At 66.6% G+C, this 57671-nt stretch carries 41 protein-coding genes and 1 tRNA gene (2 of these 42 cut by a window edge); 25 read left to right on the forward strand and 17 right to left on the reverse strand.

Going from position 1 to position 57671, the window contains the following annotated elements:
- The 5 genes from KF724_00450 to KF724_00470 form a co-directional block, all read left to right on the forward strand.
- Positions 1-133 carry the 3' portion of an efflux RND transporter periplasmic adaptor subunit gene (locus tag KF724_00450; GenBank protein MBX3354150.1) on the forward strand. The gene continues 1022 nt to the left of window position 1, outside the view, so 133 of the gene's 1155 nt are visible here — the last part of the coding sequence; the start codon falls outside the window, past its left edge; the stop codon is at positions 131-133.
- A gap of 315 nt (positions 134-448) precedes the next feature.
- A complete protein-coding gene (locus tag KF724_00455; protein MBX3354151.1) occupies positions 449-910 on the forward strand; it encodes a nucleoside deaminase in 462 nt (153 codons plus the stop codon).
- A 48-nt stretch (positions 911-958) separates the two neighbouring features.
- Entirely contained in the window at positions 959-2740 is a 1782-nt protein-coding gene (der, locus tag KF724_00460) for a ribosome biogenesis GTPase Der (protein ID MBX3354152.1), read from the forward strand.
- Positions 2737-4143, forward strand: coding sequence for a hypothetical protein (locus KF724_00465; GenBank protein ID MBX3354153.1), 1407 nt, complete (start codon positions 2737-2739; stop codon positions 4141-4143). Before der ends, KF724_00465 begins: the two co-directional genes overlap by 4 nt.
- 9 nt (positions 4144-4152) lie before the next feature.
- Positions 4153-5772, forward strand: a complete 1620-nt coding sequence (locus KF724_00470) for a hypothetical protein (GenBank protein MBX3354154.1) — start codon at positions 4153-4155, stop codon at positions 5770-5772.
- Positions 5773-5832: 60 nt separating this feature from the next.
- Here KF724_00470 and KF724_00475 read toward each other — a convergent pair whose 3' ends face one another.
- Positions 5833-7965, reverse strand: a complete 2133-nt coding sequence (locus tag KF724_00475) for a hypothetical protein (protein MBX3354155.1) — start codon at positions 7963-7965, stop codon at positions 5833-5835.
- A 309-nt stretch (positions 7966-8274) separates the two neighbouring features.
- Between KF724_00475 and KF724_00480 the strand changes: the two genes are divergently transcribed.
- Positions 8275-9984, forward strand: coding sequence for a VCBS repeat-containing protein (locus tag KF724_00480; protein ID MBX3354156.1), 1710 nt, complete (start codon positions 8275-8277; stop codon positions 9982-9984).
- Positions 9985-10157: 173 nt separating this feature from the next.
- Here the strand turns inward: KF724_00480 and KF724_00485 are convergent, their stop codons facing one another.
- Positions 10158-10784 (reverse strand): hypothetical protein, encoded by a 627-nt coding sequence (locus tag KF724_00485; protein MBX3354157.1) that lies wholly within the window; start codon positions 10782-10784, stop codon positions 10158-10160.
- A gap of 50 nt (positions 10785-10834) precedes the next feature.
- Here KF724_00485 and KF724_00490 point away from each other — a divergent pair, with 50 nt between their 5' ends.
- From KF724_00490 to KF724_00500, 3 genes are read left to right on the forward strand one after another with little or no spacing between them, the layout of a single operon-like run.
- Positions 10835-12397: a hypothetical protein gene (locus KF724_00490; GenBank protein MBX3354158.1), complete on the forward strand. Its 1563-nt coding sequence runs from the start codon at positions 10835-10837 to the stop codon at positions 12395-12397.
- Positions 12398-12444: 47 nt separating this feature from the next.
- Positions 12445-12879, forward strand: coding sequence for a RidA family protein (locus KF724_00495; GenBank protein ID MBX3354159.1), 435 nt, complete (start codon positions 12445-12447; stop codon positions 12877-12879).
- A gap of 9 nt (positions 12880-12888) precedes the next feature.
- Entirely contained in the window at positions 12889-15678 is a 2790-nt protein-coding gene (locus tag KF724_00500) for a beta-galactosidase (protein MBX3354160.1), read from the forward strand.
- Here the strand turns inward: KF724_00500 and KF724_00505 are convergent.
- Together KF724_00505 and KF724_00510 are read right to left on the reverse strand one after the other, a co-directional pair.
- Entirely contained in the window at positions 15647-16513 is an 867-nt protein-coding gene (locus KF724_00505) for an aldehyde dehydrogenase family protein (GenBank protein MBX3354161.1), read from the reverse strand. The two genes, KF724_00500 and KF724_00505, sit on opposite strands and share 32 nt — an antisense overlap.
- 45 nt (positions 16514-16558) lie before the next feature.
- Entirely contained in the window at positions 16559-18010 is a 1452-nt protein-coding gene (locus KF724_00510; GenBank protein ID MBX3354162.1) for an aldehyde dehydrogenase family protein, read from the reverse strand.
- A gap of 356 nt (positions 18011-18366) precedes the next feature.
- Here KF724_00510 and KF724_00515 point away from each other — a divergent pair, with 356 nt between their 5' ends.
- Together KF724_00515 and KF724_00520 are read left to right on the forward strand one after the other, a co-directional pair.
- Positions 18367-18900, forward strand: coding sequence for a hypothetical protein (locus tag KF724_00515; GenBank protein ID MBX3354163.1), 534 nt, complete (start codon positions 18367-18369; stop codon positions 18898-18900).
- 188 nt (positions 18901-19088) lie between these two features.
- Positions 19089-19799, forward strand: coding sequence for an ROK family protein (locus KF724_00520; GenBank protein MBX3354164.1), 711 nt, complete (start codon positions 19089-19091; stop codon positions 19797-19799).
- Positions 19800-19871: 72 nt separating this feature from the next.
- Here the strand turns inward: KF724_00520 and lgt are convergent, their stop codons facing one another.
- The 5 genes from lgt to KF724_00545 form a co-directional block, all read right to left on the reverse strand.
- A complete protein-coding gene (gene lgt, locus KF724_00525; GenBank protein MBX3354165.1) occupies positions 19872-20891 on the reverse strand; it encodes a prolipoprotein diacylglyceryl transferase in 1020 nt (339 codons plus the stop codon).
- A gap of 194 nt (positions 20892-21085) precedes the next feature.
- Positions 21086-21454, reverse strand: a complete 369-nt coding sequence (gene queF / locus KF724_00530) for a preQ(1) synthase (protein MBX3354166.1) — start codon at positions 21452-21454, stop codon at positions 21086-21088.
- Positions 21455-21499: 45 nt separating this feature from the next.
- A complete protein-coding gene (locus KF724_00535; protein MBX3354167.1) occupies positions 21500-23995 on the reverse strand; it encodes a hypothetical protein in 2496 nt (831 codons plus the stop codon).
- A gap of 68 nt (positions 23996-24063) precedes the next feature.
- Entirely contained in the window at positions 24064-25305 is a 1242-nt protein-coding gene (locus tag KF724_00540; GenBank protein ID MBX3354168.1) for a L,D-transpeptidase family protein, read from the reverse strand.
- Between the two features lie 7 nt (positions 25306-25312).
- Positions 25313-25927, reverse strand: a complete 615-nt coding sequence (locus tag KF724_00545) for a 5-formyltetrahydrofolate cyclo-ligase (GenBank protein ID MBX3354169.1) — start codon at positions 25925-25927, stop codon at positions 25313-25315.
- 88 nt (positions 25928-26015) lie between these two features.
- On the opposite strand from KF724_00545, the gene glmS reads away from it, so the two are divergent.
- A complete protein-coding gene (gene glmS, locus KF724_00550; GenBank protein MBX3354170.1) occupies positions 26016-27854 on the forward strand; it encodes a glutamine--fructose-6-phosphate transaminase (isomerizing) in 1839 nt (612 codons plus the stop codon).
- 281 nt (positions 27855-28135) lie between these two features.
- Here glmS and KF724_00555 read toward each other — a convergent pair whose 3' ends face one another.
- Together KF724_00555 and clpB are read right to left on the reverse strand one after the other, a co-directional pair.
- On the reverse strand, positions 28136-28840 hold the full coding sequence (locus KF724_00555) for a hypothetical protein (GenBank protein ID MBX3354171.1): 705 nt from the start codon (positions 28838-28840) through the stop codon (positions 28136-28138).
- A gap of 270 nt (positions 28841-29110) precedes the next feature.
- The gene (gene clpB, locus KF724_00560; protein ID MBX3354172.1) at positions 29111-31705 is read right to left on the reverse strand and encodes an ATP-dependent chaperone ClpB; all 2595 of its coding nucleotides are present in this window, start codon (positions 31703-31705) and stop codon (positions 29111-29113) included.
- Between the two features lie 200 nt (positions 31706-31905).
- Between clpB and KF724_00565 the strand changes: the two genes are divergently transcribed.
- The 10 genes from KF724_00565 to KF724_00610 all read left to right on the forward strand — a co-directional run bounded on the left by KF724_00565 (position 31906) and on the right by KF724_00610 (position 51963).
- Positions 31906-33090: a type II secretion system F family protein gene (locus tag KF724_00565; GenBank protein ID MBX3354173.1), complete on the forward strand. Its 1185-nt coding sequence runs from the start codon at positions 31906-31908 to the stop codon at positions 33088-33090.
- 102 nt (positions 33091-33192) lie between these two features.
- Positions 33193-33705: a type II secretion system major pseudopilin GspG gene (gene gspG / locus KF724_00570; GenBank protein MBX3354174.1), complete on the forward strand. Its 513-nt coding sequence runs from the start codon at positions 33193-33195 to the stop codon at positions 33703-33705.
- Complete coding sequence (locus KF724_00575; GenBank protein ID MBX3354175.1) at positions 33702-34370, forward strand: hypothetical protein; 669 nt, start codon at positions 33702-33704, stop codon at positions 34368-34370. The genes gspG and KF724_00575 overlap by 4 nt, the downstream gene beginning before the upstream one ends.
- On the forward strand, positions 34367-34825 hold the full coding sequence (locus KF724_00580) for a hypothetical protein (protein ID MBX3354176.1): 459 nt from the start codon (positions 34367-34369) through the stop codon (positions 34823-34825). The genes KF724_00575 and KF724_00580 overlap by 4 nt, the downstream gene beginning before the upstream one ends.
- Positions 34822-35574, forward strand: coding sequence for a prepilin-type N-terminal cleavage/methylation domain-containing protein (locus KF724_00585; protein ID MBX3354177.1), 753 nt, complete (start codon positions 34822-34824; stop codon positions 35572-35574). The genes KF724_00580 and KF724_00585 overlap by 4 nt, the downstream gene beginning before the upstream one ends.
- The gene (locus KF724_00590) at positions 35571-37601 is read left to right on the forward strand and encodes a hypothetical protein (GenBank protein MBX3354178.1); all 2031 of its coding nucleotides are present in this window, start codon (positions 35571-35573) and stop codon (positions 37599-37601) included. The genes KF724_00585 and KF724_00590 overlap by 4 nt, the downstream gene beginning before the upstream one ends.
- Positions 37598-39247, forward strand: a complete 1650-nt coding sequence (locus tag KF724_00595) for a hypothetical protein (GenBank protein MBX3354179.1) — start codon at positions 37598-37600, stop codon at positions 39245-39247. Before KF724_00590 ends, KF724_00595 begins: the two co-directional genes overlap by 4 nt.
- The gene (locus KF724_00600; GenBank protein MBX3354180.1) at positions 39244-40203 is read left to right on the forward strand and encodes a hypothetical protein; all 960 of its coding nucleotides are present in this window, start codon (positions 39244-39246) and stop codon (positions 40201-40203) included. Before KF724_00595 ends, KF724_00600 begins: the two co-directional genes overlap by 4 nt.
- A gap of 112 nt (positions 40204-40315) precedes the next feature.
- Positions 40316-51229, forward strand: coding sequence for a hypothetical protein (locus tag KF724_00605; protein MBX3354181.1), 10914 nt, complete (start codon positions 40316-40318; stop codon positions 51227-51229).
- 293 nt (positions 51230-51522) lie between these two features.
- Entirely contained in the window at positions 51523-51963 is a 441-nt protein-coding gene (locus KF724_00610; GenBank protein MBX3354182.1) for a hypothetical protein, read from the forward strand.
- Between the two features lie 53 nt (positions 51964-52016).
- On the opposite strand, the gene KF724_00615 is transcribed toward KF724_00610, so the two are convergent.
- Positions 52017-52087 (reverse strand) — tRNA-Gln (locus KF724_00615).
- Positions 52088-52245: 158 nt separating this feature from the next.
- Between KF724_00615 and KF724_00620 the strand changes: the two genes are divergently transcribed.
- Entirely contained in the window at positions 52246-52782 is a 537-nt protein-coding gene (locus KF724_00620; protein MBX3354183.1) for a hypothetical protein, read from the forward strand.
- Between the two features lie 78 nt (positions 52783-52860).
- Here KF724_00620 and KF724_00625 read toward each other — a convergent pair whose 3' ends face one another.
- Positions 52861-53427: a hypothetical protein gene (locus tag KF724_00625; protein MBX3354184.1), complete on the reverse strand. Its 567-nt coding sequence runs from the start codon at positions 53425-53427 to the stop codon at positions 52861-52863.
- 17 nt (positions 53428-53444) lie between these two features.
- Here KF724_00625 and KF724_00630 point away from each other — a divergent pair, with 17 nt between their 5' ends.
- The gene (locus KF724_00630) at positions 53445-54164 is read left to right on the forward strand and encodes a PDZ domain-containing protein (GenBank protein ID MBX3354185.1); all 720 of its coding nucleotides are present in this window, start codon (positions 53445-53447) and stop codon (positions 54162-54164) included.
- A gap of 130 nt (positions 54165-54294) precedes the next feature.
- Here the strand turns inward: KF724_00630 and KF724_00635 are convergent, their stop codons facing one another.
- From KF724_00635 to dapB, 3 genes are read right to left on the reverse strand one after another with little or no spacing between them, the layout of a single operon-like run.
- Complete coding sequence (locus KF724_00635) at positions 54295-54549, reverse strand: hypothetical protein (protein MBX3354186.1); 255 nt, start codon at positions 54547-54549, stop codon at positions 54295-54297.
- A gap of 54 nt (positions 54550-54603) precedes the next feature.
- Positions 54604-55842 (reverse strand): insulinase family protein, encoded by a 1239-nt coding sequence (locus KF724_00640; GenBank protein ID MBX3354187.1) that lies wholly within the window; start codon positions 55840-55842, stop codon positions 54604-54606.
- A complete protein-coding gene (gene dapB, locus KF724_00645) occupies positions 55839-56633 on the reverse strand; it encodes a 4-hydroxy-tetrahydrodipicolinate reductase (protein MBX3354188.1) in 795 nt (264 codons plus the stop codon). Before dapB ends, KF724_00640 begins: the two co-directional genes overlap by 4 nt.
- A gap of 405 nt (positions 56634-57038) precedes the next feature.
- On the opposite strand from dapB, the gene KF724_00650 reads away from it, so the two are divergent.
- Positions 57039-57305: a ferredoxin family protein gene (locus tag KF724_00650; GenBank protein MBX3354189.1), complete on the forward strand. Its 267-nt coding sequence runs from the start codon at positions 57039-57041 to the stop codon at positions 57303-57305.
- A gap of 38 nt (positions 57306-57343) precedes the next feature.
- Here the strand turns inward: KF724_00650 and KF724_00655 are convergent, their stop codons facing one another.
- Positions 57344-57671, reverse strand: partial view of a hypothetical protein gene (locus tag KF724_00655; GenBank protein ID MBX3354190.1) — the 3' portion only. Its footprint extends 80 nt past the window's final position; 328 of the gene's 408 nt are visible here — the last part of the coding sequence; the start codon falls outside the window, past its right edge — the gene reads right to left on this strand; it ends in the stop codon at positions 57344-57346.

Genomic DNA, 57671 nt, shown 5'->3' on the forward strand with positions numbered 1-57671 from the left:
CGCGACCGCCACCGCCATCATCAACACCGAGAAGCGTCGGCCCGTGCCCCGCTGGGTTGAGCGCGTCACCCCCGGCTGGTTGAGGGGTGTTCCGCTCATGCCGGAGGAGCGCCCACCCGGGAGCGATCTCTGACTCGCGGTGCACGGAGCGGCCGGCGCGCTGGCGATCGACCTGCACCTGTGCCGGCGCCGTCATCGCGCATGAACCCACGAACCGTCGGACCTGAACCCGGCGCGTCGACTCTGCGAACCATCGGACCAGAACCCGGCGCGTCGACCCTGCGAACCATCGGACCTGAACCCGGCGCGTCGACCCCGCGAACCGTCGGACCTGAACCCGGCGCGTCGACCCCGCGAACCATCGGACCTGAACCTGTGGCGCGTCGACCCCGCACGCTACGCTTCGAGCATGTCGGGCTTGACGCACGAGACACGCATCGAGCGCTTGATGCGGCGAGCCGTTGAACTGGCAGCGCATGGAGTCGACGCTGGTCATGGCGGCCCGTTCGGGTGCGTGATTGCGCGGGGCGAGGAGATCGTCGGCGAGGGATGGAATCAGGTCGTCTCTTCCAACGATCCGACCGCGCACGGCGAAGTGGTCGCCATTCGCGCGGCGGCGGCGCGTCTCGGTCGATTCTCGCTCGCCGGTTGCGATCTCTTCACCACCGGCGAGCCATGTCCGATGTGCCTCGGCGCCATCCATTGGGCCCGGATCGATGCCGTGCACTTCGCGCTCTCCGCGGCCGACATTGCGGCGATCGGCTTCGATGACCGCGCGTTCTATGAAGAGCTGGCGAAGCCGCGTGAGGCGCGCGTGCTGCCGGTGCATGCCGTGAGCGAGGAGCTCCGGCAGACCGCCCGGGAAGTTGCGTGCCGCTGGCTGGCCAGAAGCGACCGCGTGCCGTATTGATGCGAACTCGTCCCGATGGGCGCGGGGCGTTGCTCGTAGCATGGTGGAGTGATCCCCCGGCTGGCCATTCTCGGGCGACCGAATGTCGGCAAGAGCAGCCTCTTCAACAGGCTTGCCGGACGCCGCATGTCCATCGTCGATGCGACGCCGGGCACCACGCGCGACCGGATCATGGCGACCATCGAGCTCCTGCCGCCGCGGCCGATCGTGAAGCCGTCAGATCGCCGCCGCGCGGCGAAGGGGCGCCGCAATCGAGCCGAGGAAGCGGCTCTTGATGCGCAGGAGGCGCTCGAGTCGGGGGCCCATGTCCCCATGACGGGCCGCTTTGTCGACCTGATCGACACGGGTGGCTGGGGTGTCTATGTCGCCGAGGGCAAGCGCTTTGATGATGCGGGCCAGGACCTGACGGCGCTGACGCCCGACATCGAGGCGCAGATTCTTGCCGCCGCGCGCGGCGCGGACCTGATCCTTTTCGTGGTCGACGCGCGCACCGGCCCGCTGCCGCTTGATGAACGAATCGTGGAGTTGCTGCGGCGCGAGCGGCTGGTCGAGCGCGTCATCGCGGTCGCGAACAAGGTCGACGATGGCTCGGTCGAGTCGGAGATCGCGGCGCTCGCAAAGTTCGGGTTTGGCGTTCCCATGCCGGTGAGCGCGAAGTCGGGCCGCGGTCTGGCCAAGTTGCGGGCGCGCCTTCTCGATCGCGTTGAAGCGATCGAGGCGCAACAAGGGGCTGGCGCGCCGAAGTCCGGCGTCGCCGGGGGCAAGCGAGCCACGGCGAAGAGTGCCGCATCGGACGCGGCGACCAAGGGCGGGGCGGCCGCGCTGAAGCCCGGTGCGCCCGCGATCTTGAAGCCCAGCGCCACCTTGGGCCGCGGAACCAAGGCCCGAGCGGCGGCGATCGATGCCCCGCCCGAAGATGGCGCGGAGCCCGAGAGCGCACTCGGCGAGGTTGCCGTCGCGATTGTCGGCCGTCGGAATGCGGGGAAGAGCAGCTTGGTGAACGCTCTGGCCGGTGAGCCGCGCGTCATCGTGAGCGAGATCGCCGGCACCACGCGCGACGCCATCGATGTCCGCTTCGAGTTCGACGGCCGCGTCTTCCTCGCCATCGACACGGCTGGCGTCCGCAAGCGCAAGAGTTGGGATGGCGACATCGAGTACTACGCCAATCTCAGGACCCAGGAGTCGATCCGCCGCGCCGATGTCTGCATCCTGCTGCTTGACGCCGTCGAGAAGGTGTCGCAGGTCGAGAAGAATCTGGCGATGCAGCTCACCGAGTCGTACAAGCCCACCGTCATCGCGGTGAACAAGTGGGACCTGGTGCGGCGCACGCTCAAGCCCGCCGACTACCTTGACTATCTCGAACAGGAACTCCCGGGGCTCGCCTTTGCGCCGATCGTCTTCGTGAGCGCCGCAAAGGGCCAGGGGTTGCGCGACCTGGTCGCCATGTGCTTCAATCTCGCCGAGCAGGCGTCACACCGCGAGTCGACGGGGCGCGTGAATGCCGCGGTGCGACGAATCCTCGAGGAGCGCGGACCGAGTTCGAGTCTCGGCACCAAGGCGAAGGTCTTCTATGTCTCACAGATCGCCGTCAAGCCGCCGACGCTTGCGCTGGTGGTGAACAAGCCGGCGCTCTTCGAGGGGGCGTATGCGCGCTACCTCTCCAATCGCCTGCGCGATGAACTTCCCTTCAGCGAAGTGCCCGTGCGCCTCATCTTCAGCGAGCGCCGGCGCGAGGAGTGGGGGGGCGACGACACGCCGCCGCGAAGTGTGCCATCATCCACCTCCGCCCGACGCGCCCCGCGGGCGCCGGCCCGGAAGAAGTCCCGATGAGCATCGTTCCTCTGCCCATCTTCGAACGCGACGCCGATCCGAGCCATCGTGACTCGCTGACCGATGCGGAGACCTACGCACGCCTGCGGCCTCCCACTTCGATCGTGGTGCGCTACGGGCGCCGCCTGATGGTGGGGGAGTTTCCCTACGACGGTGATTCAAAGCCCGGCTGCGGCTCGAAGATGGTCGCGCGCACGCCGCGCGGCGTTGAGCTGGTGGAGATGCTCACCACCACTTGCGGCAACTCGGGCTGCTCCAAGAGCGTCTCGCGGAAGGAGATGCTCGACTACATCGCCAACTCCGGCGGTCGCGAGTATCCCTTCGCGCGCGAAGGCCGTGTGCTCCGCGTCGCCACGGTCGATGACCTCTCGCGCTGGTCGGGCATCCGCGCCCGCTTCGAAGTGCACACGCGCGAGATTCGAGGCCGGGTGCTGGAACTCGGCCTGCCCATGAAGGTGATCGAGGTCGAGCCGATCCTCGGCGGCGAGACCGTCACGGTGCACTATGCGAGCGAGGAGCGCGTCGACTTCCGCGAGCTGGTTCATGAGCTGGCCGGTCTCTTCAAGGCGAGGATCGAGATGGTGCAGACCGGCGCGCGCGACGAGGCGCGTCTGGTGGCCGACTACGAGCGCTGCGGACAGCACTGCTGCTGCAAGACCTTCCTGAAGGTGCTCAAGCCCATTTCGATGAAGAGTGCGAAGGTCCAGAAGGCCACGCTCGATCCGCTCAAGATCTCCGGTCGCTGCGGGCGTCTCATGTGCTGCCTTCGCTACGAGGATGAGACCTACGACGCGCTCAAGAAGCGACTGCCCCGGAACAAGACTCGAGTGGGCACCAGTGAGGGTCCGGGCATCGTCGTTGACTCGAAGATCCTGGTGCAACTCGTTCTGGTGCGACTCGAGGCCGACGGCCGCGAGATTGCCGTGCCCGTTGAAGAGCTCTCCGAACCGCCACCGCCTGGCGCCGCGGCGCCGGCAACGCCACCTGCGCCAACACCATCGGCACCGAGGTCAAGGGATGGGCGAGGCAGGGAGCCGCGCGAGAGAGAGCATCAATCGCGCGAGGCTCGTGGCAACAACGCTCGCGGGCGGGAGCCGTCGGCTCGCGACGCGCGCGAGGCGCAACCAGCGCGAGATCGAGGCGAGGGGCCGCCGCGCGGACCCACTGCGCCGACCGCTGGGGACGCGCTCGAACAGGGCGGGGAGCCCGATCCGTTCCGAGGCATGGATCCCGCTGAGGTCGAGCGCCTGGCGGCCGACCCCGCCGCGCGAGAGAAGAAGCGTCGCCGTCGTCGTCGGCGCAAGGGGCGCGGATCGAATGCCGGTGATGGCGGTGGGGCATCGCCGCCAGATGGACCGGCGCCGCCATCCAACGGCGGCGATGTGCCTGGGGGAAGCGAGTAGCATCAACCCATGCGCGAGCCCGCCGATCCGCCGCGACGGACGGATCTGATCGACACCTTCCAGTCACTGCTGGTCGCCTTCGTGGTGGCGATGACCTTCCGCGGCTTCGTGCTCGAAGGGTTCATGATTCCGACCGGCAGCATGGGGCCGACGCTGCTCGGCGCGCATGTGCTCGTGCGCAGCCCCGTGACGGGTTACGAGTATGTCGCCGACAGCATGGCCCTCGACGGGCGACCGCGCCAGCCGCTCATCGATCCCATGGTGTCGCGGCGCATTCCCGTGGAGCTCGTGCCGCGGGAGCAATTGGTGGCGCGCGCCGCGGTGGGCGACCGCGTGCTGGTTCTCAAGTATCTCTGGCCCTTCATGGCACCGCAGCGCTGGGATGTGGTGGTCTTCAAGAACCCGCCCGACCCGGTGGGTGAAACGCAGAACTACATCAAGCGCCTGGTCGGCATGCCGAACGAGTCACTCCTGATCGTCGACGGCGATGTCTTTGTGGGGCCGCCCAACGCCGCGACCGACGCCCTGCGCATCGCGCGCAAGCCCGAAATGGTCCAGCGCGCCGTCTGGCAGCCGGTCTATGACAGTGACTGGCGGCCCGAAGACCTCGCGAAGCTCGAGCAATCGTGGCGGCAGCCCTGGTCGGGTCCGCCGTGGAAGCCGGTCGAGGATCAGTCGGCGTGGCAGATCGTGGGGCATCGCGCGTGGCGCCATGCCACGGCGTCGCCAACAGCGCTCGAATGGGACCTCGCCGTGTGGCCGATCAGTGACTGGAACGCCTACAACGCGTGGCGCATCACACCCGAATACCCGGTCAGCGACATTCGAGTGGCCGCGGCGCTGGAAGTTGATGACCCTTCGGCCTTTTCCACGCGCCTGCTCCTCAGGACCCGTCAGCATCGGTTCATCGTTGACATCAATGCCCGGCGCGTGGAGCTCCTCGTGGTGCGTCATGAGGATGGTCGCGAGGTCGCCCGAAGTGAAACGGCGTGGTCTCTCAGAGATCGCTTCGTGCGACTCGACATGTGGCATGTAGATGAGGCGCTTCGCCTGTTCGTGAACGATCGGGAGATCGCGACGCTTGAGTACGACCTCGGCTCACCGCTCAAGCGCCTCGAGTTGGCGCATGTGCCGGTCGAGCGCTACCGGGTCGATCCGGTCGCGGCTCAACCCCAGGGCATTGCCGAGCTGCGTTGGGAGTTCGCCGGCAGCCCCGTCACGCTGCACCGCGTGCGCGTCGATCGGGATCTCTACTACCAGCCTGCCTTCCAGAGCCCGCACAATCAGGTGCCATCGAATGGTCCGATCATTTCGGGGCATGGCTTTGGTTCGAACATCGCGAAGCCTGAGCAACTTGCCGCGGATCACTTCCTGATGCTCGGCGACAACAGCGCGGCAAGCCGCGACGGTCGCGTCTGGGGACGCCCCCATCCGATTCTCTCGCGCGAGTTCGGGTTCGATGCGCCCTTCGTGGTGCCGCGATCGCTTCTGGTGGGCAAGGCGTGGTGCGTCTACTTCCCCGCCACGGGCAGGCTCGCCTCAGGCATTGATGGTCCGACGGCCGACGATGCGCTCAATCGACTGCCGGCACTGGCGCCGAACTTCGGCCGCCTTCGCTTCATTCGCTGAGACGATGTCCTGCAGGCTGAAGCGCGGCGCTCCGTCGGGCGCTCGCGTTCATCCCCACGATCAGCGCTCAAGCCGCGATGCGAGGTCAGAGAGCGACGACGCGGTCTCCGCGGCCTGGGCCAGATCGGTGCCATAGGTGCGCACCGGGACGGCCGTCACTCCGCGGAACGGCTGCCGCGCCTCCCGCTCCTTGTCCCCGACTGCAAGCCCGTGGGTCCTGAAGAATGGAAGCGCCGCAATCACCTCGCGCTGGCGGCGCGCTTCGGCAACCGGGCCAGGCGGGAGCAGGTCATCGCTGCGCACGAGAATGCCCTGCGGGAGCACGATCGAGGCGGCTTCTTCAGCAGAGGGGGCGGCAGCGTCCGTCGAACGCGGCACCCACGCATCCTCGGGGGCCAGTGCGACCTGCAGGAAGAGCGCGAAGTCGGCGCCACGGCGGACCAACTGAGTGCGGCGCTGCGGGTCAATCACTCGCAGGTAGGGAGCGCCGGTCGCCAGGCGATCGCGATCGGCTTCGAGGCCCTTTGACATGCGGAAGCCTTCGGAGGCAGCCAGTTCGCGCAGCAGGAGCGCAAGCGTCCGGCGCTCCTCGCTCGACAGCGCCGTGTCGGAGACCAGTCGCTCAAGCAGTGGCTTCGTCTCTTCGATGATCGACCGTGCCGTCAGCGAGCGCGTGACCGAGGGGTCGCGCATCAGAACGCGCGCGACGCCAAGCACCAGCGCCGCGCGCTCCGCGGCGGCGGTGGTTTCAAGCAGCGTTGCTTCGGCCAGCATCACACGGCACGCGGCGCGAAGGCCCGGCAGCCAACCCATCGAGAGCCCGAAGTCGCCGTCATTGGGAGTGTCGAGGTCGACGAGACCACATGCCACGCCGCGCTCGAGGGACATGCGAATGCCGCGACCCGCTCCCAGGAAGAGGCGCTCGGCCCGCTCCCGCAGCACGGGGTCGGTATCGCGACCGAGGAAACGGACCAGCTCGATCGAGTCCTGTCCCTCGTCGGGCAGCGACGCCGCCAAGGCCGCAGCGCGCCGGAGCCAGGTCGACGCATTCGCGACTTCGATCGCCTGCTTCTCGCCCTTGGCAATGGCGTCGATCCGCTCGAGGCGCTGCTCGATCTCTTCGTTCGCCTGAATCTTGTGTTCGAGCGCCTTGGCGAAGCTCGGCATGAGTGCGGCGAAAAGCGTGCTCCGCTCGACTTCCTGTTCGATCTCCGCCATGGCACGCCGCGCGGCCACAGGGTCATTGCTGGCGAAGGCGTCCGCCGCACGGCGGTGAAGCTCTCCCGCGCGAGCCAGTTCGCCCGAGAGCTCGCGCCGAGTGAGCGTTCCGATCGCGCCGGGGTCGAGGTCCAAGCGGCGCAGCATTGCCGCAACCTCGGCGGGAGTCTTCGACCCGATGGTTGCGGCGAGGATCTGAAACTCACCTCGCGACGCCTTACTGAAGTCGAAGGGATCGTTGCCCTTGAGTCCGCGCAGCACCTCCGACAGCGCCTTCGCGCGATCCTGCGTCAGGGAGCCGTCATCGAGCATGACATCGAGGGGGCCCATGGCCAGGCGCCCCATGGCAGACCCAGCCATGGATGAGACGATCGCGCCATCTTGGCCGGCATGCGGACCGAGTGCCGAGAGAGAGCGCTGAAGTCCAAGGGCCATCTCCCAGTCGCCATCGTGAAGTGCGAGCGCGGCCTGTCCCTGCAGAAGCCTCGCGGCGGTGCGCATCGGCCCGAGGTGCGGAAGCAACATCTCGATACCCGCCGCGCGGTCGAGCTCAAAGTCCGATCGGCGGATCGACCCGGCGGGAGCAATGGCTTCAAGGAACGGCTGGGCCTTGGCGAGCAATTCCCGCGCCCGATCGATGTCGATGGGTGAGATGCGGCCCTGCGCTGTGATCTGTTCGAGCTCGGTCAACTCATCCTGGGTGAGCAGTGGATGAGGACTGTTGACGCCGAGGACCTCGAAGGCTTTGCGATAGACAATGGCAGCGTTCCCGCCACCCGACCCGCCGCCGATCGCCACGGTCTGCGCGCTCGCGGTCGATGGGCTCGACCAAGCGAGCATGCCGACCATGCCGACCATGCCGAACATGACGAGCACGATCAGGCTGACCATCATGGCGGGAGTGGCAAGAACCAGGCTCTTCACCCCGCGCAGAGCCTTCATCGCAGTCGCCACAAGACCAGTCGAAGCGGTCACGGTGGCGACCCGCCGCCATCCGCCACCCCCCGATCGCACTGGGTCGGGTCGATCGCGGGAGCTTTCGACGGATTTCATGGCGACGGGCCTCCTCTCGTGGGCATTCGATGGCGCTTACAACCCGAGCAAGATCGCGTTGCCCAAGGTTACGGGCCCCAGCGACAAGCAAGCGACCCCAATTCGCAAATGCGTCGATTCCGAGGCATTGCGTGGCCCCGGGTTGGGATTCGCGTCACCGCGGGGTACATTCTCGCCACTGGGGGTTGTTGTCCTCTCGTTCCTCTCTTCATTCGACCGCAGGATCCCCCAGTGCCACACCGAGCTGTTCCGATCGTCGTCTCAACTCTCGCCTTCGTGCTCGCCGGTGCGGCCTCCGCCCAGCAGTTCCAGAACCAGACAAGTACGCGGTTCCCGGTTCAGAACTTCTACTCCAACCAGATGACGATCGTTGATTTGAACAACGACGGTCATCTCGACATCGTCTTTGCTGACGGTCAGGGGTACCAAACCCAGGGGGCCGCGTTGAAGCCGCGCATCTACATGAACGATGGCCTCGGTTTCTTCGCCGACGAAACTGATGCGCGGGCGCCTGGCGTCCAGGGCTGGTTCCGCGGTGTCGAGGCGGGTGATGTGAACGACGATGGCTGGGTCGACCTCATTCTTGCCCAGGACTTCAACAAGGTTCCGATCCTGCTCATCAACACGGGCAATGGGTTCTTTGTGAACGAGACGGCGGCTCGCCTGCCGAATATTGCGATGAGCAGTGCTCGTGCGCAGTTCGGCGATGTCGACAACGACGGCGATCTCGACCTCATCTTCAACAACTCAGGCGCGACGAATCGTTTCGGAACCGGCCAGCCGAGGATCTACCTGAACGATGGGAGTGGCTTCTTCACCGACGCCACCGCCACGAACTTCCCCGCGGGCAACATCTCGCAGCAGATGGACATTCTCTTCTGCGACATCGACCTCGATTTCGATCTCGACATCTTCGTCGGAACCCGCGCGACTTCGCCGAACCAGAGCCGCCTGTGGAAGAACAACGGGTCCGGCGTCTTCACCCTTCAGGCGGGATTTCCCAACGATTCCGCCAGCTACTCGATCGATGTCGGTGACATCGATGGTGACGGCGATCTTGATGCGATCTCCGTCAACGGCGGCGTGAGTAATGCCGAGTTGCTCGCCCGCAACAACGGTGGTGGCAACTCGTGGACGAACATCTCCTCGTCGATCTCGCCGAATCCGACGGTCGATGACAATGACAGCCGTTTCTTCGATTACGACAACGACGGCGATCTCGATCTGATCGTCGGCAGTCTGGGTTCCAGCGAGCGTCTGTACAACAACAATGGTTCGGGCTTCTTCACGCAGGTGTCCGGCGTGATTCCGGTTGTCTCCGATGCGACGCTCGACATCAAGGTGGCGGACCTCAACGGTGATGGCCGCCTCGACTTCGTGACCGCACAGGGAGAAGCTGGTTCCTTCCAGAACAAGATCTACATCAATGTGACGGGGCCGATCGACACCATCGCGCCCAAGATCGTGAGCATGGAGGGTGTTCCGAACGGCAATCCGCTGGGCACCCCGAGTGAGAAGATCGTGCGCGTCATCATCTATGACAGCCACACCAGTGATCGTGGGTTCCACGACAAGGGCATCTTCCTCCACTACACCGCCACCTCGGGCTGCACGGTGATCGAGGGCCAGGTCCCGATGAAGTGGGTTGGAAACAACCTCTGGCGTGGTGTGATTCCAGCGATGCCCGCTGGCGCGTCGGTGTCGTACTTCGTGACGGCCATCGATCACGCAGACAATGTCGGCACCGGCCCGACCCGCGACTACATTGAGGCCGGGCCGCCGCCGGTGGCCGGCGATGTCAACGGAGACCAGCTCGTGAATGGCGCCGATATTGCCCTGATTCTGGGCAACTGGGGCGGCACGGGCGAGGGCGACTTGAACTGTGACGAGGCGGTCAACGGAGCTGATATCGCGATTGTTCTCGGAAACTGGGGCAATTGAGGCCCTGAACGGGAAGACGGCGGCCCCGACTCGGTCTTGAATGGTTGTCCGCCCCGACCCGGGACGGGGAGCCATTCGGTCAAGAGGAGGTCCAGCCATGCGTCATCCGAAGCGAACATCGACCGCGACGAGGGCTCGAACGAGCACCGTCGCGGTCGCTGCATTGTCAATCGTCACGGCGCTGGCATTGGACAGTTCGGCCCTCGCGCAGCGGGGGGGCGGCGGGCAGGGGGCACCCCCCGGGCCCGGGGCTCCGTCGGCGCCAGGCGGAGGCGGTGGTGGCCGACCGATGATGCCCGGCGGAGGTGGTGCGCCAAGAGCCGCGCCGCCTGCGCCGAGTGCACCTTCGGCTCCGCGATCGGCGCCCGCACCGGCACCGTCAGCGCCTCGCGCCGCGCCGCCTGCGCCGAGTGCGCCTTCGGCTCCACGATCAGCGCCCGCGCCGTCAGCGCCTCGCGCCGCGCCGCCTGCGCCGAGCGCGCCTTCGGCTCCGCGATCGGCGCCCGCACCCACGGCACCGCGGACAGCCCCTCCTTCACCGGGTTCTCCTTCCGCTCCGCGTTCAGCGCCGGCACCGTCAGCGCCTCGCGCCGCGCCGCCTGCGCCGAGCGCGCCTTCGGCTCCGCGATCGGCGCCCGCACCCACGGCACCGCGGACAGCCCCTCCTTCACCGGGTTCTCCTTCCGCTCCGCGATCGGCGCCCGCACCGTCAGCGCCTCGTTCAGCACCTGCGCCGTCTGCACCGGCGCCTCGTTGGGAACCCGCACCGACTGCTCCTCGATCTGCTCCCGTCCCGTCACCGACCGCGCCGACGCAGCGGCCCGGGCCCGACGGTGTGAGCCCCGCGCTCATGCCTGACCGTGGCGAGCGAGCGCAGCCCGGCGCTCGTGACTTCCCCGGTCGAGGCGCCGAGCCTTCGGCGCCTTCACGATCGCTCATGCCCGATCGCATGGCGCCTGATCGTGGCGCGCCGGGTCGTGGCGATGAGAGCGCATCGCCCGGTCGCCTCGCGCCGCGTGGTGAAGCTCCTCTCGGCAACGCCTCGCCCACGCGCGGGCAACCGACCGCGCGGGATCCAGGCGCGCCTGGTACCGCGGCGTCTCCCGAGAACCGTGGTGTGTGGAATGGCGGCTCACCTCGTCCCCTTCCCGTTCCGGGTGACGGCGGCAGCGCTCGCAACGCTCCGGTCAGTGACTTCGCGCCGCCGGGCGGCGCAGCGCCTGCGGCAAGCGCCGCGTACGCCTACGACACGGGATACGGCTTCGACTCCGCCAACGCCTATGCCTATGGAGGCGGCGGTTGGCCTGGCTGCGGCTGGAATCAACCCACATGGTCCAATTGTGGCTGGTTCCCGACGAACTGCTGGGGCGGTTGGCCCGCGTGCTGGAGTCCCTGCTGGAGTCCCGGTTGGTCTTCATGCTGGACCCCCGGCTGGGCTGGCTGGGCTGGCTGGGGTTGGGGCGGTTGGAGCGGCTGGGGTGTCAGCTTCGGATTCAGCAGCGGTGGTTGGGGATTCGGTTTCGGCTTCGGAGGTGGTGGCTGGAGCGTGAGCGTTGGCTACAGCAGTGGCTTCTGGCCCGGATGGGGCGGCGCCTGGGCGCCGGGCTGGTGCGGCTGGAGCCCGTGGTGGACACCCGGTTGGTGTGGCTGGGGCGGCTGGAGTGGACCGTGGTGGGCTGGCGGCGCGTCGTGGTGCTCGCCGTGGATCGCGACCAGCTTCGTCGTCGCATCACCTGTCGTCGTGTCGGCTGCATGGACGCCGGTCGTGGTGCAGCCGCCGCTTCTGCTGGTTGAACAGCCCGTCGTCTACTCGCCCTCGACAGAGTGGATCGCCGTCGTCTCTGGTGAGACGGCGCCGTTCTCTGCGGCTGACGGGACCATGGTCTTGGCGGATGCGTCGCTCACTCAGACTATGCCGACCGTGCCCATGACTCCCGCGGTCGCGATGCCGCCTGCGGGATTGCTCGAACAGAATGCATGGGAGGCCTTGGCCTATGGCGAGGACTTCCGCGCAGAAGAGCTCTTCGCCGGTGTGCTCAATGAAGAGCCCGACAACGCGCGGGCCCGCGCCGGGTACGGTCTGGCGGCGGCGCTCATGGGCCGCGACGCGACGGCGGCGTGGGCGCTGCGGGACGCGCTCGCGCTGCGACTCGATGTGCTGGATGCGCTTCCGCTTCCTTCGGGAACGCGCTGGCGCCTGACGGAACTCGCTCGCTCCATCGAGAACCGCGCGAGTGAGAGCCCCTCGGGCGGCGCCGATCTCTACTTCCTTGCTGCGGCGCTGCGCGCGTCCGTCGGTGATCGGGCGCAGGCGGTCTACGCGATGGAGCTTGCCGCACGGCGAGGACCGCTCGATGAGGTTCGTGGGAACTTCCTGACGGTGCTTTCGTCGCAGATTGCCTGGAGACCGTAAGCGCGCGGACTCAAGCGCGAGCGGTGCGGTCGCGATACTCTGCCGCCATGCATGAGCAGGGCGTCTTTTCGACGCAAGCCCCCGAGCCGGTCGGTCCCTATCCGCACGCGCGACGCGCCGGCGATTTCCTCTTTGTCTCCGGCATCGGACCTCGCACGCGAGGCCGCAGCGAGATTCCCGGCGTCACGCTTGGAACCGATGGCACGGTCGTCGACCACGACATCGAGGTCCAGTGTCGAAGCTGCTTCGAGAACCTTCGATCGGTCCTTCGAGATGCGGGTGTGCCCTGGGAGTGCATCGTCGATGTCACGACCTTCCTCACGCACATGAAGCGCGACTTCGCCGCCTACAACCGCGTCTACGCTGAGTTCTTCGCGGGGCCGGGCAATCCGAATCCCGCTCGCACCACCGTCGAAGTCACATCTCTCCCCACACCCATCGCCATTGAAGTCAAGGTGGTGGCATTCCTCGGTAAGCGTTAGGTTCTCACCGTGCCGCAGATTTCATTCGACGCTCAGGGGTTCTCCATCGGCGGGCGCCGCATTTGGCTGATGGGTGCGGCGGTGGAGTCGTCGCTCTGGCCGCGAGCGCAGTGGTCGCGTGGTCTTGCGCTCCTTCGACAGCGCGGGTTCAACACGATTCGCACCAGTGCGCCGTGGAGCCTGCATGAGCGTCATCCGGGCCGGCTCGACTTCACTGGATCACTCGATCTGAAGGCATTTGTGAAGGAGTGCCGCGATCAGGGCCTCTGGGTGGTGGTGAGAATCGGCCCGATGGTTGGCGGCACTCATGCGGGCGGCGGATTGCCATCATGGATCGCCGAGATCCCCGAGCTTCGTCCGCGCGAGCCGCAGGATCTCTTTCTGCGCCAGGTCGCCTCATGGTTCGGCTCCGTGCTCGCACCATTGAAAGGTCTTGAAGCATCGGAGCGCAGCGGTCACGCCGCCGGTCAGAAGATGAGCGGTGGGTTGCTCGCGGTGCAGGTCGAACATGGCTGGGAGTGCGGCAACGAGAAGGCGGGCGAGGAGTACCTCACCGAGCTTCGGCGCTTTGTGCGGGAGTCGGGCATTGATCTGCCGGTGCTCACGGCGAATGGCCTCTGGGTCGGCGCGGAGGAGACCGTCGATGTCTGGCAGGGAAGCGATGATCTCCTGGCCCATGTGCGGCAGTTGCGTCGCGTCCAGCCGCATGGGCCGGCACTGGTGGAGGTCACGACGCCGAGTGCGCTGAGAATCGCCCATGCTTCGAGAGGCGCGGTCCGTGCAGGTCGGGCTTCACACTCTGAAGCGGTCGATGGACGCGACCTCGCGCGGCGCGTGGCGCTCGTCTTCGCAGCCGGAGGGCAGGCGATCGTGGCGCACGCCGCGCCCGAGGTGCATCGACTGACGGCTCCGGGACGCAGCGCCGGCGTGCCGCTTGAGACAAATGCCGTGGTTCCGGTCCTGGTGAACGAGGCCGATCGCCCCGGCGCGGCGCTCGACGACCTCGCACCGCTGGCGATCTTCGCCTCCCACTTCGGCTCCGGGACGGGTGGCGCCGCAGGTTCGGAGGCGGTCGTGCTCGACCCCGACCGAGAGGTTGATGAGGCGCCGATCGTCATCTCGCGGGCATGCGGAAGTGGCACGGTCGCCTTCGTTCTGTCGGCGCCGCGGTCAACGGGACGCACCCTGTCTCATCGCAAGGTGCCATCGACCGTGACTGGCGAGGTCTCGCTGATTTCCGCAGACGGACGGCGCCTCACCGTGGTGCGCGGAAGCGCGCCAGTCTCCTGGTATGCGTTCGATCTCGATCTCGGCGGCCGGTCCACTCTTGACTACGCAACGCTCTCCCCGCTTGCGTTCATCGACGATGCGCTGCTGGTGCTCATGGGCGCAGCCGGCGTCAAGAGCGTCGTCTCGATCAATGGAAGCGAGAGCCGCGCTGAGGTTCCCGACCTGAAGGCAGGCGCCCGCCCGCGCGTGCTCCAGCACGCCGGTGTGACGGTGCTGGTCGTGAACGAGCTCCAGGCGGCTGCACTCATCATCGAGCAGCGAGGGTGCCTGATCGGCGCCGAGCGCACGGAGGCCGACGGTTCAGTGACTCGAGCGAAGGGCTTCCGCGAAGTGGTGCGCGTGGAGTCGCGCGGGCAGGTGCGCGTGGTGCCATCATCCACCGCATCGGATCGCACGACCGATGAGAAGCTCCGAGGCTGGCGCCGCGCTGACACGCAGGAGCTCACTTCGGGTCGAAGCGATCGATTCGCTGGCGTCGAGGAGCCTCAGTCACTTGCGGTCTACGCGCCGCGTCGCGGCTTCGGTTGGTACAGGCTGCGGGTTCCATCGCGGCGCGGAGCGTCGCTGCTCTGGATGCCCGGCGCAGTCGGCGACCTCCGCGCGTTTCTCGACGGCGCTCCGCTCGCCCACCTTGGCGAGCGGGCGCGCATGCCCCTGCGCATTCCTGCAGGCGGCGGAGCTGATGGCCGTTCACTCGTGATCCTCGCCAATGAACGGTCGAGGCCCAGTTCCGGCCTCGCTGCCGCCGATGCCGCCGGCGTGCGCGGGCAGGCGTGGATTGTGGAGCCGATCAAGGCGCGAAGCCGCAAGGTCGTCACGCCGCCATTCGATCCCTTCACGCTTCGGCGCTTCGTGCCGCTTCTGCCGGGCGCGCTGCCTGAAGAGTCGATTCAGCTCTCGCTTCGACTCGATCGATCGACGCCGATCATCATCGATCCCGGCGTGCCGTTCTATGGCGCGGTGCTCATCAACGGAGTTCCTGCGGCGCTGGCCGATCGACCTGCGGGTGACCTTCGTGGCATTCACCTCGCGCCAGGGATGGCGGGGTGGCGCCAGGGGTCAGCAACGATCACGCTGGTGCCCTTCGCCTCGGCACCGGGAGTCGAGAGTCGCCTTCGACTCTTCAAGTGCATGGAGGTGATCGGGAGCAGTCGGCGTGGTGCGGCGGCGTGGGCCTTTGCACGGTGGGAGCCACCCGAGGCGGCAAGCGCCAAGTGGAGCAGCGGCGCTCCCGCGCGTGCGCGGGGACGACATCAATCGCTCCCCACTTGGTGGACCACGCGACTGGCTCGACCTGGTGCCGTCGAGCTACGACTCGACGGTCTCTCCTCTGGCGCCGTGTTGATCGATGGCGCACTCGCAGGTCGCTTCGACGCGGCGACCGACCCCCGATTGCCGCTCTCCAGCGGCGCGCTCGACCGCGAGGTGGAGGTGACGATCTTCGATGTCGAGGGTCGTTCGCCCGACCGCGTGAGCATCAGGTCGCGGCCGGGTGCCAGATCGTCTTGAACTCGACGAGGCTCTCAAAGGCGCTCGCCCCCGACCAAGGCTCTTCGGCGAAGAAGTCGCTGGACGGGTCGATGATGCGCACGCGCTTCAGGTTTTCCGCGGAGCCCTTCCGAAGCTGAGCGGCGGTCTCACCTTCGACCGCGGCGAGCACGCCGTCGATGTCTCGGTGCGAAGCGATGTGCGGAACCAACTCCCCATGCTCGCCCGTGAGGAGGTTGAAGACCCCGGGCGGGAGATCTGAAGTCGGCGCACTCTCAGCCAGGAGAAGCGCGGGAAGAGGCGCCGCCTCCGAGGCAACCAGGATCACGGCGTTTCCCGCCACGAGCGCCGGTGCAAGAAGTGACACGGCGCCCAACAGCGGGGCATGCGACCCATCGACGAGCGTCACGACGCCCGTCGCTTCCGGCACGGTGAAGTTGTAGTAGGGGCCCGCGACGGGGTTCTGTCCGCCGAGCACCATGGCGAGCTTGTCACTCCAGCCCGCCATCGAGAGCAATCGATCGATGGCCGCATCGACCTCGGCGCGCGCCGAGGCAGCGCTGCGACGCGCATGGGTTCGCAGCGCATCGGCAAGCTCAGCTCGGCGACCCTCGAGCATCTCCGCGAAGCGATGAAGCACCTGGCCGCGAAGGTAGGGCGTCGCCGCCTGCCATGCGGGCTGCGCCGCCCGCGCTGCTTCGACGGCGCTGCGGAGATCCTTGCGACTGGCCCGGCAGAGATGGGCGACCACTTCGCCTCGCAGGTCGAGGAGTTCCCGCGATCGCCCGCTCTCGGTGCGTGGAAACGAGCCACCGATGAAGAGCTTGTGGGTCTTGACGACAGGAAGGCGGTTCATGCGATGAGGCTTGTCAAGTGGGAGTGCTTGCAGTATCGAGCGCGATCATGGCGTGAGATAGGCCGCGAGCCCGTGTCGGCCACCTTCGCGACCGAAGCCCGACTCCTTGAAGCCGCCGAATGGGCTCGCCGCATCGAAGAGGTTGAAGGCGTTGCACCAGACCACTCCCGCCTTCAGGCGCCGCGCGGTGTCGAAGATCTTGCTTCCCTTGGCCGTCCAGACGCCAGCGCTCAATCCGTAGGGCGTGTTGTTCGCTCGGGTGATCGCCTCTTCGGGCGTGCGGAAGGTCATCACCGCGAGGACGGGACCGAAGATCTCTTCGCGGGCGATCGTGGCGCTTGGCTGCACCCCCGTGAAGAACGCCGGTCGGCAGAAGTACCCGCGCTCGGGAAGTGTCGCGCTGCCGCACGGCTCCATGGTGGCGCCTTCGGAGGCACCGATTGAGAGATAGCGCTGCACCCGCTCCAACTGCACGCGCGAGTTGATCGGGCCGACATCAGTGTTCTTGTCAAGCGGGTCGCCCACGCGAAGTCGATTCATCCGGCTGCGAAGCTTGTCAACGACCTCGTCGACCACGGACTCCTCGACGAGCAATCGGCTGCCCGCGCAGCAGACCTGCCCCTGGTTGAACCAGATGCCCTCAACGATTCCCTCAACGGCCTGATCGATCGGCGCATCGGCAAAGACGATGTTCGGGCTCTTCCCGCCGAGTTCCATCGTGAGCTTGATCGTGCGCGAAGCGCACGCGGCGAGAATCGCCTTGCCCACCTCGGTGCTCCCCGTGAAGGCGATCTTGTCGAAGCCCGGGTGATCCACCATCGCGCGTCCCGTTGCAGGACCACCGGTGATGATGTTGACCACGCCATCGGGCAGCTCGCACTCCTTCATGATCTCGGCGAGGCGGAGCGCGGTGAGGGGTGTCGTCTCCGCTGGCTTCAGCACGCAGGTGTTGCCGCAGGCAAGCGCGGGGGCGAGCTTCCACGCGGCCATCAGCAGCGGGAAGTTCCACGGAATGATCTGGGCGCAGACCCCCACGGGGCGCGGGTCGCTCACGCCCGGAAGCGCATAGCGGAGCTTGTCACACCACCCCGCGTGATGGAAGAAGTGCTGCGCGACCATCGGGATGTCGAAGTCCCGGCTCTCGCGGATGGGCTTGCCCGAGTCAAGCGTCTCGAGCACCGCGAGCTCGCGCGCCCGCTCCTGAATGCGTCGGGCAATGCGAAAGAGGAACTTCGCGCGCTCGATCGGCCTGGTGCGTGACCATCGGCGCAGCGCGGCCCGGGCTGCGTCATGAGCCTGGTGCACCGCGTCGGCGTCGGCGTCGATCACCTCCGAGAGTGGCGCCTCGGTGGCGGGGTTGACCGTCGTAAGCCGGGCAGCGCGCCGGGGTTCCTGCCAAGCACCGCCGATGAAGAGGCCATAGGACGACTGGATTTTCACCGGCACGCTCTCGGGAGCGGCGCTGTACTCCCATGCGATGGGCTCGACTTGAGTCACACGATGAGGGTAGCGTCCGGCCGGGACCGTGGTTCTCGGCCAACAGTTGGTGCTTATGTGCAAGAGCGGCAATCCGGCAAAGGTCTGAGAACATGAACACAAATGAGGTTACTGGCGCTTGTTATAGACCGAAAGTTCCTTAACGACCAGTAATCGCGCAGATTTGAACGGTGATGATCTGATTCATCTCCGCTTTGTTGCGTCAATGCAATGCCGGTGTAGTTTTACTGTCGAGCGAAGTCGAGTGGTTCGGCTTCAGCGTGGGACCGCAGGCTGAGACCTGACAGGCACCACGGGTTTCATTCGTGGAGAGTCCGTCGATTGGCGGGCAATCCGCTTGCGTTGAGGAGAGCAAGATGAAGAAAGTTCTGATTGCCGCGAGCACCGTGCTCGTTGCCGCCGCCGCCGCGAACGCGGATGTGGTCGTGACCATTCCCGGCACCCATGTGCTGGCAGGTGGCCAGGGTGTGACCGTGGAGACGACGCCGCTCATCGGCACGCTGACGGGCATCATCGTGAAGTTCAACTACTCGAACGCCGCCGGAGGCTCATGGGCCGCCGACATCGGCGCCACTGTGGGCAACCTTCAGTGGGGCGGGTATGACATCTTCGTGAATGGTGCGAATGACTACCAGGGGGAGACCGGCGCGCCGAACAGCGGCAGCAATGTCAACTTCGCGAGCGCCGTGCTGGGTCTCCTCTCTGCGGCGCCCAGCTACAACAACACCACGGCAATCGTTGGTGTTGGTAACGGATACAGCTTCGCCGGCTCATCGGCGACTCTCTCCGATGTCGAGATCACGCTGAAGGGTGTCGACAAGATCCCGGCCCCTGGTGCTCTCGCGCTGCTCGGGCTGGCTGGCGTCGTGGGACGCCGTCGTCGCGCCTGAGATTCGTCATCCACCGATCGATCGTTCGCGGTCGATTCGGCAGCATCATGCTGACCTGACCCGCCCCCGAGCGATCGGGGGCGGGTTTCTTTTCCGAAGGACGCCCCCAGAGGATTGCTGAGAGAGCGCCCCTTGCCGGGTCCTGGGATGCCGTGCTCCTTCGGCGAACTTCCCACTACGCTGATCTCATGTCTGGTCGCACCGTCCTCGCCATTGACATTGGGGGCACCCATGTGAAGTGCCGGGTCTCCACCGATCCCGAGAAGCGCGAGTTCCCATCGGGTCCATCGCTCACGCCGCAGCAGATGGTTGCGGGAGTGAAGGCCTTGGCCAGGGATTGGCACTTCGATGCGGTGTCGATCGGCATCCCGGCTCCGGTCTTCGGCAATCGCCCGGCGCATGAGCCGGCCAACCTGGGGAGCGGATGGGTGAACTTCGACTACGACCGCGATCTCGCTCGCCCGGTCAAGCTCCTCAATGACGCGGCGATGCAGGCGGTAGGCAGCTACCGAGCGGGAAAGATGCTCTTCCTTGGCCTGGGAACGGGACTTGGAAGCTGCATGATCGCCGGCAAGGTCATCCTGCCGCTGGAGCTCGCCCACCTGCCCTATCGCAAAGGGCGGACCTTCGAGGATGCCGTGGGCCTGCGGGGGCTTAAGCGCCTTGGCAAGAAGGCTTGGCGCCGTCAGGTCGCGCGTGTCGTCGGCATTCTTCGGGCAGCGCTGCTGCCCGATGAAGTGGTGCTCGGCGGTGGCAATGTGGCGCACCTGAAGGAGATGCCAAGCGGGTGCAGGCCCGGAGACAACGCGAATGCGTTCATCGGGGGCTTCCGCCTCTGGGATCACGAGTGGGCCAACGCCGTTCCCATCTACGACGACGGCACGCCGCCCGGACAGTGACGCACCGCACAAAGGTGGATGTGCCCGACGACGGCGCGAAGCCGGGAGGTGTTGGTGTCGGCCGACATGCGTTCAACGCGCAGCGGTTGACACGCGCGACGATGGCGCCAGTCCGCCGACGGTGGCGGTCGGTCTCGATGACGACCAGAGAATCAGCAACGCTCCAGCCGCGATCATGGCGAGGCTGATCAACATCGGCAGTGTGAGCGGTCCGAGCATGAGGACCCCTTCATCGGCTTGGCGAAACTGCTCGGTGATCATCCGCAGAACGCCGTAGGCGAGGAAGAACCAGCCGGAGACAACGCCCGGTCGTCGTGGTCGCCACCAGACGGCCACGAGCACCGCCAGCAGGACTGGACCGTCTGTCAGCGCCTGGAAGAACTGGCTCGGCCAGCGCGGAGTGAGCAACGGCGTGAGCGCATCCATCACTATCTGGTTGCCCCTCTCGAAGGCAATCACCAGCGAGTCGGGAAAGGGCGCCGCGGGATCAACGAACTTCGGGGTCCGCAGCGCCTGCAACTCAGCTACTCGGATGAAGTGATCATCGAGGATCTCGCGCGGAAACTTCAGGCTCCACCGCGGTGGATTGCCCCACCACTCCTCCGGCAGGGGTTTGCCGAGGAGTTCGCCATTCACCCAGTTCGCCAGCCTGCCGAGGGCCAGTCCGGGCGGCGCTCCAATCGCCGCGCAATCCATCAGGTGCATGAAGGGCACACCCGCCCGTCGCGCGAAGAGCCATGCCGCGAGCGTGACGCCGATGATGCCGCCGTGACTCGACATGCCGCCTTTGGTGATGTCAATCGCGCTCCACCACGGCACTGTCGGAGTGAAGGTCCAGAGAAGATGCGGGTCATAGAGGAGCACATGGCCGAGGCGCCCGCCTGCCACCACGCCGACGATCACATAGAAGACAAAGTCGGCGACCTGCTGCGGGGAGAGCAGAATGCGTCGTGTTCGGGCCAGCCAGTGCAGGAGCAGCCAGCCGAGCACGAAGCCCGTGACATAGGCCATGCCATACCAGCGCGGTCCGACGCCTCCGATCCGGAAGACATAGGGATCGATGGAGTGAATGATGGACTCGGCCAGCATCATGGTTCGATCACAGTTTGATCACCGCTTGATCACGAATGGGGCTTGGCTCGACCATCACTTGGGCATCGCCCGATCATCGCTTGAGCATGACTTGGGATCGACTTGGTCTGGGCCTGATCAAGCCTCGGCCCTGGACTCGTCGTGACCTCAACCTGACCTCAACCTGACCTCAACCTGACCTCAACCTGACCTCATCATGGCCGCTGCCAGCAGACCGGCACACTTCCGGCTGATGCCACGATGCGGGAGCGGATGCCGCCCCGGCCGCGCCATTCGGTGATGACCTGGAGCCATCGCGGGCTCATGCCCTGAGCCAGGTCATCGCGGATCCGATTGGTGACCGCCTCGTAGAAGATCCCTTCGTTGCGGAAGGATTGAAAGTAGAGCTTCAGGCTCTTGAGCTCCACGCAAACGGCCGCGGGCTCATACCGGATCGTGATGGCGCCGAAATCGGGATGCCCCGTCTTCGGGCAGACGGAGGTGAACTCCTCGTGCACATGCTCGATGAGAAAGGGGTGATCCGTCGGGGAATCGAAGTACTCGAGCAACTCCGGCGTCGGCATGGCGAAAGCCTACCGGCCGCCTTCGGGTCGCGCCGCGCTCGTGATTCACGGGTGGGGCGTGGCCGGAGTCGGCGCGATCACTGCGGGCTGCAGGATCGCCTGGCGCATCAGAAGCTCCAGCAGGATTTCTTCACGCTGCCACCGCCATCCGTCAAGTGTCCAGATGGCCGCCGCAATCTCACTCAAGGGCGGAGGTGGGCCCTTCGGATCGTGGCTCGTTGTCGACGCCATGAGGAGCGTGGTGATCGAGTCATCCACGCGATCAAGCTCACTTCGCTGCGCGGCGGGAAGAAGGCCGAAGTCGAGCGTGGTCGGAGACTCGCCTGTGAGGCGCTTGAACGATGGTCGTGCCCGAGACAGCGGATCGACCACGAAGATGTCAGGCCACGCGGCCCGGCGATAGCACTCCTTGAGCGCGGTGCGATCATGGGCGAGGTCCACGACGGCCACAAGCTGGTTCAACGCCTCTCGATTGATCTTGGCCAGCTCGGCCAGAGCTTCATACATTCCTTGGACCTTGGGCGGTCGTTGGGCAGTCTCCGCGAGTTGCTCTGCCTCCCATCGGGTGGCGGCGACATGGGCGTCGATGGCCGCACTCATGCGCTGTCCATAGTTGCGCAGAATGGCAAGCACCGCCGAGTTCAACTCAGGGTGATCAGCCGATCGGAACCGCGCAAGCTCGGGCGACTCGTCGATGAGTCGCACGAGGTCAACGGTGGCCTCGGTGCCTGGAGCGACATCATGGTTCGTCGGACCGGCCTCGATGCGGCGCCCCAGCCGTCGCCGGTCGCGATCCGCGAGTTCGATCAACAGCTCTCCCCAGCCCTCGGAGCGGGCGCCCTTGATGAGCGCGCGAAGGTTGTCAAACAGAGCCTCGTCAAGGCGCGCCAACTCGTGCTCGAGCTGCTCTTGCACATCCCGACTGCCGCGAAGGAACTCCTCGGCTGCCTGAAAGTTCGATTGGGTGAGCGTGTCCCATGTTCGCATCCGCTCGGCATTGGCTTCGAGGACAGGCTGTGCGGCGCGTCGTGTCTCCTCGATGAGGGCCCGGCCAACTTCTCGACGAGGGTCCTCGGGGGCGATCTCGCAGGTGTCAAGGAGGTGGTCGACCCACGAGACATCAAGTGGCTGCACTTGGCCACGAAGGTCGCCTCGTGCGGCGGCCGGCCGGACCGCGGAGTGAAAGGCGACAAATCCGCGACTCGACGGCGACGGCGGGAACGCCTCGGCGGCGCTCCGAACACGCCGAATGCCGAAGTCCGCAGGTTTCCATGTGCTGGTCGGCGGGTCGGGGCAGTCGAAGCCCAGGCCGGCGATCGAGGCGCGAGTGCGCGCGTCAAGACTCTCCATGGACGAGACCAGTTCACTCGCGGCGGCGACGAGCGCGGCCGTGTCGTCACCCGACCCGCGGACCAAGTCAATGGCATCGGCCAATGCCAACTCGAGCGTGTCTCGCTCGAGGCGCCAAGCCGCCATGATGGAAGCGACCTCGTCAAGGGGACCCGCGTCGTGCCCGCCATCGGTGGGCCGTTCGTGGAGCGCGCGTGCGACGCAGAGGAGCGGTTGCTGCGGTGTCACGACGAAGGGGCCGCCGTACATTCGAGCGAGCACCTGTCCGCGCACACGACGCCAGAGATGCTCCGGAAGGAGGGGCTGAAGTTGATTCAGTGTCTCGCGCTGGTGGCGACCAATGTCAACGGCGAGATCACGAGCAGGTCTCAAGACTTCGTTGGCGACTGCGCGGACCAACTCGTTGTACTGCCGATGAACCGCCGGATCGCGCTCCTCGGCCGAAGGTCGAGCAACGCCGCGAGCTTCGAGCGCGGCGCGTTGGTTGGCGGGAGCGTCGCGCACAGACTCCTCCAGTTGTTGGAGCAGGCTGAGCAATGCGCGATCTCGCGCCGTGACCACCGCCTCGGCCGCCCGGCGCGTCTCCTCGGAAAGGTCCGAGGCCTTACGGTCACTCATCTCCCAGAGGACGGGCGATGCGGTGAACGACCCTCGGAGAATCGGACCGATCTCGATGTCGAAGGCAAGGAGATGCGACGCCCCCACACGCTCCCGGATCATGCGACGCTCAATCGCGCCTCGAATGTCATCGAGCAGCGCAGCGCAGGTGGCGTCGGTTGTCAGGGCCCGAAGATCGGCGAAGAGCCCCTGGTCGAGGCGGCGGCGCTTCTCCACGCCATCAGCGAAGAGCGCCTGACCCTCGGCGCGAGTCGATGCGGGGCCCATGGCCTGGATCGCCCCGGGAAGGAGTTCCCGTTCGCGAATCCTCGCCGCAGCGATGCGATAAGCGGCCATGGTGTCGAGCACTCGAAGACTGGCGTCCGCGTCGAGCGATGGGCACTCGAGCACTCGTCGAAGTTCGTTGATCGACACGGGTTGTGGTGCGCCCTGAAGGCGCCCGATCTGGTTCACCTCCTCGACGCTCTCAAATGACAGCGCGTTCACTTGTGCCATAGCCGGCGCGGCAACGCAAGCGCTCAGCGCCCCGACAAGCAGAATCTCGGGCCACCAGCGTCGCACTGGATCTTGCATGGGCATCACTCTCCTTGGTCGGTCTCGATCGGCATCGCCATCTCGACGCCGCTCCCCCCACCTCACCGTCAGGGAGCAATCAGAATCGTGCTGTTAGGCACCGTGAGCAGTTCGAAGACTACTTCAACATCGAGTTCGCGCATGCGCACGCATCCCATGGAGCGCATCTGCCCGATGGACTCGGGCTCGATCGTTCCATGAATGCCATAGGCCAGGAAGTCGCGGTTGTGCGGCTCGATGCCCTCGATGCCGATCCACCGCTCGCCGATCGGATTCTTCGGATCATCGGCGGCAAAGAACTCACCGGTGCGAGGATTGGTCCACTGGGGGTTCTTGAGCTTGCTGCGCGGGCGCACCTTGAAGATGCCCGTCGGCGTCGTGTTCGACTCACCGAGCCCCACGGGGTAGCTCGCGATCATCACGCGGTCTGCGCCTTCGCCGTGATAGACATTCAGTCTGTACTCGCCCTTGAGGACCTCGGCATGGAAGGTGCCGGTTGGGACCTTGAGGACCTGGCCCGGACGGATGCGACGCGCATCACGGATCTCATTCACGCGCAACAGGAGATCAGGCTCACACTCGGCCTGAAGCGATCGCACGATGGCCGTCGGCGTCTCACCCTGTTGCACACGATGGGCACGGAACACCGTGTCGCCCTGGACGAGACCGCTGCGGAAGAAGAGCGGCTGGTTCACTTCATTGATCGCTTCATACGCGCGCAGTCGCTCGGCGCCGGTGAGCGCGCTGCCATCGAGCAGTCGCGTCAGCGCAAGGCGCGCCGCAATCGGATCACTCGTGGTCAAGGCGAGCGCTCTGGCGAGTTCACTCGACGCGGCGCGAGCGCCCGGCGCTGGCGCGTTGCTCCGGGATGTGTCATCATCGGCGCGCTCGGAACTGACCGGTGGTGCAGGCGCGTCGAACCCCTTGGGTGGAGTGGCCTCACTCTCGGCGCCAGCCAAAGGCGCAGTCGCTCGATCGGGAAGCGACGGCACATTCGCGGGCGGCTTCGGCGTTTCGATGCGCCCCGCCGCCACGCCGGAAGTCACCACCTCGGGTTCGGGAGTCACCCATGATCCACTGCGGGTCGGCCTCGCCGGAGGGTCGACTGTTGCGAGCGGCGTCTGCGGCGCGGGGACGCCCTCACTCGGTGTCTCGGTGCCAAACATCTTCACCATGGCCCATGTGCCGCCAGCGAGCGCCAAAAGCGCCACCGCGACCACGACTCCGCCGCGGCGCCCTCTCCTGCGCCGCGAACTCGACATGTATCTGCTTCGACCTTGGGCCGGAATGGTCTGACTTGCGAGCGCCATGCCAACATTATCCCGTTCGCAGCAATCGACGCTCCGTGCACAACCAATCCACGGAGCGATCGTGCTCGGCTCGGGGGACTCGATCGACCACTTGGACCTCGTAGGCGACGCCGATGAGCAATGTCGTCGGTGGGAGGGCCGCGAGAAAGGCGTCGTAGAAGCCACCACCTCGGCCGAGCCTCGTTCCCGCGGCGTCAAAGGCGACTCCCGGTGTGAGGACCACCGAAATCGCCTCAGGAGCGACCTCTGAACCCGCTGATGGCACCGAGGTGCCATGCAGACCCCGGCGCGTCTCTGAGAGGCCCTCGGGGGCTTCGACTTCGATCATCCTCATCAAGGGCACGCCGTCGGCGGACTGTCTCATTGCCTCCGGCAGGGCCACGCGCCGACCCTCACGCAGAAGATCGGTGAGCAGGCCCTTCAGATTGGGCTCATCGCGCAGCGCCAGGAAGCCGCAGATGACGCCGCCAACCGCGAGGAGCCCGCTTTCGGCCAGTTGGCGCTGGATCGAGTCGTCGGCGGCCACGCGCTGCGCATGGTCCGCCCGAGTTATTCGGCTCCTGATCTCGGTTCGAAGGGCACTCTTGGCCGCGCTGATCGACTGTGACGGACAATCATCCACAGCGGGAAAGGCTACCCTTGAACGCTCGATCGGCGAACAGCGAGCGGCCGATACCAGTAGCGACACCTTTCCTGGAGAGCCCCCTCGCATGTGTGGAATTGTTGCCTACATCGGCCGCCGACCCGCCAAGCACATCCTTTTGGAGGGCCTGAAGCGGCTCGAGTACCGAGGCTATGACTCCGCCGGGCTGGCGGTGCTGGACAAGGGGCAACTGAGATTGGCTCGTGCGGTGGGCAAGGTCTGTGCGCTGGAAGAAGTGGTCGAGCGTGAGGGCGGCTTCGATGGCAGCATCGGCATGGCCCACACTCGCTGGGCGACCCACGGCGGAGTGACCGAGCGGAACGCCCATCCGCACCGCGACGATCCGAAGCTCGGGCACGGCATCGCGCTCATCCACAACGGCATCATCGAGAACTACGCGGTTCTCAAGAAGTACCTCGAGGAGAAGGGGCACACCTTCACCAGTGAGACGGACAGCGAGGTCCTGGCGCACCTCATCGGCGAGCTCTACCGGGGCGACCTTGAGCGAGCGGTGCAGTCAGCCCTTCGGGAAGTGACCGGTGCCTACGCCATCGCCGTCATCTGCGAGCAGGAACCAGACACGCTGGTAGTGGCCCGCAAGGGGTCGCCGCTGATGGTCGGTGTCGGCAATGGCGAGTATGTGGTCGCCAGCGATGCGAGCGCCATCGTGGCACACACGAATCAGGCGTTCACACTTGCGGACTACACGGTCGCCAAGCTCACTCGAGAGAGCTTCCGGACGGCCACGGTCGACAATGTTCCGGTTGATGCGCAGGTCAAGGAACTGGAATTCGATCTCCAGCAGATCGATCTGGGGACCTTCGAGCACTACATGCTCAAGGAGATCTTCGAGCAGCCGCAGGCGCTGCGCACCTGCCTCCAGGGTCGCATCGATGAGCGCGGTGGCCAGATCGTCCTTGGCGGCGTCGTGCCCTTCGCCCGACAGCTCGCCAACGCTCGCCGTGTGGCGCTGGTGGGGCAGGGCACCGCTCTCCACGCGTGCATGATCGGCACCTACCTGATGGAGGAACTCGCGAAGATCCCGACCGACTGGGATTTCGCCAGCGAGTTCCGCTATAGAAACCCGATCGTAGAAGAGGGCACCGTGGTGATCGCGGTCAGCCAGAGCGGCGAGACTGCGGACACGCTCGCAGCGCTTCAGGAGGCGAAGCAGCGCGGAGCTCTGGCCCTTGGCATCGTGAATGTCGTAGGGTCGAGCATCGCGAGGGAGACCGACGCGGGGGTCTATCTGCGCGTTGGTCCGGAGATTGGCGTCGCGAGCACCAAGGCGTTCGTTGGCCAGGTGACCGTGGCGGCCATGCTCGCGCTCTTTGTGGGACGAAGGCGATATCTCTCGCCCGAGTTCACCTCCTCGTACATGAGGCAGCTCAAGTCGGTCCCTTCCCAGATTGAGCGAGTGCTTGAGCAGTCGGAGCACATCAGGCGTGTGACCGCCAAGTACATCCATCGCGAGAACTGGCTCTTCCTGGGACGCGGCGTGAACTACCCCGTCGCGCTTGAAGGCGCCCTGAAGCTGAAGGAGATCTCCTACATCCACGCCGAGGGCATGCCCGCAGCGGAAATGAAGCACGGCCCGATCGCTTTGATCGACCATGGCATGCCTGCGGTCTTCGTGGCCACCCGGAACAGCCAGTATGAGAAGGTGCTCTCGAACATCGAGGAGGTCCGCAGTCGCGGCGGCCACATCATCGCGGTCGCCACCGAGGGCGACGAGCATGTGAAGTCGCTCTGCGAAGATGTCTTCTATGTCCCCGACCTGCCCGAGCATCTTCAGCCGCTCGTGACTGTGGTTCCACTCCAGTTGCTGGCCTATCACGCCGCGGTCATGCGAGGCAAGGATGTGGACAAGCCGCGAAACCTCGCCAAGAGCGTGACAGTCGAGTGAAGACTCGCCGCTGATCGTCGGTGCCGTGCTCTGCCGCGCGGGTTGCTCGCGCCTTCAACACGCTCGAGCGCTCACGCGATCGACCGCAGAGCGCTCCCGCCGTGGCGAGATCGCCCCGCAGCAGGGCTCTCGCTTTCGACGCACTGGACGAGTTGGCAGGCTGAAAGTGCACGGGCAAAAAAGAACCGAGGCCGCCCTTGCGAGCGGCCTCGGTGAGTTGCGCTGTCAGACAGGTCGAACCTGTCTTCCGGGTCGCGTAGTCCGCGACTCGTCCCCTGAGATCAGGCCCGACGACGACGACCAGCGATGCCCGCGAGACCGAGGAGCGCCAGAGCGCCCGGGGTCGGGATGGCATACTTGAAGGTCTTGTTGTCCTGGCCGAAGAAGGTGCCCGTGCCACCGACGATACCGGTGCCGACCTGCGCCCCGAAGACGAGGAAGCGGTTGTTGGCCGCGCCGTCAGCGAGGATCGAGAAGCGGCCGACGATGACGCCCAGCGGGCCATCGGTGCCCTGCCAGAAGCCCTGAAGCACGAGCGCCTTCGCGCCGTTGCTGTTGTTGGCCGGGTTGGGGTTCACGGTGAACCAACCAGCGCCGGGGCTCGGCGGGAGAGTGGGATCCGCACCCTCATCGTCGTTCCAGTTCAGGAAGCTGCCGTCCGGCGAGGTGTTGCCGACCGGGGTTCCGCCAGCAATCGCAGCGCCGAGGGCGACGCGGGAGTCAGCAGCATTCGAACCGCCGAGCGGCTGCCAAGAGCCGTTCTGCTGATAGAAGTTCGTCGCGCCGACGAGCTGAATGTTCGAGTTGAAGATGTTCAGGATCTTGTCCTGAGACGACGAGTAGACCGCGTACACATCGAGCACGTGGTAGGTGTTCGCGCCGACGGTGACATCGTAGGTGTCAGCGCCGAAACCGAGGAACGCAGCGTTCGATGAGCCCGCGATGCATGCCGCGAGCAAACCGCTTCCAAGAAGAACCTTTCGCATCTTGATCTTTCCCTCTCTATGTTGATCAGGGGTCCGAGTCCGAAACGGGCTGGCACGCAACCAAGCCCAACACGCACATAGTGCCACCTTCCGAGGTATTTTCCAAGGGGCCTGTCCAAAATCTTGGCAAAACGGTGTCGAATTGTTCCGTCTGGTTCGGTGACCTGTAGGCCATAAGAATGACTAAAGCCGCGTCATGTAACCCGGGCGGCCTTATTATTGGACTCCATCGTCCCGTGGCCCGTTGTCCTGGCCGTGCGCCTCGAGCGCTCAATTTGCGTTTATCGAGAACCTGGAGCCTTCGAAGTCGACCTTGACCGCCTGCCCGGGGCTGATTTCGCCCCCCAGAAGCTTGCTCGCGAGTGCGTTTTCGAGCCGCTGCTGGATCACGCGCTTCAACGGTCGGGCCCCAAACTGCGGGTCGTACCCCTCACTTGCGAGCGCGTCCTGAGCCGCTGCGGTGACTTCGAGCGCCACGCCTCGTTCCGCAAGGCGACGGCGGAGGCCTCGAAGCTGGATCTCGACGATCGATCGAAGGTCTTCCTTCGTCAACTGGTGGAAGATGACCACATCGTCGATGCGGTTGAGCAGCTCCGGGCGCATCACCTTCTTCAGAAGAGATCGCACATGCGCCTCGATCACGGCATCGGGTTCACCTCGCTCGGTCGCTTCGAGAATCGCTTGGGAGCCGATGTTGCTGGTCATCACAATGATGGTGTTTGAGAAGTCGACCGTGCGGCCGTGACCATCGGTCAATCGCCCGTCGTCGAGCACCTGGAGAAGGATGTTCGAGACATCGGGGTGGGCCTTCTCCATCTCGTCAAAGAGCACCACGCAATAGGGGCGTCGACGCACGGCCTCCGTAAGGCGGCCGCCCTCCTCGAAGCCGACATACCCGGGCGGCGCTCCAATCAGGCGGGCCACCGCGTGCTGCTCCATGTACTCACTCATGTCGATGCGAACCATGGCATCCTGCGTGTCGAAGAGGAACTCGGCCAGGGCCTTGCAGAGCTCGGTCTTGCCCACGCCGGTCGGCCCCAGGAAAAGGAAGCTGCCGATGGGCCGATGCGCTTCACCGAGGCCCGCTCGATTGCGTCGGACGGCTTCGCTGACGGCGGTCACCGCTTCGGGCTGTCCCACGACTCGATCTCGAAGCTGATCTTCCATGCGCAGGAGCTTCTCCCGCTCGCTCTCGATGAGTCGGCTCACCGGAATCCCCGTCCAGCGGCCGACAACCTCGGCGATCTGCTCGGCGTCGACTTCCTCGTGAACCATGGTCTTGCCCGTCTTCAATCGGCGGTCGAGGTCGGCCTCGGATGCGGCGAGGCGCTCTTCAAGTTCCCGCATTTCGCCGTAGCGGATGCGCGCTGCCCGCTCCAGGTCGCCGCGCCGCTGCGCCTGTTCGAGTTCGACCTGCTTTCGCTCGATCTCGGCGCGGGTCGTCTTGACTGCGTCGAGGTCGCGCTTCTCCTCTTCCCATTGCGCGGTCAAGCTCCGGTTGCGCTCTTCCAGTTGCGCCAGTTCCTGCTCGATGGCGCCGAGGCGCTTCTTGCTCTCCGGATCGCTCTCGAGCTTGAGCGCCTCGCGCTCGATCTCGAGCTGCATGACTTGCCTTCGCACGGCGTCGAGTTCGGCGGGCATCGAGTCGTTCTCGATGCGGAGGCGGCTTGCGGCTTCATCGAGCAGGTCGATGGCCTTGTCGGGCAGGAAGCGGTCGGCGATGTAGCGGTGCGAAAGCATGGCCGCGGCGACGATGGCACCATCCTTGATGCGAACGCCATGGTGAGCCTCGTAACGGCTCTTCAATCCTCGAAGAATCGCGATGGTGTCGGGAACGCTCGGTTCGCCGACGAAGATGGGCTGGAAGCGCCGCTCGAAGGCGGGGTCCTTCTCGATGTGGTTGCGGTACTCATCGAGCGTGGTCGCCCCGATGCAGCGAAGCTCGCCGCGGGCAAGCGCCGGCTTGAGGAGGTTTCCGGCGCTCGGTGAGCCTTCGGTCTGGCCCGCCGAGACGATCGTGTGCAACTCGTCGATGAAGAGGATGACGGAACCTTCCGCTGCGGCGACCTCGCGAAGCACCGCCTTCAGGCGCTCCTCGAACTCGCCTCGGAACTTGCTGCCCGCGATGAGTTGACCAACATCGAGGGCGACCAGCCGGGCGGATCGCATGCTGTCGGGGCAGTCGCCATTCACGATCCTGAGGGCGAGACCCTCGGCGATCGCGGTCTTGCCGACGCCGGGTTCGCCGATGAGCACGGGGTTGTTCTTGGTGCGGCGCGAGAGCACCTGCATGCAGCGGCGGATCTCCTCGTCGCGACCGATGACGGGGTCGATCTTGCCGGCCGCCGCGCGCTCGGTGAGGTCGACCGCGTACTTCTTGAGGGCCTCAAAGGCCCCCTCGGCGTTCGGGTCATTGACATGGGAGACACCGCTGGCCTTGCGAAGCTGGTCGATGGCGGTCGCGAGTCGCTTCCGGTCGAGGCCGACGACGCTCAAGGCTTCCTTGGCGGGGGTCTTGACCTCCGAGAGGGCAAGGAGCAGGTGCTCCGTCGAGACATATTCATCCTTGAGCTTCTTCGCCTCCCGTTCGGCTTCGGTCAGGACCTGAACCAGTTCTCGGCCGATCTGGGGAGTGGTGCCCTCCACACGGGGCATTCGCTTCAATTCCGCTTCCGCAATCGAGAGGAGGCGAGCGGGGTCGACGCCGCAGCGCTTCGCGAGGCTCGCGGGCACGCCGTTGGCCTCTTGAAGGAGTGCAACGAGCAGGTGGGGGGGCGTGACCTCCGAATGTCCGGCAAGGGTCGCCGCGCTCTGAGCGCCTTGGAGGGCCTCCTGGGCCATGGTGGTGAATCGGTCAATTCGCATAGGACCCTCGTCGTCGCAAGCGCCATGCCGGGTGCTCGCGGGCGATGGGCCGTCGGGGCGATTCCCGGCCGATCTGGCGCGCCCTTCGAGCACGCCCGTGGCCCAATCACTGCCAAAGCAGCAGGCATGAAGGGGGCTGTTCGAAGCCAGCGGAGCGGCCGCCGAGATCGCGCGGGGCTACATTAGAAGGACCTCGACGAATGGCCGTCTACGCCTACATCGCCAGGGATCAACGCGGCGTCCGAGTTCAGGGCAGGGTCGAGGCTGCCAATGAACAGGCGGCGGCGGCGGACCTGAGCGCCCGGGGCCTCGCCCCGGTCCGGGTTGAGGCGGCCACCTCGGCCATGCCCCGAGGGGGGCGGATTCCAGCGAGGCGCCTTGCCACCTCATATCAACAGTTGTCGGATCTGCTCCGCGCGGGAGTGCCCTTGCTTCGCTCACTTCAGCTTCTGGGACGAGGCCGCGCCGATCCGAGTCTTGCGGCCATCTGGTCGAAGATCGCCGACGAGGTCGCCGACGGCTCGCGTCTGGCCGACGCCCTTGCCCGGCACCCTCGCGTCTTCCCGAGCATCCAGGTGGCGGTGGTCCGGGCGGGTGAGCGGGGCTCCTTCCTCGAGCCGGCGCTCGCCCGACTCGGTCGGTTCCTGCACCATCAGGCGGAGATGCGCAGCCGCGTGCTGGGCAGCTTGATCTACCCATGCATTCTGCTGGTGGGCGGCGTCGCGCTCGTCATCGCGGCGATGGTCTTCCTGGTCCCTCAGTTCAGGCCGCAGTTCGCACGGATCGAGACGCCCTTGGCGACCCGCGTGCTCTTCTTGCTCTCCGACCTGATTCTCGTGTGGTGGCCCCTGGTGGTGCCCGCGGTGATTGGACTTGGAATCGCCGGGTTCGTCGCCATGCGGCGCGATCGGGTGCGCCGCGCGGTCGCCTCGGCGCTCCTGCGAGTGCCCAAGGTCGGGGCGTTGATTCGAGGTCTCGCTGTGGCGCGCGTCACGCGCGTGCTCGGAACGCTCTTGGAGAACGGCATTCCACTCATTCAGGCGATGCAGACATCGCGCGACGCCTCGGGGCATCCGCTGCTGGCCGAGGCGCTCGACAACGCCACGGAAGCCGTGCGTGGCGGCGAGTCGCTCACCCGGCCGCTCGCGGCGAGCGGTTTCTTTGACGAGGATGTGATCGAGATGATCTCCGTTGGCGAGAGCGCGAACAACCTCGCCCAGGTGCTTGTCAGCATTGCCGAGACGCTCGAATCGAGAGTGGATCGGGCGCTCGATCTCGCCATGCGACTGCTCGAACCGCTCCTTCTTCTGCTGCTGGCCGGAGGCGTGGTCTTCATCTTCCTCTCGCTGGTTCTGCCGCTGATGAGCCTCTCGTCGAAGCTGTAACGGCGGTTGGACCCTGCGAAGCCTGTCGTTCGACCGTGCCGCGCCGCCGATCCATGGAAGCGACATGGCATGCCCACTATGCTCCCCCTCAGGAGACCCTGCATGCACTCGACCGCCCACCGTCGCGCGTTCACCATCCTGGAGCTGCTGATCGTCATCGGCATCATGCTGGTGCTGGGGGCGCTGGTGGTCATCAATGTGGTGGGTGCTCGAGACAAGGCCGATGTGCAGTCGACGGTGGTTCAGTTGCGGCAGTTCCAGTCGGCCATCGATCGATTCCGGGTCGACATGCGGCGCCTGCCCACGCAGGAGGAGGGATTGAAGATCCTCTGGAGCGCCGAGGGATTGGATGAGACCGAGCGCTCGAACTGGAGCGGCCCTTACCTCAGCGATCCGAAGCCGCGCGACCTCTGGGGCTCCGAGTGGATCTTCAAGGTTCCAGCTGATGTCGGCGGCCTCGACTTCGACATCATCTCGGCGGGACCCGACCGGCAGGAGGGCACGGACGACGACATCTCACTCGCACGCGAGCGCATCAAGGACGCTGGCGGCGAGGATGCATTCAGTGACTTCGGCAGCTCGAGCACGGGCGTCGGCGGGTCGTCAGCGCGATGAACCGGCGCGCGCCGAAGGCGCGCGGGGTGCGGGCGGTCGGAGAATCCGCCGCGCAGGTGGTCGGTCACAGGCTGGGCGTGACGCTCCTTGAGTTGATGGTGGTGCTCGGGCTGATCGTGGCGATCATGGCGCTCGCGGGTCCGTTGTTCATGCAGTCGATGCGCGATCGGGCGCTTCAGGATGCCGGAGAGCGGATGGTGGCGGGACTCGACGCCGCGCGCGCCCATGCGCAGCGCGAGGGCGTGGTGGTGGAGGTCATCGCGAGCGCCGGCGGTCGACGCATGGTGGCGACAGAGTGGTCCCCCGATGGTGGAGAGGCGCGTCCTGTCCCGGCGCTCTTCTTTGAGCTGCCGGCTCCGGTAAGCCTGATCGTGGAGCCCGGTGAAGAGACCCTGGTGATCTTCCTCCCCGATGGCTCTGCGCCCGCCGCGCGGCGCTGCGTGCTGCGGGGCGATGAGGCACTCGAGGCGTTGGTCACCATTTCGCCGATGCTTGGCCGAGCGTCGGTGACCATGCGGGCGCGGCGCGAGGATGGCGAAGCCGATCTTGAGGAAGATGATTCAGACGACCTCGTGGGCGAGGCTGATGGTGAGGTGCTCGCGCCGGAGTCGCAGTGGCGCATGGAAGGCCGAGCGCCCGAGCCGAAGGGGGTGGGTGTGCCATGAGCCGTCGAGGCGCCGTGCTTCTCGAGCTCCTGGTGGCGCTGGCCATCTTCGTCGTCGCTGCGACCACGCTGCTGGCGACCTTCGGTGATGTGATTGCGTCGCTTGATCGCGGGGCCGTGCAGTCGCGGGCGGTGGACCTCGCGCGAACGCGCATGAGCGAGATCGAAGCGGGCCTTGTCGCCACCGAAGACCTGCGCTCCGAGGGGCGAAGTCGACCAGCGGCGGCGGGCGGTGGCTCGTCGCGCGATCGTGGCGAGGTGCGCGATCCCGATGGTCTCTTTGTCGAGACGAGTGTGACCATGAGCGAGTTTCCGAACCTCTCGCTCGTTGAGATTCGCGTCTACGACGGCGTCCGGAGCGATGCCCGCTTCACGCTTCGGCAATTGGTCGAGCTGCCGCGTCAGCGGAGCGCGGCCGACCTGGGTGATGACTCCGAAGTGGAGCGTGCACCGTGAGAGCGCCGGCGCGACGAGGCTTCACGCTGATCGAGGTGCTGGTCGCCCTCGGACTGGCGGCGGCGCTCCTCGGTTCGGTGATCGTCTTCGTCTCCAACCTGCGCGAGGCGCGAGGTCGCCTCGAAGAGCGGACGATGCGGGAGCGAGCGGTCGATCACTTCTTCGATGCCCTCGAGGCGTCGATTCTCACGAGCATGCTCGACGCTGGCGATGGCGGCTTCGAAGGAAGCGAGGAGAGTTGCACCATCTTCACGGCGTCGGTGGATGCCGCGGCCACGCTTGAGCGGGGCGGTCGTCCCTTCATTCCCGCGTCGCGCTCATGGTTTGGCGTCGATCGTTCACGCGGAGCGCTCCTGGTGCGGCGAGGTGATTCAGCGCCCGAGGCGCTGCCCGCCGGCATCGACGCACTGCAATTCCGCTATCACGATGGCCGTGAGTGGGTGAGCGCGTTCGATGCGCGGACGCAGGGCCGACTGCCAACGGCGATCGAAGTGAGCGTCTGGCTTGCCGCCGCAGCTCCAGCCGGCGAGGTCGCTCGCCCGGCCGAGGAACGCGATGGCGAAGGCGGTGGCGCCGACTCCCGCGGCGGCGCTGCCACACGCGGCTCTGCTGATGAGCGCGCTCGCAGCGCCGGGCTCTTCGAACCACCGGAAGCTCCCGAGGCGCCGCCGGATCGGCGCCGCGTCATCGTGATTCCCGATTCGGCACCTGCGGAACTCCTTCCTGCAACCGTGGAGCGCACGCCGTGAACGGGTCTCGCACGCGGAAGGGCTTCGTACTGCTGGCCGTGCTCGCGCTCGTCGGTACGGCCATGGCCTTGACGGCCTCGGTGACCTGGAGCGCCGTTGCGGAACATGCGGGGCGCTCCGCGGCGGTCGAAGCGGTTCGCCAGCGCGCGGTGGCATGGAGCGGCGCTCAAGCCGTGACAGCGCTCCTCGGTGAGCAGCGTCGAGTGGTCCTTCAAGGAGGTGAGCCGACACTGCCGCCGCAGTTGGTGCTCTTCGACGATGGCTCGCGCACAGCCGTCCTTCGCTTTCTCGACGCCTCCGAAGATGGCCGCACGCTTGTTTCTGAGGCTTCTCATCTCGACGCGAACTCCGCCGCGAGTGACGCTCTCCTGCTCGCGGGGTTTGATCCTTTCGATGCAGACGCCATTGTCGAAGCGCGGCAGCGCTCGCCCGGTGGGCGCCTCGCCTCGCTTGAAGACATTGTGCGCCTCTCTGGCATGGACGAAGCGCACTTGCGAGGCCGCGACGCCTTCGGCCCCGAAGCGATGGCCCTCGTGCGCGGGGTCCGAGGTGGCGAACAGGGGCGAGCGCTTGCGCGGGCGGGGGAGGCCCTTCGTGATGCAGGCCGTGCACTTGAGAACGCCGGCTCCGCGTTGCGCCCGGCGCCCGGATCGAACGAGGCCGACGCATCGGCCGGTGATCGGGCGGCTCGAGCACGGATTGAAGGAGCGAGCGGCCCCGCGCTCGCTGATCGACTGACGGTGTACGCCGTGGAGCCCGCGCTCTCGCGAAGCGGCACGCGGCGTTTGGAGCTCTCGGCGGCGTGGACGGAGTCATTGCGGGAGGTTCTTGGCGACGCGGTCGATGAGACGATGGCGCAGCGCATCGAAGCGCTCGCGGCGCGGAATCAACGACCTGCGGATGACGCCGCTCTGCTCGGATCGCTTCAGGAATTGGGCGTCAGACCTGAGTCATGGGCGGACATTCTCGATCGCCTCACGGTTGAGCGCGGTCTTTGGCGTTGGGGCAAGCTCGATCTCAATCGAGCGCCCGCCGCGGTGCTTGCGGCGCTCCCCGGTCTCTCGGCTGAACAGGCGGCGCGGATCGAGCGCGAGCGGGATGGTCTCGATCCCGACGAGCGTGGCACACCCTTCTGGCTCCTCTCGCGCGGCATCGTCGACCCCGCGGAGATGCGGGCGCTCTATCCGCGCGTCACCACGCGAAGCTTCTTCTGGCGCATGCGTTTCGTGACCGGGTACACCTCGTCCACCGATCCCGATGGTCCCATGCATGGCGTTTCGATTCTCGAGTGCGTGGTCGATCTCACGGCACCGCGAGCTCGATTGGCGGCGATGCGGGACCTGACACTTGCGCCGATGGCGCTGCGGCTGATCGAGGCGCGGGAACGACTCGGTGTCGACGATGACGCGCAGGATGATGGCCGTGGCGCTGCGCTCGCCCGTGCCGGTGAACGACTCGCTCGCGCGGGCGAAGGTGCCGCAGAAGTCGAGCGACTAACTGCGGCGCCAGCCGATCCGGAGCGGATCGCTGCTCTTCCGGTTGAAACACCCGCCGCGGGCGCGACGGGTGAAGGTGCTGAAGGAGCCCGCGCACCGCAGGCGGGTGCCGCTGCGCGGCCGGGCGGTGGCGCTGCCGCGCGCCGCCCGCCGGGGCGCGGAGAAGGTCGAGCCGGGCGCGGCGATGGTGCGGGCGCTCGCGCCGGTGGTGCTCCCGGCCCGGTTGAGGGGCGTGCGGGTCAGCGACGCCGTCCGCAGGGAGGCGCTGCGCCTGCGGGTGGCGCCGCGGCCCCGAGCGCTGCCGCCGGTCAGGACGCTGCCGCCGCAGGTCGTCCCGCGCGCGGGCGCGGCGGCGCTGCCGCCGCGACGCCTGTGAGTCCTGCGTTGCCACCACCCTTCGGTCGCTTCCGCCCGCGCCAAGCAGGTGCGACCTCGCCTGCCGGCGCCGGTTCCAATGGAGGCGCCTCGGAGGCGAGACCCTCGGGCATCATGGACGACCTCTTCAGACCCAGGGATGATGATTGGCAATGAGCACGCCGCGACGAACCTTCTCCGGAGGCTCCCGCATGCGACTGGTCATCGACATGGGCCAGCGCCTCCTGCATGCCGTGCAGGGTGAGGTCCGTCGCGGTCGCGTGATCATCCGTCGCGCCGTCACCGTGGAAACGCCCGAGGATCTCGACACGACGGATCCGAAGGCGACCGGAGCGTGGCTGGCCGAGACGCTTCGCGGCGCCGGGATTCGTTCGACGCGGGCGATCTTCGTCGTCAGTCGCGATGTCGCCAGCCACAAGCGCCTCATCCTGCCGACCACGCACGCGGAAGATCTGCCGGACATGACGCGCCTTGCGATGCAGCGCGAACTCGGACCGGCGGCCGAAGGCACGATCATCGACTTCATTCCCGGCGGGCGCGAGGACGCGGGCACCGTCGTCCAGGCGTTCGCGGTCCCGCAGCGCGAGATCGACGCCATTCGCGCACTCGCGGAGCACGCGAAGATCGCGATCAGTCGGATCGCGCTCCGCACCTTCGGTTCGGCGCTCCTGCTCGAGACGCTTGATCGCTCCTTCGACTCAAGCGCCATGCAGCTCGCGCTTGACCTCACTGGCGAAGGATTGGATCTCTGCTTCCTCTCCGGAAACGAGCTCAGGCACAGTCGTGGCGCCGAAGTGCGCTATCAGCGTGACCCCGGCGCCGCCGCAGACGCCGCGCTCACCGAAGTGCGCCGAAGCTGGGCCGCATGGCGATTGGCGCAGCCATCATCAGAGATCGCGCGAGGGCTCATTCTCGGCGAGCCCGAGATGGCGCGTCGCGTGGCCGACGGGGTGCGTGACTTGATCGGCAACGCCACGATTCTCGATTCGCATCCGCTCATTGGGGGCAAGGCCGACGCGGTGGGAGCGCTCGAAGCCTGCTGGCCGCTCGCGGGCGTGCTTCTCGAAGAGGGGATGGTCCGTCCCCGCATCGATCTCGCGTCGCCGCGCCGGGCGCCGGACCTTGCAGCCCGCCGTCGCATGGCGATCTACGCATCGGTCGGCTCTGTCGTGCTGGCTGCGCTCATCGGCTGGACGATCGGCGCTCGCGAACTTCGAGCGCTCTCCTCTCGCGCGGCGGATCTGCAAGCCAAGGCTGAGAGCGCCCGCCCCGAGTCGCATCGCTTCACCCGCGACTTCTTCCGTGCGCAGCACCTGGCGGCATGGGAGGACACCACGCCGCGCTGGCTCGACGCGATCGTCGATGTCGGCGGCTTCGCTCCCGACCCATCGCGTGTCGTCTTCGATCTCTTCGCGGGCACGCTTGAGACGGGCTCGCCGCGCGTCGTGAAGGAAACGGGGCGTGAGACCAGGATCTCCCTCAGGCGCCCGATGCGCATTCTTCTCGAAGGTGAAGCCAGTGAGCGCACCGCAGTCGATTCGCTGCGCGAGGCGTTTGTGAAGGATCAGCGCTTCTCGCTCGACTCGCCGGGCACGGACAAGCAGGGCGGCCGTCGCCTCGCGATGCCATTCACCTTCATCTTGCGACCGGGTGGCACCAACGCCGCCAATCCCGCGGGTGCGTCCGGCACTCCGGCGACTGCGCCGCCATCGGGCACCCCGGCTGGCGCGGAGTCGGGAGAGTCCGCAACGACCACGAAGCATGAGGCACCGAAGGCCGTTCGACTGGGAGGTGCCGCGTGAGACGCTCCCTCATCATCGGTGCCGTCGTCGCAGGCTCGCTCGTCGCGGGTGCGCTTGGGTACATGGGTGCGTCGGGGCGCCTCTCGAACGCGCGAACACAGGAGCTCGAGCGCATCGGAAGGTTCATCGACTTCCTTGAGCGTGTGCGCGCCGAGCGCCAGGCGCGCCCCGCAGTCGATGCGAGGATCAAGAGCGTCGCCAATCGCACGCTTGGACCCAACGCCGAAACGGTCGACAGCGGCTTGCGAAGTCGCCTCAATCGAATCGGTGAAGAGCTTCAACTCACCGATCTTCAGGTCGCGACCGAAGCGGAGAAGGAGCGCATCCTCTCTCCGGCGCGGAGTGAGATGACGCGACTCGATCGCACCCTTCGCGAGCAACCGGACTGGGTCGAAGTGCGCGGCGTGATCTCGGGCGAAGGGTCGCTTGATCAGGCGATGCGTCTCATTCATCGACTCGAGGTCGAACCGTGGATCAAGCGGCTCGATCAGGTGCGCCTCGATCCCGGTCGAACGGGCGAGCGGGTGCGGGTGGTGGTTCGACTCACCACGCTCTTTCTTGAAGGCGTCATCGGGCAGCCCGTTCCGCCCCCCTCGGCGGAGGCGATGTCGACCTACGCGCGCTACCAGCCATTCGTGCAGCGGAATCCCTTCCGACTTCCGCCGCCGCCGCCAGCGCCGCAACCCGCAGTCGTGCAGAAGCCGGCGCCGCGGCCGCCGGGGTTTCCATGGAACCAGTGGAAGGTGACAGGGCGCCTCGATGGCCCCCTCGGCGTTGAGGCATGTCTCCGCAATGTCGCCACCAATGCAACGCTCACGCTTGCGCCGGGCACGCGAATCTCCGACGCTGAATTCATCGGCTTCGAGATCGATGCCGCGCTCTTCAAGATGGCCGATGCCCTGTTCCTGGTGGAACTTGGAGCCACCATGGATCAGCGCCGCGACTTTTCTCCTTGACGCACGGAGGGGCTTCGACGGGGGCGGCTGTTAGACTCGGGGACGGACCATCACAACCCGGCGCCCTGCAGGTCCAGCGAAGTGGGCGTCGCACATTCATGGAGACGAGTTGATGCTGCTACGGCACTTCGACTGGATCGCTCCGGCGTTGACGGCGTGCCTTGGCGCCGCAGCGCTCGGGCAGGAGGCCCCGGACACGGCGAAGGACGCGCCATCGGCGACCCCGGCGGTCGCGTCGTCGCTGCCCCTCTCGCTCCCTGATGATCCGACCCCCGATCCGGCGCCATCGTCCGAGGACGCCACGCCGCCCGGGCCAACCGCGCCACAGGCGCCGAGCGCCGATGCTGCACCCGCCGCCGCGCCCGAGGCGCCAGCCGCGCCGACCACCATTCGCTTCGCCTTCAAGGATCAGCAGTGGGACCAGGTGCTCGATTGGTTCAGCCGAACGACGCGCATGCCCGTGGTGCGCGAGACCCCCGCGCCCGCGAGCACCGTCGATTTCATCTCTGACCGGGCCTATGAACTGCCCGAAGCGTTGCAGGTCCTGAACACGCTCCTCCAGACGCAGGGCGTGATGCTGCGCCGCGAGCGGGACACCCTCTTCCTTCAGAAGCTCGATGACATGAAGCGGGAGAACATCCCGACCTTCGTTGATCGACTTCCCGAGGAAATCACGGACGACCAGATCGTGACCCTCCTGCTGCCGTTGCGCAACGCGACGAGCACGGCGGTGGCCGAGGCGCTGCGCAATCTGGTGGCGAGCTATGGCAGCGTCACCGATCTGGCGCAGAGCAACTCGGTGGTGCTGGTGGAGACAGCGGCCAACCTGCGCCGCCTTCAGACGATCATCGCGGAGATCGACAAGGCCGATGTCGAGAACATCGTCGAGTACATTCCGCTCCGGTACGCGAAGGCTGAGTCGATGCTGCGAAGCCTGACCGGGCTCATGGCCGAACGCCAGGTGCAGTTCGTCATTCAGCCCGACGGCAAGCGAGTCAGGGTGAGCGAGGACAAGATCGTGGGGCTCTCGCTCACGGCGGACCCGCGCACGAATGCGATCATCGGCCGAGGGACGCGGGCTCGTCTGGACCAGTTGCGCGAGACGATCGCCCTGCTCGATGTCCCCATGCAGGATGAGACTCGCACCCTCCGCACGATCGCCCTGGGTCGGCTGAATCCGCAGGAAGCGCGCGGCGCGATCGACGCCTTTCTCCAGTCGATGGCGCCCGAGCGCCGGCCGACCATCATCATGTTGCCGGAGCGCTCCGGAGTGGCTCTGGTCGGCGAGGCTGGCGCCCTCGATGAGGTCAGCGCGTTCATGCGCGAGGCGGCGGGCTCCGGGCCGGAGGGTCCCTCGCGTTCGCTGCGCACTTTCACCCTGGTCAACACGACGACGACCGCGATGATCCCCGCGCTGCGGGCGATGCTCACCGACGCGCAGATGCGCACGCTGCGGCTCGCTCAGGGGGCCGACGATCGCTCGCTGCTCGCCTTGGGCGACACCGATGCGGTCGAGACCGTTGTGGAGCTGGTCGAGGCGCTCGATCAACCCGCCCGGCGCGATGCGCGCGTGCGGGTCATCCCCATCGCCAACGCCGATGCCGCGCGTGTGGCCGAGCGCGCTCGCGAGCTCTTCCTGCGCGGCGAGGGCGCCGCAAGCGCCGAGGGCGCAGCGCCGGCGCTCCCGTCGCCGACCGTTGAGGTCGATACCGAGGGAAGTGCGATCATCGTGGCAGGGCGCGAAGACGCGGTCGACGCCTTCGAGCGCATGATCAACCAGGCGCGAACCCTGACGCCGCCCGAGCGCAGTGGTCGCCTCGTCGTGGTGCGAGAGCGACGAGCGGAGGATCTCATCGATCCGCTTCGGCAGGCCCTCGCGACCGTGGCGCCAAAGCAGGGCGGGCGCGTGCCCGAGCCGGTGACGATCGAAACGATCGCATCGGCGAATGCACTCTGGGTGACGGGTGAGCCCCAGCAACTGGCGCTCGCTGAGCTTGTCGCACGCGAGCTCGATCGCACCGACCGCAGCACCCGGCAGGTTCGCACCTATCAACCGAAGCACCTCGATCCCGCGGCGCTCGTGCAAGGCGCCCAGCGCCTCGTCGCTGCGACGCGCAATGAAGGCCCCGGCGCCCCGGAGTTCCAGGTGGATCCGCGGGGCACCTCGGTGCTGGTCATCGCCGATCACGCGGAGATGGAAGGCGCGATGGCGGCGCTGCACACCTGCGACGAAGGCGCCGCGACCGCATCGGAGACGATCGTGCGGGTCTATCCGCTGACGCAGGCCGACTCGAACGATGTGGCGGCAGCACTTCAGCGGGCGCTCGATGGCCGCGGTCCCGTGCGCCCCGGCGCGCCGCGACCCGTGGTGGCCGCGGAACGCAGCAGCAATTCGATCGTGGTCACGATGTCGCCCGACGACCTCGAGACGATCGAGGACCTCATCAAGCCGCTCGACACCGGCGTTGCCAAGGAAAGTGCACAGGTGCGCACGGTGGTTCTGCGACACGCGCGGGCCGAGCAACTCGCGCCGCTCGTGGAGCGATTGCTCGCGGAGCAGAACCTGGTGAATCCGGCGGATCTGCCGAGCTGGGCGCGATCGGAGTTCATTCGCAATCGCCTCGCAGGGAGTGGGCGCACGCCGGTCCGTGTCGCGGCGGATCAGCGCCTCAATGCGATCATCGTCACTGCGCCACGCGCGGTGCTCACGGTGGCGGAGCAGCTCATCGAGCAGCTCGACGCCGCTGGCGCCGAACAGCACGCGCGCAGCGTGCGGGTGCTCGAGATCCGCAACGCCGACGCGGGGGAGATTGCCGGCGCGCTCGAGCAGGTCTTCCAGGGGGACGGCTCGGCTGAGGCGCCGCCGGTCATTCGGGTCAACACCGCCAGCAATTCGCTTCTCGTGCGGGCGAGCGATGAGCAGTTCTCCGTCATCGAGCGAGTGAGTCGCGCGCTCGACAAGGGTTCCATCGTGACCTCCCGGCAGATGCGCACACTGGCCATCGACCCCTCGCGGGCGAATGCCGAAGAGGTCGCGCGCGTGCTTGGCCGCATGGCATCTTCGGGGGCCGATGGTGCCGAGGCGATCAAGGTCGTCCGTCTCGAAGACCTCATGCGCGAGTACGGGGTGGCACCCGCGGGTGCCTCGGCTCCTGCGACCACGACCGCGCCGGCGAACAAGATGCCCGCAGCTCCGGTGGCGCCCGGAGCCCTGCGCGACGACGCCGCTGCCGACGCACCCGCGAGCGCGGCTGCCGGCGATGCGACGGAGCCGCCCCCGACCATCGCGGTCGATCCGGCGACGAACGCGATCGTCCTGATTGGCGGACGCCGCTGGGTCGATCGCATGTCGCAGCTTGCCATGCAGATCGCGGAACAGCTTCCAGCTCCCTCGACCGAGGTGCGCGTCATCCAGGTGCCTGAGGGCGTCGATGTGAATCGCCTTCGCATGCTGCTCACCGAGGCGATGCGCGTGGTGACGCCGCCGGGTGGGCGTCCGGGCGACCTTTCGCGGCGAGTGAGCCTGCTCGCCGATGCGCCGAGCCGTGCGCTGGTGGTGGCCGCGACCGACACCGACTTCAGGCAGATTGCGCCGATCCTCGCGGCCATCTCTCGCACGAGCGGAACAGAGCCGGTGCTGGTGCGCTCGCTTGAGCCTCGCTTCGTCACAGCGGGGCAGGCGGTCGACACGATCCGCCAGATCATGGGCGCTCGGGCGCGAGCTTCGGCGGCCGCCGGTGGCGCACCCGGTCCGCAGGCGGAGTTCGCCATCGATCCGCGCGGTGACGGGATCTTTGCGATCGGCTCCGAGTCGGCGCTTGACGAAGTGCAGCGATTCCTTGAACTGGTCGATGCCGGCCCCCGCGCTGGCGAAACGCCGCTGCGCATCTTCGAGCTTGAGTATCTGCGCCCGCAGTCGGCGGCGCGTCTGGTGCGCGAGGTGGTCCTCGCGGGTGAGGCGGCCGAGGCTGCACGAACGACGCTGATTCCCGAGGAGGAGCTCGGCCTTCTACTGGTTCGGGCGCCGGAGGCAATCACGCAGCGCATCGACGCCGTCCTCCGCGAGATTGATCGGGCCTCGACCTCGGGGCTCGAACTCCGCACGCTCAAGCTCGAGCGAGCTGACGCGCAGTTGGTGGCCGAGGTGCTTCAGCGCTTCTTCGACGATCGCGCCCGTGTCACCGGTGCCGCGCGAGGCCGCCAATTGCCCCGCAGCGTGGCGATCGTCCCCGACCCCCGCAGCGGCACTCTCCTCATCTCCGCCAGCGACGCCGACTTCGCCGAGGTGACACGCGTCGCGAAGGAACTCGATGCGCCGATGGCGGCCAGCGATCTCCAGTTCCGCATCTTCCCGCTGCGCCACGCCGAGGCGAGCGAGGTGGTCGACCTCGTTCGCACCCTTGCGACCGAACTCACCGAGAGCGAGATGCCCTTCTTCTGGATGCGTCGCCAGACGCCGCGGGCGAGCACGCGCGATGCCTTTGCCGTGCGCGCCGATGATCGGCTGAACGCACTCATCGTGACCGGGCGCGGCGATCGGTTCGCGCTGGTTGAGAACCTGCTGGCGGCGATCGACGCGCCGGTCGAGCAGGGGCAGGGGCGCCAGCTTCGCTTCTACCGAGTGAAGAACGCGGACATCTACATGGTGCTGCAGCTTGCGAACGATGCGCTCGGTCGAAGCGGCGCCGATCGACGATGGTGGGAAGGGGAGCGTGCCACGCGCGCCCGCATCGTCGCCGATCCGGGGACGAGCACGCTCATCGTCAGCGCCACCGAGGCGCAGCAGCGCGAGGTGGCGGCACTGATTCAGTCGATCGACGAGGCGGTCACGCGACCTCAGGTGGACATGGCGGTCATTGCCCTTGAGTTCGCACCCGCGCAGGACACCGCGCAGACGCTGCGACGGTTCCTCGCGGAACGGGCTGCCGGAGACCAGGCGGCCGTCCAAGCGACGGCGATCGTGCCGAGCGTCAGCGCCAACACCCTGCTCGTCTCGGCTCCGACCGAGGTGCTGGCGACCATCCGGGACCTCGTCGCCAAGATCGATCAGCCGAGCGCCAGCGCCGATCGAACGATCGAAATCATCAAGCTGAAGAAGGGACTCGCGAGCGACATCACGCGCATCGTGCAGGAGCAGTTCACGCGGCGCGGCGGCGCTGCGCAGGGCGTCATTGTGACCTCCGATGCCCGCACGAACTCGATCATCGTGAACGCGCCGGAGCAGCTCTTCGAGCAGGTGAAGGCGCTCATCACCCGACTCGATACGCCGACCGATGCGGATGAGTCGGTGATTCGCACCTTCGCACTGACCGGGGCGAAGGCCGATGAAGCAGTGCGCATTCTCTCGCAGACTCTCCAGCTCGACGCCCAGGGGCGCCCGCGCGGGGTCACGATCCGGCTTGATGATGAAGCGGCGCCGCCAGTTGAAGTCCGCGCGCGCATCGTTGCCGATCGTCGTTCAAACAGCCTCGTGGTGACCGCAACGCCGGAGAGCATTCCGGTCATCGAATCGCTCATCTCGAAGATCGACACCGTGCCCGCGCGGGCGTCGCTTGAGTACCGCGTGATTCCACTCACGCATGTGGCTGCGAGTGACCTGAGCTGGACACTCAGGCAGATGCTTCGCACGCGCGAGCCCGGTGAGACGGATATCCGCGTCGACTACGACAATCAGGAGAACCGCCTCATCGTCGGTGCGACACCGGAGCAGTTCCGCGAGGTCGAGCGCATCATCAATGAACTCGACCGTCCTTCCGAGCGCAGCCGAGTCACGGAGTTCGTTGCCCTGAAGCACGCCCAATCCGAGCAGGTGCGGCAGGCGCTCTCCTTCTTCTACGGACCCGGCGCAGTCGACGCCGCAGGGCAGGCGCAGCGCAGCGTGATCATCGTGGCGGACCCGGCGAGCAACTCGCTGGTCATCTCCGCGGCGAAGGACGAGTGGGACGGCATCCGCACGCTGCTTGAGAAGCTTGACAGCGCCGACTACGACGCGAGTCTCCAGCTCAGGGTGATCGCTCTGGCCCACGCCGATGCGCCGAGCGTCGCGGAGGCGATCAACGGCGCCTTCCGCATCACCACCGAGGCTCGCCCCGATCGCGCCGCGCCGCGACGCGATGCTGACCGAGGCCGCGATGGTCAACGCCCGGAAGATGCGCCGCCGCCCGCCGTGCTGGTACCACCCGATCGCTGGGTGAGCGCCACGGCGGAGCCGAGGACCAACGCCATCATCATCTCCGCGAGCCGGCAGAACCTTGTGAAGATCGAGGCGATCATTGCGCAGATCGATGTGGCCGAGAGCAGCAAGCTGCCTCCGCCCCGGCTGATCCCGGTCGAGAGCGGCAGTCCCGAGCAGCTTGCGCAGGCGCTGCGCGAGATCTATGCGGACCGCACGGCTGGCCGCGGCGCTCCGCCCGGACGCGAAGGCGGTCGCGGTGTCCGAATCGTCGGCGATGTGTCGAGCGGTGTCATCATCGTGCGGGCGTCGGAGGAGGAGTTCGCCGCCATCCAGGCGCTCGCCGAAGCGCTTCAGCAGCAGGTTGATTCGCGCGGCCTCACGGTGCGCGTGATGCGACTGGCCCAGGCGCCCGCGGTGCGGGTGGCCAATGCCGTGCGCGATGCGTTCACCACGCGAGCCCGCCAGTCGAACCTTCCGTTCAGCATTCAGGCCGACCCATCGAGCAACGCCGTGGTGGTGGCTGCGACCGGGGCGCTCTGGACGGAGATCGAGGCGACCGTGAAGGCGCTCGATCAGATGACGCCTTCGGCGGGACAGCAGGTGCTCATCATCGACTTGAACAATGTGACGCCGGAGACCGTCGAGCGCGTCATTCGCACGCTCGGACTCGAGCGTGAGCAGGCGCCTGAGAGCGCGACACGACTGGTGAACGAACCGGTGCGGATCGCACCGGTGCCCGGCCGCAATGCGGTGATGGTCGTCGCCGGAGCGGGCGATCGCGAGACGGTCGTCGCGCTCGTCAAGGCGATCGACGAGGAGCCGAAGCTCGCCGAGATGCAGATGCAGGTGGTCAGGCTCCGCAACGCGAGCGCGCCAACCATCGTGGCGACGCTTCTCCAGATGCTCTCCACGGGTCCCGGCGCAGCGGCGGGTCAGGCGCCGACGGTCTCGCCGCTTCTGCGCTCACTTCAGGAGCAGGTCCGCCGACTCACGCTGCGTCGCGACGGTGCTGATCAGCCGGACATCGCCTTCGACCTCGCTCAGCCGATCAAGCTCGTGGCCGATGAGCGCATGAACGCGATCGTCATCGGTTCGACGCCGTCCAATGTTGCGGCGCTGCGCGAGGCGGTGGCGCTGCTCGACAGCGTGCCGACGACCGACGGCGTTTCCGTGCGCATCTTCCCGCTTGAGAACATGGCTGCCGCACAGTTCGCCCGGCTGGTGCGCGAACTCTTCCAGCAGGGGCGCAACCTCGCCAATGTGCCCCTCTCCACGGCCAAGGCGATGCCGGGTGGTGAAGTGGGCAAGGCGCTCGTCGGGGAGATCGCGATCGCCGTCGATGAGCGGACGAACACCGTGGTCGTCGCCGGGCGCGACGAAGCGGTCGCCTTCGTCGAGGTCCTGCACCGACGCCTTGATTCCGATGCGGTGACCGGATGGGTTGAACCTCGCATCTTCCAGTTGCGGCACGCCGATGCCCGCGATCTGGCCACGACGCTTTCCGATGTGCTGGCCGAAGCGAACAGCACGGGTCGCGGCGGCCGCGGCGGTGGGGCCACGAGTGAGCTCAGTCCGCTTCAGCGCCAAGTGGCGCGGTTGCGCATGATCCGTCTCGACCCCAACGGCGCCGCGCGCCCGATCGACAGCGATCTCTTCGCACCGCTGACTCAACTTGTCGTGCGACCTGACCCCGGGATGAACGCGCTCATCTGCATCGGCACGCCGGCCAACCTCGACATCATCGGTGAACTCGTGAAGCTCCTCGATGTTGAAGCAGCCGGTCCGAGCGCACTCGTGCGCGTCTACCCGGTGCAGAACGCGTCGGCGGCGCGCCTGGCGAACACCATTCAGCAGCTCTTCGAAGCGCAGTTCCAGGCGAAGGCGATCCGTGACGACGACCGGTTGAAGGTCGTGCCCGATGAGCGAACCAATGCCCTGGTGGTCTCGACCAGCACGCGCAGTTTCGCGGTCTTCGAGCAGCTCCTCGGGCAACTCGATCAGAAGATCGCCCCCGAGATCCGCGAGATCCGCACCGTGGGTCTGCGCAGCGCGTCGGCAGTTCGGCTCGCGCCGATCATCCAGCAGGTGCTAGATGCGCGGCTTGAGCGCCTGCGGCGCGTGCAGCCCGAGACGGCGGAACTCGAGCGCGTCGTCATCGTGCCTGACAGTCGTTCCAATGCGCTCATCGTCTCCGCGGCTCAGGAGAGCTGGCAGGTCGTCGAGCGCCTCGTGGGCGAACTCGATCGCGACCTCGACGCCGACCAGTCGGCGATGCATGTGCTCACCATCAAGAAGGCCAACCTCGATCGAGTCGCCTCGGCGATCAACGAGATCATGGATCGGCGCTACGCCGACCTTCCCAACGAGATGCGCCGCCGCGTGCGACCGCTGGTCCTGACGGATCCGCGCACGAGCAGCCTGCTCATTTCCGCCGCCCCCGGTGACTACACCGACATCGAGCGACTCGTCCAGCAGCTTGAGGCGACCCCGATGGATCCCGCGGTGTCGGTCGATGTCATCACGCTCGTCACCGCGCGAGCCGAGCAGCTCGCCCCGCGCCTCCAGACGCTCATGCGCGAGCGCATGGCGACGCTGGGCGGCGCCGAAACGCCGTCCGATCGCGTGTCGATCGCCCCCGATCCCGCGAGCAACAGTCTCATCGTCGCCGCGAGCGAGGAGAACCTCGCCATCATTCGGCAACTGGTCGAGGCGCTCTCGAAGGCGGGCGAAGAGGCAGTCGAAGGACGCCAGGTGGAGCTGGTCCTCCTCTCGAAGAGCCGGGCGCAGGATCTGGTGCCCGTCCTCAACGACCTGTATGTCAATGAACAGAATCGGCGCCGCGGCGAGAACGCCGTGCGCGTCACAGCGGACCAGCGACTGAACGCCCTTCTCATCACCGGACTTGAGCCCGATGTCGCCGCCGTCAAGCGCATGGCGGGCGAACTCGATGGCACGCGCCCGGCGACGGTGGTCGAGATCAAGGCCCTTGCGCTGGCGAGCGCGAATGTCGTCGAGACGGTCAATCTCATCGAGAATGTGCTGGCAGGCAACACCCTGGCGGGCGGTCGGCCCGGCCAGCAGGCGACAGTCGTCAAGTACATGCGGCAGATTCACGGCGACCCCGATGGCGCGCCCATGGAAACGGAAGTAAGCGCCGCCGTCCGGGCGAGCATTTCGCTGGTACCCGACATTCGCACGAACACCATCATCGTGCGCGCCCCGCGCGACGCGATGGAGCTCATCGAGCGCATGGTTCGGGACCTCGACCAGTCGAGCGCTGGCAGCCAGTCGATCAAGGTGCTCCGACTGGCCAACGCCGACGCCACGCAGATGGGGCGCCTGCTGACCGAGCTCTTCAATCTCAGGCAGCAGGGCAATCTCTTCGTGCTGAAGCCGCGCGAGGGAGTGCCCGGCGCCCCACTCGAGCCGATCATCGACCCCGCGTTCGGCGGCGATGCGCTCTTCGGAAGCGACTTGACGATGGTGCCCGATCCTCGCCAGGCGCTCTCGATCACCGTTGACACACGCACCAACAGCCTGCTGGTGAGCGGCACGCCAACCTACCTCGAGCTCGTCGACAAGGTCGTGCGCGAGCTCGATGGCCAGACGGCGAACGAGCGCGAGACGAAGATCTTCGCCCTCAAGAATGCGGCCGCCGACAATGTCGCTCGAATCGTCTCGGAGTTTGTCGACACCGATCAGCGCAAGGTGATCGCCACCCTCGGGACCGGCCAGATCGGGTCGGCGAGCCGTCTGCTCGAGCGCGAGGTCACGATCGTCGGTGACACGAAGACGAACGCCGTACTTGTCACCGCCAGCCCGCGCTATCTCGAGACGCTGACGCAGGTGATCCATGAACTCGATGTCGATCCGCCGCAGGTGCTCATCCAGGTGGTTCTCGCCGAGGTCACCTTGGGCAACTCCGAGGACCTCGGTCTCGAGTTCACTCGCTTCCAGGTGGGAAGCGTCAATGTTGCCGGTGGATTCGGGTTGCCGCGCAGTCCCTTCGCCTCGGGCATCAGCATCCCGGGACTGGCCGGGCTCGCTCCCGCGGTCTTCGGAAGCGCCGGTCTGCCCAACATCGCCATCGGGTCTTCGCAGTTCGATCTTCTACTGAACGCGCTCAAGAGCCAGAATCGCGTGCAACTGCTCTCCAATCCCAGTGTCATGGTGGCGAACAACACGCGAGGCTTCATCCAGGTCGGTGAAACGGTGCGCCTGCCGAACTCGGTGTCCTTCAGCGCGGCCGGCCAGCAGTCCAGCGTCGATCCCGAGGACATCGGTGTGATCCTCAATGTCACGCCTTCGATCAATCCTGACGGCTTTGTCCGCCTCGAAATCGAGCCGGAGATCTCCTTCCTTTCGAAGGAGACGACACAGATCAGCGAGAACTTCGAGTCACCGGTCATCACCCGTCGACGAGCCAACACGACCGTCACCGTCAAGGATGGTCAGACCGTCGTGATCGGCGGCCTCATCCAGGATCGCTTCGAGCGGATCGACAAGAAGATTCCCTTCCTGGGCGACATCCCGATCGTCGGCTTCCTCTTCAGCAACAAGAGCGAGCAAGTTCAGAAGACGGAACTGCTGATTGTCCTTACGCCGCATGTCGTGCGCTCTCCGGAGTCCGCCCGCGAGCGATCGCAGGGCATGCTCGAGAAGCTCTCGCTTCCGCCGTCGCTCAAGCGGCAGATCGAGGTCGGCGAGCTCCAGGGTCTGCACGGCGCCGTCGACGATCAGGGTCGCCTGATCGATCCGATCGGGGCACCGTCCGCGACGAAAGTGCAGGACATTGGCGGTCCGCAGGTTCCGGCAACTCAGGGGAGTAACGGCGGGGGGGGCTCTCGTTGAGTCGGTGTCGAGCGCAGCATCGTTCGCTGTCGCACCCGGCGTGCTGGTGCGGCACGACGCACGCGGGCGGAGCCACGAGTGCCCGAGTTGCAGCCTCGTCGCCACGATCGCATCGGCCTCGGACCGTTCGCGCCGCCCGGGCCGCTCGGAGTGCGTGTGTCGCGAGCGCTCTAGCTCTTGCCCTTCTTCATGTTGCCGGTTGTGTCGAGCGCACCTCCGGCGCGGATGGCCGAGCACCGGTTCCTCAGCCTGTCTCCGCGCCGACGACTCCGAGCGAGGCGCCCGCGAACGCGGTGGTGCTGATCGCTCGCCCCGCAGTGGACACCAACGGCAATCTCTGGCGGGATCGCATCGACCTTACGGTCTATCTCTTCGCGCAGCCCTTCCCGACACCGGTGTTCCGTGAGGGCGAACTCGACTTCTTCATCTATCCGGTGGGTCAGGCTGGTTCGCCCGATGCTCCAGGCGTCCCGCTGCGGAAGTGGACCGTCGATCCGCAGACCATGGCCGCACTGCGCGGCATGTCACTGCCAGGCCCGTGCTACAACCTTGGCCTGAGTCTTCTGGCCGATGGACGCACGGACGAGCTGCCGGTCGACGCCGTCGATCTCGCCGCCGTCTTTCGCGCGCCGGGACAGCCGCCCGTCTGGACGCAAGGCGTCACCACGGTGCAGCTTGGCATGGTGGTTCCGGAGAGTGGCCGTAGCTCCCGCCGCGGAACGGCCACTCAATAGAAGAAGAGGTCATCGCGTGCCTTTCTGGCCCGCGATGCTGCGGCCAGCGGCAATTGGGGATCCTGGATTCGAACCAGGACTAAGTGGTTCAGAGCCACTCGTGCTACCGTTACACCAATCCCCAAGGCACGAATCGAGCCGCGGAGTGTAGCACCTCGCTCTCGGACGGTCGATCCGCAAGATGGACCGGGAACCACGGCATGACTCCGACTGTTCTCATGCGAACGGGCGGAATGCGGGGAGATTGCTGGCTTTCCATTGCGGCAACCTTACGGTTCTCTCGTGAGGCACCGTTCACCCGAACAAGGCACCGTCTGGGCGCTGTCCTTGAACGCCGCGCTCCCGGGGATGGTGTTGGCTCTTCTCGCGCTCTCGGGTTGCGAGGGACGACCGCAAGCGCACCGATCGGGGGATCTCTCGGCCGCGTCGCCTGCGGCGCTCTTGGGAGGTCAGGTGCATGAACCGAGCGGCGCGCGGGACCTCAGCGCCGACCACGATGACTGGGACGCCTTCGACGAGATGGATGAGTGGGGCGCCCGCAACGAGGCGCCGCGCCGATCACAACCGCCTCCACGCCCGCAGGGCAAGCCCTTCAACACCTCCTTGATCGATCGTGACGGCCGCCTTCGTCGCGTCGAGATTCGCATGCTCGATGGAGTTGCGGAGACGCGCGTCGATGGGCGGCTTGTCGCGCCCGAACGAGTGCGCGTGCATCGCCGCAGTGTGGTCGAGGTTCTCGATGAGCGCGGCGCGACCGAGCTCGCCTTCAATCTGCCTCGTGGCATGACCTCCGTCGTACAGACGAAGGCGCCGCGCTGAACCCGTCGGTGCACCCGGCGAGATCGACGACATCAAAGGAGTCGCAACACCGCTGCGGTAGTGCCGCCTCGAGCGCCTCTATCGCCACGCGAGACTGCGACGATCGGTCAGGAGCGTGCCGTCGGGCAGCCTGAGGAACGCGTTGATCTCGACTTCCGACCCAGGGGCGGGCCGAGCCTCGGCGGGCAGGGTCACGCTCAATCGGTAGCTGCGCGTGATGCCCTCGAAGTGACTCAGGTTCGTCCGACGATTTTGAAGGTCGACCGGTCCGACCGTCCAGCGCTGCCCCGCCGACTCAATCTCGGCCCAGAGCCATCCGCTCGTACGGACCTCAAGGCCGTCGGCGTCGAGGCACTCCACCCGGATCTCGAGTTCGGTGGCTTGTCCCGGCGGGCCTGACGCCGCGGCCATTGGAACTCCACCTGAGGGGTCGACGCGGCGTGTGAGCGGGTTGATTCGAATCGAGGCCGCTTCGAACGAGGGCTGGTTGATTCGGTTCGCCGCGCGATCGCCGACCGCCGGATCATGGGGCCGAGCCGTCAGTGCGCCATCCTCCGCACATGCTGCCAGCAGCAGGAGGATCGGCGTCATCCAAAGGAGTTGGCCGCAGGCGCCCTTGGCTCGGCTCGCGCGCATCGACTCCATCACGGTAGCATGGAGTCATGCGCATCACGCTTCGAACCTTCCGGCGTTCACTGCCTGTCGCGTGCGTTCTCCTGGCTGCGTGTGCTTCCGTTGCGGCACAACAGGGGACGGCTTCAACTGCGGTCGCCGCCGGCACCGCGGCACCAGCCGCGGTTGCAGCAACTCCGGCCCCCGCCCAATCCACGCCACCTCCCGCATCGACTCCACCGGCGGCGAGGCCCACGCCACTTCCCGATGGGAGCTTCCGAGATCTGGCCGGCAACCGACTCGTGCCGCCCGCAGCCATGGCGGGAGGCAAGCTCGAGGCGTGTCCTCCCGCCCTCGCCAAGCACCTCGGCCTCGATCCGTCAAAGGTCTCGATGCTGGCCGAGGTCATTCCGGGTCTTCCCGCAGACAAGGCGGGCCTCGAAGTCCACGATCTGATCATCGCGGTGCAAGGTCTTCCCGACGCGGGCGAAGACACCATTCGCTCCGCCATCCGCGCCGCGAAGCCTGGTGATTCGATGGTGGTCACGGCTCGTCGCGGCGACCGCACCTTTTCCGCGACGGTCGTCCTTGAGCCGTGGCACCCCGATCACATGATCCGCCCGCTCATGCCACATCACTTCCAGACGCTGCCGGCATTGCCGCCCCCGGTGCCCGCGACAACGGCCCAGGTTACGGCGCTCGAAGCACGAGTGGCTGCGCTTGAAGCGAAGGTGGCCGAACTGATGCGCCTGATGCAGGCCGGTCACTGACGGAGTCGGCCTCGCGGGCTTCGCGCGGTCCAACGCACTTGGCGTGGTGAGGCCGCAGCTCAACCACACGATGTGGTGCAACGCGGGCGTGGTTGCGCCATCAACGCCGCGGCCTGCTTGAAACAGTGAGTCACGCCACCGGGTCGATGACGCTGTATCGATCAAGATTGAGCGTCACGAGCTCGCCGTCATCCCGACGAAGCTCCAGGCGATCGAGCCAAAGGCGATCGTTACGGGCGTGCGCAAACCAGCTTCCCGTGGTCGCCTGTCGCCAGCGCACCACGGTGCCTTCAACCGCCGTGGTCCAGACCTTCTCGACCTGCGGCATCTGTTGGGTCACACGCACGCGCGTGCCTGGAGCAAGAACCAGCATCTCGACTGACATGGCGGCGAGTATAGGGCGGGGCCGTGGCGCTCCGACAACGGCGGAGCTGCCGGATCACGAGTCGAGTGGCTGCGGGCCCACCACCGCGAGCGTTTCAGCCTTCGACCAGCGATCGGCCATCGGCCCGCGGACATAGGCGTTGAGTGACTCGAAGTCGACCGCGTCGACCTCGGCGGCCAGGTCCTTCAGCGACCGAGGTCGCCCCACGCGAACGATGTCGGCCGCCATGGCGCTGGCCCGTGCCGACATGCTTTCGCCCTGCATGACAAGGTGACTCTTGAATCCCACGACGGCGCGGGCGAACTCATCGGGGGTCACGCCGTCGGCGAGGCGTCGAATCTCCGCTCGAATCTGGCCCAGGGTCTGACGCGCCCGCTCGTGGGTGCTCCCGGCGTAGATCGAGGTGATGCCGAAGTCGCGACCGAGTGTGGCGCTCGAGCCCACGGAGTAGCAGAGCCCTCGCTTCTCACGAACCTCGGTGAAGAGTCGGCTGCTCGTGTCACCGCCGAAGATGCGGACGGCCAATCGATGCCGCAGTGACTCTGGCGCGGATTCGACCGGTGCCCAAAGCCCGAAGGCGAGGTGGGTCTGCGCCGTTGCAGATTGCACATGCACGCTGCCTCCGAGCGGCGGCGCCGCCACACGGGGTTCTTCGCACGAGCCCTCCCATCCGTTGATGAGAGGCTCCAGAACTCCGAGAACCTCGTCAATTCGGATGCGGCCCGCGACGGCAAGAACTGAGCCAGCAGGCTTGGCCCTCCTGAGCCACTCGCCCCTGAGGCGCTCCACCGTCGCTGACTGAATCGCGTCTGCGTGACCGTAGCCCGAGCGGTTGAAGGGGGCGGGGAAGTGGCGCTCCGAGGCGCGGATGAAGGCGACATGCTGCGGCTCGTCGTCGAGACCGGCCAGCGCCTGGAGGGCCAGCCGCTTCACAGGTTCGAGGTGCTCAGGGTCGAAGCGTGGCGCAGTGACCATCGGCGCCACCAGCTTCAAGGTCTCGCCGAGATGCTGCGAGAGCATCGTCGAGTTCAACAGAAAGTGGAACTTGGTCGTCCTCGAGTGACGGTCGGCGCCCAAGCGATCGAACGCCTCGCTGTGCTCACGGCTGCTCATGGAGCCGACGCCGCGAAGGAGGTACTCCGCGATGAGGGCGGAATCGCCGTCACCGGCGGCGCCCTCGAGGTCATAGGAGTTGCCGCCCGGCAAAAGCCATGCGAGGGAGCAACTCTGGACTCCATCGAAGGTCTCGACGGCTACCGTCATGCCGTTCCTGAGCGTGGTGGTCTGGATCATGCGAATCCTCCGGGGCCGTGGGAGTGCTTCAACTCGCTGATCCACTCTTCAACGGTGTGCCACCCGGCAGGCCGGTGGACGAGCCACGAGGAGAGCCGCAGCGCGCCTCGCGCAAAGAGGTCGCGGCTGGTCGCCGCATGGCGAATCTCGATCACCTCGCCGGGACCGGCGAAGGTCACGGTGTGCTCTCCGATGACATCCCCCAGCCTCTGGGCATGGATTCGTTCGGGCGAAATCGGGCGTCCGGCACCGTCGAGAGACTCAGCCAGGGCCTTGGCTGTGCCGGAAGGCGCGTCGAGCTTGTGCCGATGGTGGCGTTCGACGATCTCGATGTCGAACTCCGACCCCAGGAGACGCGCCGCCTCGGCGACCAGTCGACGAGTCACCGCCACCCCGAGCGAGGTGTTCGGCGCCACCATGACCGGCACCGAGCGTGCGGCGTCGCGCAACATGGAGAGTGTCTCCGGGGAGAGTGCGGTGGTTCCGACCAGGAGCGCTGATCGTTTCGTAACTGCCGCTCTCGCCGCAACCTGCGCTCCGCGATCGGAACTGAAGTCGATGATCGCGTCGGCGCTGTCGGATGAGCCGATCCAGCGTTCCGAGTCACCTTGATCAAGCTCGGCGACGATCGTGAATGACCGCGTCTCTGCCGCGCACGCGACGATGCGCCGACCCATGCGACCCTTCGCGCCATGCACCACAATGCGAAGCGCCGGGCGCGGTGTTGCATCACCACCGACATCTGATGGCGACGCGCGCTCAGCGTGCATCGAGACCCCCAACAGGGACATCCTCACCGAATTCTCTGAAGTCGACTTGCATTCGTGGCCGATAAGGGTACAACTCCATGTGGGAGTCTGCTTTCGTTACGCGGGCAGCACTCCTTCACTCCGACACCTACGCGTAACGAAGGGAGCCTGGCACATGGCAGCTCGCAAGAAGGCGAAGAAGAAGGTCGCCAAGAAGGCTGCGAAGAAGACTTCGAAGAAGAAGAAGTCCTCTCGCAAGTAATCTTCTCCGCAGTGAACGAACCGCCGCCGGAGCCGGCTATGTCGGCTCCGGCGGCTTTTTTGCACCATGACATTTCGCCCTGCGCGCATTGCACCGCCACAGGCCCGTGACGCAGGTCTCCACGCTGATTGGTGACGAGCACTTGGCGGCGGGTCCTCGGTGACCGTAGGATTCGCCGCTCCCCCATGGCCCACATCATTGCCGAACCCTGCATCGGAACCAAGGACACCGCGTGCGTCGAGGTGTGCCCGGTCGATTGCATTCATCCCACCAAGAGCGACGGCGATCACGGTGAGAGCAATCAGCTCTTCATCGACCCGGACACCTGCATTGACTGCGGCCTCTGCGTGGACGAGTGCCCTGTTCACGCCATCTTCCCGCAGGATGACCTGCCCGAGGAGTGGCAGAAGTACATCCAGATCAACGCGGACTACTACAAGAGCAAGGCCTGAGTCGTCAGGCTCTGCCCCGCAACCGCGGGTGACCTCGATCAGCGATCGTCGTTCGGAGCTTCCCGGTCAACGCCGCTCGGTGCCGTGGGCTTCTCTGTCCAATCGGGAACATCGCGCCCGAGTTGGAGCTCGCTGGGCATCGTCTTGCGGTAGCCGAGCTTCCGGATGATTTCGAGCACATCCGTCCACGAGGGGAAGGTCTTGTGATTGACGCGCTTGAAGGCATCGATCGCGAGCAGGAAGAGGAACTGCTCGCGGTTCATCTCCCCCTCTTCCGCGCTCTTCACGAAGTCCGTGAGGCGGCGCCCGGGCCCACGGCGGCGCTCGAGGTTGGTCGAACTGGGCGCTTCGAGTTGCCGACGGTCG

The sequence above is a fragment of the Phycisphaeraceae bacterium genome (genome assembly GCA_019636735.1).
GTDB lineage: Bacteria > Planctomycetota > Phycisphaerae > Phycisphaerales > SM1A02 > VGXK01.

Bases quoted from the DNA above. Each gene is read 5' to 3' on its own strand.
- KF724_00455 (MBX3354151.1), top strand. From the start codon at position 449: ATGCGGCGAGCCGTTGAACTGGCAGCGCATGGAGTCGACGCTGGTCAT.
- KF724_00465 (MBX3354153.1), top strand. From the start codon at position 2,737: ATGAGCATCGTTCCTCTGCCCATCTTCGAACGCGACGCCGATCCGAGC.
- KF724_00470 (MBX3354154.1), top strand. From the start codon at position 4,153: ATGCGCGAGCCCGCCGATCCGCCGCGACGGACGGATCTGATCGACACC.
- KF724_00490 (MBX3354158.1), top strand. From the start codon at position 10,835: ATGCCTGACCGTGGCGAGCGAGCGCAGCCCGGCGCTCGTGACTTCCCC.
- KF724_00495 (MBX3354159.1), top strand. From the start codon at position 12,445: ATGCATGAGCAGGGCGTCTTTTCGACGCAAGCCCCCGAGCCGGTCGGT.
- KF724_00505 (MBX3354161.1), bottom strand. From the start codon at position 16,513: ATGAACCGCCTTCCTGTCGTCAAGACCCACAAGCTCTTCATCGGTGGC.
- KF724_00515 (MBX3354163.1), top strand. From the start codon at position 18,367: ATGAAGAAAGTTCTGATTGCCGCGAGCACCGTGCTCGTTGCCGCCGCC.
- KF724_00520 (MBX3354164.1), top strand. From the start codon at position 19,089: ATGTCTGGTCGCACCGTCCTCGCCATTGACATTGGGGGCACCCATGTG.
- lgt (MBX3354165.1), bottom strand. From the start codon at position 20,891: ATGATGCTGGCCGAGTCCATCATTCACTCCATCGATCCCTATGTCTTC.
- queF (MBX3354166.1), bottom strand. From the start codon at position 21,454: ATGCCGACGCCGGAGTTGCTCGAGTACTTCGATTCCCCGACGGATCAC.
- KF724_00535 (MBX3354167.1), bottom strand. From the start codon at position 23,995: ATGCAAGATCCAGTGCGACGCTGGTGGCCCGAGATTCTGCTTGTCGGG.
- KF724_00540 (MBX3354168.1), bottom strand. From the start codon at position 25,305: ATGGCGCTCGCAAGTCAGACCATTCCGGCCCAAGGTCGAAGCAGATAC.
- glmS (MBX3354170.1), top strand. From the start codon at position 26,016: ATGTGTGGAATTGTTGCCTACATCGGCCGCCGACCCGCCAAGCACATC.
- KF724_00555 (MBX3354171.1), bottom strand. From the start codon at position 28,840: ATGCGAAAGGTTCTTCTTGGAAGCGGTTTGCTCGCGGCATGCATCGCG.
- clpB (MBX3354172.1), bottom strand. From the start codon at position 31,705: ATGCGAATTGACCGATTCACCACCATGGCCCAGGAGGCCCTCCAAGGC.
- KF724_00565 (MBX3354173.1), top strand. From the start codon at position 31,906: ATGGCCGTCTACGCCTACATCGCCAGGGATCAACGCGGCGTCCGAGTT.
- gspG (MBX3354174.1), top strand. From the start codon at position 33,193: ATGCACTCGACCGCCCACCGTCGCGCGTTCACCATCCTGGAGCTGCTG.
- KF724_00575 (MBX3354175.1), top strand. From the start codon at position 33,702: ATGAACCGGCGCGCGCCGAAGGCGCGCGGGGTGCGGGCGGTCGGAGAA.
- KF724_00580 (MBX3354176.1), top strand. From the start codon at position 34,367: ATGAGCCGTCGAGGCGCCGTGCTTCTCGAGCTCCTGGTGGCGCTGGCC.
- KF724_00595 (MBX3354179.1), top strand. From the start codon at position 37,598: ATGAGCACGCCGCGACGAACCTTCTCCGGAGGCTCCCGCATGCGACTG.
- KF724_00605 (MBX3354181.1), top strand. From the start codon at position 40,316: ATGCTGCTACGGCACTTCGACTGGATCGCTCCGGCGTTGACGGCGTGC.
- KF724_00625 (MBX3354184.1), bottom strand. From the start codon at position 53,427: ATGGAGTCGATGCGCGCGAGCCGAGCCAAGGGCGCCTGCGGCCAACTC.
- KF724_00630 (MBX3354185.1), top strand. From the start codon at position 53,445: ATGCGCATCACGCTTCGAACCTTCCGGCGTTCACTGCCTGTCGCGTGC.
- KF724_00635 (MBX3354186.1), bottom strand. From the start codon at position 54,549: ATGTCAGTCGAGATGCTGGTTCTTGCTCCAGGCACGCGCGTGCGTGTG.
- KF724_00640 (MBX3354187.1), bottom strand. From the start codon at position 55,842: ATGATCCAGACCACCACGCTCAGGAACGGCATGACGGTAGCCGTCGAG.
- dapB (MBX3354188.1), bottom strand. From the start codon at position 56,633: ATGTCCCTGTTGGGGGTCTCGATGCACGCTGAGCGCGCGTCGCCATCA.
- KF724_00650 (MBX3354189.1), top strand. From the start codon at position 57,039: ATGGCCCACATCATTGCCGAACCCTGCATCGGAACCAAGGACACCGCG.